This window comes from Pseudomonas sp. HK3, assembly GCF_052920985.1.
Map to the genome: position 1 here is coordinate 1,850,914 of NZ_JBREXD010000001.1, position 57,671 is coordinate 1,908,584.

58 protein-coding genes (2 of these 58 only partly in view) are annotated in these 57,671 nt (G+C 43.0%); 31 read left to right on the plus strand and 27 right to left on the minus strand.

Annotated features, from left to right (window positions below; all coding sequences use genetic code 11):
• On the minus strand, positions 1-400 hold the 5' portion of the coding sequence (locus ACU6U9_RS08665; protein WP_446734635.1) for a chemotaxis protein CheW. Its footprint begins 35 nt before the window's first position; 400 of the gene's 435 nt are visible here — the first part of the coding sequence; its start codon is at positions 398-400; its stop codon lies beyond the left edge, outside the window.
• Positions 401-624: 224 nt separating this feature from the next.
• Between ACU6U9_RS08665 and ectA the strand changes: the two genes are divergently transcribed.
• The 6 genes from ectA (at position 625) to ACU6U9_RS08695 (ending at position 6,713) form a co-directional block, all read left to right on the plus strand.
• Entirely contained in the window at positions 625-1,128 is a 504-nt protein-coding gene (gene ectA, locus ACU6U9_RS08670) for a diaminobutyrate acetyltransferase (protein ID WP_446734636.1), read from the plus strand.
• 59 nt (positions 1,129-1,187) lie between these two features.
• On the plus strand, positions 1,188-2,492 hold the full coding sequence (gene ectB, locus ACU6U9_RS08675; protein ID WP_446734637.1) for a diaminobutyrate--2-oxoglutarate transaminase: 1,305 nt from the start codon (positions 1,188-1,190) through the stop codon (positions 2,490-2,492).
• A gap of 93 nt (positions 2,493-2,585) precedes the next feature.
• Entirely contained in the window at positions 2,586-2,990 is a 405-nt protein-coding gene (locus tag ACU6U9_RS08680; protein ID WP_446734638.1) for an ectoine synthase, read from the plus strand.
• A gap of 54 nt (positions 2,991-3,044) precedes the next feature.
• Complete coding sequence (locus ACU6U9_RS08685) at positions 3,045-4,490, plus strand: aspartate kinase (protein WP_446734639.1); 1,446 nt, start codon at positions 3,045-3,047, stop codon at positions 4,488-4,490.
• Entirely contained in the window at positions 4,475-5,395 is a 921-nt protein-coding gene (locus ACU6U9_RS08690) for a tetratricopeptide repeat protein (RefSeq protein ID WP_446734640.1), read from the plus strand. The genes ACU6U9_RS08685 and ACU6U9_RS08690 overlap by 16 nt, the downstream gene beginning before the upstream one ends.
• A gap of 118 nt (positions 5,396-5,513) precedes the next feature.
• Positions 5,514-6,713, plus strand: coding sequence for a GAF domain-containing sensor histidine kinase (locus ACU6U9_RS08695; protein ID WP_446734641.1), 1,200 nt, complete (start codon positions 5,514-5,516; stop codon positions 6,711-6,713).
• A gap of 142 nt (positions 6,714-6,855) precedes the next feature.
• On the opposite strand, the gene ACU6U9_RS08700 is transcribed toward ACU6U9_RS08695, so the two are convergent.
• Positions 6,856-7,725: a pirin family protein gene (locus ACU6U9_RS08700; RefSeq protein ID WP_446734642.1), complete on the minus strand. Its 870-nt coding sequence runs from the start codon at positions 7,723-7,725 to the stop codon at positions 6,856-6,858.
• Positions 7,726-7,961: 236 nt separating this feature from the next.
• Between ACU6U9_RS08700 and ACU6U9_RS08705 the strand changes: the two genes are divergently transcribed.
• The gene (locus ACU6U9_RS08705) at positions 7,962-8,768 is read left to right on the plus strand and encodes a GNAT family N-acetyltransferase (RefSeq protein ID WP_446734643.1); all 807 of its coding nucleotides are present in this window, start codon (positions 7,962-7,964) and stop codon (positions 8,766-8,768) included.
• Positions 8,769-8,777: 9 nt separating this feature from the next.
• Here ACU6U9_RS08705 and ACU6U9_RS08710 read toward each other — a convergent pair whose 3' ends face one another.
• A complete protein-coding gene (locus tag ACU6U9_RS08710) occupies positions 8,778-9,479 on the minus strand; it encodes a Crp/Fnr family transcriptional regulator (protein ID WP_446734644.1) in 702 nt (233 codons plus the stop codon).
• Positions 9,480-9,562: 83 nt separating this feature from the next.
• On the opposite strand from ACU6U9_RS08710, the gene ACU6U9_RS08715 reads away from it, so the two are divergent.
• Both ACU6U9_RS08715 and ACU6U9_RS08720 read left to right on the plus strand, forming a co-directional pair.
• On the plus strand, positions 9,563-10,330 hold the full coding sequence (locus tag ACU6U9_RS08715) for a class II aldolase/adducin family protein (RefSeq protein WP_446734645.1): 768 nt from the start codon (positions 9,563-9,565) through the stop codon (positions 10,328-10,330).
• Positions 10,331-10,359: 29 nt separating this feature from the next.
• Entirely contained in the window at positions 10,360-11,211 is an 852-nt protein-coding gene (locus ACU6U9_RS08720; RefSeq protein ID WP_446734646.1) for an alpha/beta fold hydrolase, read from the plus strand.
• A gap of 112 nt (positions 11,212-11,323) precedes the next feature.
• Here ACU6U9_RS08720 and ACU6U9_RS08725 read toward each other — a convergent pair whose 3' ends face one another.
• From ACU6U9_RS08725 to ACU6U9_RS08740, 4 genes are all read right to left on the minus strand, one after another.
• Positions 11,324-11,755 (minus strand): PaaI family thioesterase, encoded by a 432-nt coding sequence (locus ACU6U9_RS08725; protein ID WP_446734647.1) that lies wholly within the window; start codon positions 11,753-11,755, stop codon positions 11,324-11,326.
• Positions 11,756-11,777: 22 nt separating this feature from the next.
• Positions 11,778-12,416: a GTP cyclohydrolase I FolE gene (gene folE, locus ACU6U9_RS08730; protein ID WP_446734648.1), complete on the minus strand. Its 639-nt coding sequence runs from the start codon at positions 12,414-12,416 to the stop codon at positions 11,778-11,780.
• Between the two features lie 29 nt (positions 12,417-12,445).
• Entirely contained in the window at positions 12,446-12,811 is a 366-nt protein-coding gene (gene folX / locus ACU6U9_RS08735; RefSeq protein ID WP_446734649.1) for a dihydroneopterin triphosphate 2'-epimerase, read from the minus strand.
• Between the two features lie 65 nt (positions 12,812-12,876).
• Positions 12,877-13,482 (minus strand): HAD family hydrolase, encoded by a 606-nt coding sequence (locus ACU6U9_RS08740; protein WP_446734650.1) that lies wholly within the window; start codon positions 13,480-13,482, stop codon positions 12,877-12,879.
• A 110-nt stretch (positions 13,483-13,592) separates the two neighbouring features.
• Here ACU6U9_RS08740 and ACU6U9_RS08745 point away from each other — a divergent pair, with 110 nt between their 5' ends.
• The 5 genes from ACU6U9_RS08745 to ACU6U9_RS08765 all read left to right on the plus strand — a co-directional run bounded on the left by ACU6U9_RS08745 (position 13,593) and on the right by ACU6U9_RS08765 (position 18,575).
• Positions 13,593-14,372: a helix-turn-helix domain-containing protein gene (locus ACU6U9_RS08745; protein ID WP_446734651.1), complete on the plus strand. Its 780-nt coding sequence runs from the start codon at positions 13,593-13,595 to the stop codon at positions 14,370-14,372.
• A gap of 93 nt (positions 14,373-14,465) precedes the next feature.
• The gene (locus tag ACU6U9_RS08750; RefSeq protein ID WP_446734652.1) at positions 14,466-15,857 is read left to right on the plus strand and encodes an NAD(P)/FAD-dependent oxidoreductase; all 1,392 of its coding nucleotides are present in this window, start codon (positions 14,466-14,468) and stop codon (positions 15,855-15,857) included.
• Positions 15,858-15,869: 12 nt separating this feature from the next.
• On the plus strand, positions 15,870-17,288 hold the full coding sequence (locus ACU6U9_RS08755) for an aldehyde dehydrogenase family protein (RefSeq protein WP_446734653.1): 1,419 nt from the start codon (positions 15,870-15,872) through the stop codon (positions 17,286-17,288).
• Between the two features lie 29 nt (positions 17,289-17,317).
• Positions 17,318-18,124, plus strand: a complete 807-nt coding sequence (locus ACU6U9_RS08760; protein WP_446734654.1) for a DUF6597 domain-containing transcriptional factor — start codon at positions 17,318-17,320, stop codon at positions 18,122-18,124.
• Positions 18,125-18,176: 52 nt separating this feature from the next.
• Complete coding sequence (locus tag ACU6U9_RS08765; RefSeq protein ID WP_446734655.1) at positions 18,177-18,575, plus strand: VOC family protein; 399 nt, start codon at positions 18,177-18,179, stop codon at positions 18,573-18,575.
• Between the two features lie 44 nt (positions 18,576-18,619).
• On the opposite strand, the gene ACU6U9_RS08770 is transcribed toward ACU6U9_RS08765, so the two are convergent.
• Positions 18,620-19,552, minus strand: a complete 933-nt coding sequence (locus ACU6U9_RS08770) for a LysR family transcriptional regulator (protein ID WP_446734656.1) — start codon at positions 19,550-19,552, stop codon at positions 18,620-18,622.
• A 132-nt stretch (positions 19,553-19,684) separates the two neighbouring features.
• On the opposite strand from ACU6U9_RS08770, the gene ACU6U9_RS08775 reads away from it, so the two are divergent.
• The 3 genes from ACU6U9_RS08775 (at position 19,685) to ACU6U9_RS08785 (ending at position 21,098) form a co-directional block, all read left to right on the plus strand.
• Positions 19,685-20,146: a VOC family protein gene (locus ACU6U9_RS08775; RefSeq protein WP_446734657.1), complete on the plus strand. Its 462-nt coding sequence runs from the start codon at positions 19,685-19,687 to the stop codon at positions 20,144-20,146.
• Positions 20,147-20,189: 43 nt separating this feature from the next.
• Positions 20,190-20,579: a nuclear transport factor 2 family protein gene (locus ACU6U9_RS08780; protein WP_446734658.1), complete on the plus strand. Its 390-nt coding sequence runs from the start codon at positions 20,190-20,192 to the stop codon at positions 20,577-20,579.
• 159 nt (positions 20,580-20,738) lie between these two features.
• Entirely contained in the window at positions 20,739-21,098 is a 360-nt protein-coding gene (locus ACU6U9_RS08785) for a potassium channel family protein (protein WP_446734659.1), read from the plus strand.
• 36 nt (positions 21,099-21,134) lie between these two features.
• Here the strand turns inward: ACU6U9_RS08785 and ACU6U9_RS08790 are convergent, their stop codons facing one another.
• Complete coding sequence (locus ACU6U9_RS08790) at positions 21,135-22,004, minus strand: LysR family transcriptional regulator (protein WP_446734660.1); 870 nt, start codon at positions 22,002-22,004, stop codon at positions 21,135-21,137.
• A 117-nt stretch (positions 22,005-22,121) separates the two neighbouring features.
• Between ACU6U9_RS08790 and ACU6U9_RS08795 the strand changes: the two genes are divergently transcribed.
• From ACU6U9_RS08795 to ACU6U9_RS08815, 5 genes are all read left to right on the plus strand, one after another.
• Positions 22,122-23,306: an acyl-CoA dehydrogenase gene (locus tag ACU6U9_RS08795; RefSeq protein ID WP_446734661.1), complete on the plus strand. Its 1,185-nt coding sequence runs from the start codon at positions 22,122-22,124 to the stop codon at positions 23,304-23,306.
• Between the two features lie 15 nt (positions 23,307-23,321).
• Complete coding sequence (locus tag ACU6U9_RS08800) at positions 23,322-24,488, plus strand: CaiB/BaiF CoA transferase family protein (protein ID WP_446734662.1); 1,167 nt, start codon at positions 23,322-23,324, stop codon at positions 24,486-24,488.
• 820 nt (positions 24,489-25,308) lie between these two features.
• Complete coding sequence (locus ACU6U9_RS08805; RefSeq protein ID WP_446734663.1) at positions 25,309-26,337, plus strand: DUF2157 domain-containing protein; 1,029 nt, start codon at positions 25,309-25,311, stop codon at positions 26,335-26,337.
• Positions 26,338-27,484: 1,147 nt separating this feature from the next.
• The gene (locus tag ACU6U9_RS08810; RefSeq protein ID WP_446734664.1) at positions 27,485-28,060 is read left to right on the plus strand and encodes a DUF4303 domain-containing protein; all 576 of its coding nucleotides are present in this window, start codon (positions 27,485-27,487) and stop codon (positions 28,058-28,060) included.
• A gap of 64 nt (positions 28,061-28,124) precedes the next feature.
• Positions 28,125-28,655, plus strand: coding sequence for a hypothetical protein (locus tag ACU6U9_RS08815; protein ID WP_446734665.1), 531 nt, complete (start codon positions 28,125-28,127; stop codon positions 28,653-28,655).
• Between the two features lie 204 nt (positions 28,656-28,859).
• Here ACU6U9_RS08815 and ACU6U9_RS08820 read toward each other — a convergent pair whose 3' ends face one another.
• Positions 28,860-29,855, minus strand: coding sequence for a transposase (locus tag ACU6U9_RS08820; RefSeq protein WP_446734666.1), 996 nt, complete (start codon positions 29,853-29,855; stop codon positions 28,860-28,862).
• Positions 29,856-30,214: 359 nt separating this feature from the next.
• On the opposite strand from ACU6U9_RS08820, the gene ACU6U9_RS08825 reads away from it, so the two are divergent.
• From ACU6U9_RS08825 to ACU6U9_RS08855, 7 genes are all read left to right on the plus strand, one after another.
• Positions 30,215-30,712 (plus strand): hypothetical protein, encoded by a 498-nt coding sequence (locus tag ACU6U9_RS08825; RefSeq protein WP_446734667.1) that lies wholly within the window; start codon positions 30,215-30,217, stop codon positions 30,710-30,712.
• A 39-nt stretch (positions 30,713-30,751) separates the two neighbouring features.
• On the plus strand, positions 30,752-30,985 hold the full coding sequence (locus ACU6U9_RS08830; RefSeq protein WP_446734668.1) for a hypothetical protein: 234 nt from the start codon (positions 30,752-30,754) through the stop codon (positions 30,983-30,985).
• A gap of 359 nt (positions 30,986-31,344) precedes the next feature.
• On the plus strand, positions 31,345-31,950 hold the full coding sequence (locus tag ACU6U9_RS08835) for a LysE family transporter (RefSeq protein WP_446734669.1): 606 nt from the start codon (positions 31,345-31,347) through the stop codon (positions 31,948-31,950).
• A 204-nt stretch (positions 31,951-32,154) separates the two neighbouring features.
• Positions 32,155-33,054 carry an ABC transporter six-transmembrane domain-containing protein gene (locus ACU6U9_RS08840; protein WP_446734670.1) on the plus strand — a complete coding sequence of 300 codons (900 nt, stop codon included), beginning with the start codon at positions 32,155-32,157 and terminating at the stop codon, positions 33,052-33,054.
• Positions 33,055-33,161: 107 nt separating this feature from the next.
• Positions 33,162-34,058: an AraC family transcriptional regulator gene (locus tag ACU6U9_RS08845; protein ID WP_446734671.1), complete on the plus strand. Its 897-nt coding sequence runs from the start codon at positions 33,162-33,164 to the stop codon at positions 34,056-34,058.
• A gap of 200 nt (positions 34,059-34,258) precedes the next feature.
• A complete protein-coding gene (locus ACU6U9_RS08850; RefSeq protein ID WP_446734672.1) occupies positions 34,259-35,197 on the plus strand; it encodes a surface lipoprotein assembly modifier in 939 nt (312 codons plus the stop codon).
• A 79-nt stretch (positions 35,198-35,276) separates the two neighbouring features.
• Positions 35,277-36,281, plus strand: coding sequence for an alpha/beta hydrolase family protein (locus ACU6U9_RS08855; RefSeq protein WP_446734673.1), 1,005 nt, complete (start codon positions 35,277-35,279; stop codon positions 36,279-36,281).
• A 145-nt stretch (positions 36,282-36,426) separates the two neighbouring features.
• Here the strand turns inward: ACU6U9_RS08855 and ACU6U9_RS08860 are convergent, their stop codons facing one another.
• From ACU6U9_RS08860 to ACU6U9_RS08920, 13 genes are all read right to left on the minus strand, one after another.
• Entirely contained in the window at positions 36,427-37,254 is an 828-nt protein-coding gene (locus tag ACU6U9_RS08860) for an alpha/beta fold hydrolase (RefSeq protein WP_446734674.1), read from the minus strand.
• Positions 37,255-37,367: 113 nt separating this feature from the next.
• On the minus strand, positions 37,368-38,060 hold the full coding sequence (locus ACU6U9_RS08865; RefSeq protein ID WP_446734675.1) for an RES family NAD+ phosphorylase: 693 nt from the start codon (positions 38,058-38,060) through the stop codon (positions 37,368-37,370).
• A complete protein-coding gene (locus tag ACU6U9_RS08870) occupies positions 38,057-38,446 on the minus strand; it encodes an MbcA/ParS/Xre antitoxin family protein (protein WP_446734676.1) in 390 nt (129 codons plus the stop codon). The genes ACU6U9_RS08865 and ACU6U9_RS08870 overlap by 4 nt, the downstream gene beginning before the upstream one ends.
• A gap of 247 nt (positions 38,447-38,693) precedes the next feature.
• The gene (locus ACU6U9_RS08875; protein ID WP_446734677.1) at positions 38,694-39,998 is read right to left on the minus strand and encodes an NAD(P)/FAD-dependent oxidoreductase; all 1,305 of its coding nucleotides are present in this window, start codon (positions 39,996-39,998) and stop codon (positions 38,694-38,696) included.
• 125 nt (positions 39,999-40,123) lie between these two features.
• The gene (locus tag ACU6U9_RS08880) at positions 40,124-41,950 is read right to left on the minus strand and encodes a monovalent cation:proton antiporter-2 (CPA2) family protein (RefSeq protein ID WP_446734678.1); all 1,827 of its coding nucleotides are present in this window, start codon (positions 41,948-41,950) and stop codon (positions 40,124-40,126) included.
• Positions 41,951-42,131: 181 nt separating this feature from the next.
• Positions 42,132-45,263, minus strand: a complete 3,132-nt coding sequence (locus ACU6U9_RS08885; protein WP_446734679.1) for an efflux RND transporter permease subunit — start codon at positions 45,261-45,263, stop codon at positions 42,132-42,134.
• Positions 45,264-45,272: 9 nt separating this feature from the next.
• On the minus strand, positions 45,273-46,082 hold the full coding sequence (locus tag ACU6U9_RS08890) for an efflux RND transporter periplasmic adaptor subunit (protein ID WP_446734680.1): 810 nt from the start codon (positions 46,080-46,082) through the stop codon (positions 45,273-45,275).
• Positions 46,048-46,344, minus strand: a complete 297-nt coding sequence (locus ACU6U9_RS08895; RefSeq protein WP_446734681.1) for a hypothetical protein — start codon at positions 46,342-46,344, stop codon at positions 46,048-46,050. The genes ACU6U9_RS08890 and ACU6U9_RS08895 overlap by 35 nt, the downstream gene beginning before the upstream one ends.
• A gap of 52 nt (positions 46,345-46,396) precedes the next feature.
• Complete coding sequence (locus ACU6U9_RS08900) at positions 46,397-46,741, minus strand: hypothetical protein (protein WP_446734682.1); 345 nt, start codon at positions 46,739-46,741, stop codon at positions 46,397-46,399.
• 95 nt (positions 46,742-46,836) lie between these two features.
• Complete coding sequence (locus ACU6U9_RS08905; protein WP_446735075.1) at positions 46,837-47,577, minus strand: efflux RND transporter permease subunit; 741 nt, start codon at positions 47,575-47,577, stop codon at positions 46,837-46,839.
• Positions 47,516-49,939, minus strand: coding sequence for an efflux RND transporter permease subunit (locus ACU6U9_RS08910; RefSeq protein WP_446734683.1), 2,424 nt, complete (start codon positions 49,937-49,939; stop codon positions 47,516-47,518). Before ACU6U9_RS08910 ends, ACU6U9_RS08905 begins: the two co-directional genes overlap by 62 nt.
• Positions 49,936-50,994 carry an efflux RND transporter periplasmic adaptor subunit gene (locus ACU6U9_RS08915; protein WP_446734684.1) on the minus strand — a complete coding sequence of 353 codons (1,059 nt, stop codon included), beginning with the start codon at positions 50,992-50,994 and terminating at the stop codon, positions 49,936-49,938. The genes ACU6U9_RS08910 and ACU6U9_RS08915 overlap by 4 nt, the downstream gene beginning before the upstream one ends.
• A gap of 87 nt (positions 50,995-51,081) precedes the next feature.
• Complete coding sequence (locus tag ACU6U9_RS08920) at positions 51,082-52,200, minus strand: GGDEF domain-containing protein (protein ID WP_446734685.1); 1,119 nt, start codon at positions 52,198-52,200, stop codon at positions 51,082-51,084.
• Positions 52,201-52,375: 175 nt separating this feature from the next.
• On the opposite strand from ACU6U9_RS08920, the gene ACU6U9_RS08925 reads away from it, so the two are divergent.
• Positions 52,376-53,500 (plus strand): aminotransferase class V-fold PLP-dependent enzyme, encoded by a 1,125-nt coding sequence (locus ACU6U9_RS08925; RefSeq protein ID WP_446734686.1) that lies wholly within the window; start codon positions 52,376-52,378, stop codon positions 53,498-53,500.
• A gap of 110 nt (positions 53,501-53,610) precedes the next feature.
• Here ACU6U9_RS08925 and ACU6U9_RS08930 read toward each other — a convergent pair whose 3' ends face one another.
• From ACU6U9_RS08930 to ACU6U9_RS08945, 4 genes are all read right to left on the minus strand, one after another.
• Positions 53,611-54,327 (minus strand): ABC transporter permease, encoded by a 717-nt coding sequence (locus ACU6U9_RS08930; protein ID WP_446735076.1) that lies wholly within the window; start codon positions 54,325-54,327, stop codon positions 53,611-53,613.
• Positions 54,327-55,034, minus strand: coding sequence for an ABC transporter permease (locus tag ACU6U9_RS08935; protein WP_446734687.1), 708 nt, complete (start codon positions 55,032-55,034; stop codon positions 54,327-54,329). The genes ACU6U9_RS08930 and ACU6U9_RS08935 overlap by 1 nt, the downstream gene beginning before the upstream one ends.
• A 128-nt stretch (positions 55,035-55,162) precedes the next feature.
• On the minus strand, positions 55,163-55,912 hold the full coding sequence (locus ACU6U9_RS08940; protein WP_446734688.1) for a transporter substrate-binding domain-containing protein: 750 nt from the start codon (positions 55,910-55,912) through the stop codon (positions 55,163-55,165).
• A 39-nt stretch (positions 55,913-55,951) separates the two neighbouring features.
• The gene (locus tag ACU6U9_RS08945; protein WP_446734689.1) at positions 55,952-56,725 is read right to left on the minus strand and encodes an ABC transporter ATP-binding protein; all 774 of its coding nucleotides are present in this window, start codon (positions 56,723-56,725) and stop codon (positions 55,952-55,954) included.
• 462 nt (positions 56,726-57,187) lie between these two features.
• On the opposite strand from ACU6U9_RS08945, the gene ACU6U9_RS08950 reads away from it, so the two are divergent.
• Positions 57,188-57,671 carry the start of a GGDEF domain-containing protein gene (locus tag ACU6U9_RS08950; RefSeq protein ID WP_446734690.1) on the plus strand. Its footprint extends 506 nt past the window's final position, so only the first 484 of its 990 coding nucleotides appear in the window; it begins with the start codon at positions 57,188-57,190; its stop codon lies off the right edge, out of view.

Genomic DNA, 57,671 nt, shown 5'->3' on the forward strand with positions numbered 1-57,671 from the left:
TTAAATCAATCACGATAAACAACTCATTGGCTAAATTTACCGTGCCTTTGATTAAGTTGTGCTCCGCATGACCCGCTTCAATTTGGTCATTATTAAACCCTATGATTTCGCTGACGCGGTCGACGCTGAAGCCTATAAAACTGCCCTCATTCTCAATGATGAGGATGCGGCTGTTATCGTCAGGTTCATGGCTGGGGGCGTTCATTAAGTCGCGACCATTAATGACGCTGACAACATCACCACGAATATTCATGATCCCTTCAACTTCTTGAGGTGCACCCGGTACGGAAGCTGGTGGGCGATAGGGCACGATTTCCCGCAAAGTCGTAATGGACTGAGCGTAAGCCGCATCATTTATATAGAAACTAATCCATTGATCTTTGGTTAATACATCGTTCATGGAATTAAATTACCATCTTTTGAGTGATAAATATCAATTAATATTTAGTGTACTATATTTATAGTACTAAAGAAAATTCAAGATGAATGCCTATTATTTGCCAATTATGTGTGTTTGTTAGTATGTTTTGTGAACATATTTGCTTTATTTAGGCGTTTGGGGTTTAAAAAGTCTTTAGAGTAGTAAATAATAGAGCCCTTAAGGTAATACAGGAAAAGAAATCTATGTCGCTCGCCATTGAATTACAGATACCGACAGCCGAAGACGGCATGTCAGTGTATGAATTGGTGCAAAACTGCCCGCCGTTAGATACCAACTCTGCTTATTGTAATCTCTTGCAGTGCTCTCACTTTGCCGACACCTCGGTTGCGGCCGTGTTATATGGTGATGATGGCAAAGGCCAACTGGTTGGTTTTATTTCTGGTTATATTTTGCCGGGCAAGCCCGACACATTGTTTATCTGGCAAGTGGCTGTATCGGATAAGGCGCGAGGCCAAGGGTTAGCCTCTCGTATGATTCAGCACATATTGCAGCGCGAGAATTGCGCGCAGGTTAAATTTATTGAAACCACCATTACAGAATCCAATGGTGCGTCTTGGGCGTTATTTGAACGCGCCGCACAAACGCTAAATACGCAGTTGACCCGTTCTGTGATGTTTGAAAAACAACAGCACTTCAATGGTTTGCACGATACCGAAATGCTCGTCCGCATTGGGCCGTTTAGTTAATCTTATTCATTACCCATTATTAAACTTATTAATTATTTCTCTTATAGAAAGGAAGAATTATGAAAATTTTTGACGAAATCGAATCAGAAGTACAATCTTACGCCCGCGCATTCCCTCGTTTATTCAACAAAGCGCAAGGCGAGTATTTATACGATGAAGACGGCAATCAGTATCTTGACTTCCTAGCTGGCGCTGGCACGCTCAACTACGGCCATAACCACCCTGTATTCAAAGAGAAGCTGCTTCAATATATTCAAGATGACGGTATTTGCCACGGTTTGGATTTACACACCAAGGCGAAAGGTGAGTTCCTTGAGACCTTCAATGAAAAAATCTTAAAGCCGCGTGATTTGAACTACATGGTTCAATTTACTGGCCCAACGGGTACCAACGCGGTTGAAGCCGCACTTAAGCTAGCCCGTAATATTAAAGGCCGTGAGAATGTTATCTCTTTCACTAATGGTTTCCATGGTGTGAGCTTGGGCTCACTTGCGACTACCGGTAACTCCCATCACCGTGGTGCGGCGGGTGTAAGTTTGGGTGGCTCGTCTCGTTTGCCTTTTGATGGTTATATGGGTGATGAACTGGACACGACCTTTTATCTGGATAAAGTCTTGTCAGATTCCAGCAGTGGTGTTGATTTACCTGCCGCGGTGATTGTTGAAACCGTTCAAGGGGAAGGTGGTATTAACGCCGCTAGCTTTGAGTGGTTACAAAACCTAGAAAAAGTATGCCGTAAGCACGATGTATTGCTCATTGTTGATGATATCCAAGCCGGTTGTGGCCGTACGGGGACATTTTTTAGCTTTGAAGACGCCGGTATTAAGCCTGATATCGTGACCCTTTCTAAGTCATTTAGCGGTTATGGGTTACCATTTGCCGTTGTATTGATGAGCCCAGAATTAGACCTTTGGAAGCCAGGTGAGCATAACGGTACTTTCCGTGGTAATAACTTCGCCTTCGTGACGGCAAAAGCGGCTATTGATACTTTTTGGAGCGATGACAAATTCGCTAAAGACATTAAGCGCAAAGGGGATTATATTGCCCAGCGTTTAGAGGACATTGTCGAGAAATACGGTGAAGGTAACTTCACGATTCGTGGTCGTGGTATGTTCCGAGGCATTAGCTGTGTGAATGGTGAAATTGCCAACCTAATCACCCGTGCGGCCTTTAAGAAAAATTTAATCATTGAAACCAGTGGCGCAGATGATGAAGTGGTTAAATTCCTATGCCCACTGATCATCAGTGATGAGAACTTGAAACAAGGCCTTGATATCGTTGAAGAGGCGATTAGAGCCGTGTGTGCAAAAGAAGACATTCCTGAAGATAAGGATTACTTCGACGACGTTGAAATGGCCAGCTAATATCGGCTCGTGTTAACAGACATAGGCTTTCTTTTATGAAAGTCTATGCATAATAAATTATGTACATTTTTATAGATTAATAGTGGTTTTATTATGATTGTAAGAACATTAGAAGAAGCAGAGCAAACAAACCGTAAAGTGGTTGACCCAAGCAATAACTGGGACAGCACGCGCCTGTTGTTAAAAGATGACAATATGGGTTTTTCTTTTCACATTACGACTATTTATGCCGGTGCTGATTTTCAAATGCACTACCAGAACCATTTAGAGTCTGTGTTTTGTATGTCTGGCGAAGGTGAAGTTGAAACGTTAGCCGATGGTAAGGTTTACCCGATTAAACCCGGAACTATTTATATCCTAGATAAGCATGATAAACATGTTTTACGCGCGACAACAGAAATGAAAATGGCGTGTGTGTTTAACCCTCCTGTTATTGGTAACGAAGTACATAACAAAGATGGTGCGTACGAGCTACAAGCTGACGTCATCACCGACTAATTTGATTCGTTCATTCAATTTAACATTAGATTAGTAGAATAAAGTGGAAAAAATATGTCATTGGCAAATCATAGTGTAGAAAAAATTGGCGGTACATCCATGACTGATTATGTCTCGGTTCGAGACAATATCATCTTACAGCCAGTGGGGAAGGGCGATCTTTATCAGCGTATATTTGTAGTGAGCGCCTATGGCGGCTTGACGGACAAATTGCTTGAACATAAAAAGAATGGTCAGCCTGGCGTATACGCATTGTTTGCCAATGGTGTGAATGACGATAGCTGGTTAGCCGCATTGCTTAGCCTTAAACAAGAGATGTTGGCGATTAATGCGCTGTTATTTTCAGATGCATTATTGGTTAAAGCCAATCAGTTTATTTGTGAACGCATTGATAATGCACAACACGTGCTGGCGGATTTACAAAGCTTGTGCAGTCATGGTCATTTTGCAATTGAAGACCACCTTGCGACCGTACGTGAAATGTTAGCGAGCTTGGGCGAAGCCCACAGTGCTTGGAACATGGCCGAGTTATTACAGCGTGATGGCGTGAATGCTATTTTTGTGGATTTAACCGCTTGGCAAAGTAGCGAGCACACGACATTAGACGAACGCATTAAACTGGCCTTCGAACACATTGACCTAAGTACACAGCTGCCAATCGTTACCGGTTATGCACACAGTCAAGACGGACTAATGAGCACGTTTGATCGTGGTTATTCTGAAATGACCTTTAGCCGTATTGCGGTATTAAGCCATGCCAAAGAAGCCGTTATTCACAAAGAGTTTCACTTAAGCAGCGCTGACCCTCGATTAGTTGGTGAGCATAACGCGGTTCCAATTGGGCGTACCAACTACGACGTTGCTGACCAACTTGCTAATTTAGGGATGGAAGCCATTCACCCTAAAGCCGCAAAAGGCTTACGCCAAAACAATATTGCACTGCGTGTTAAAAACACATTTGAACCAGAGCACACTGGCACCTTGATCACAGGTGATTATGTCAGCGATAAACCGTGCGTAGAAATCATCGCCGGTTGCAAAGGCGTGTATGCCATCGAGGTCTTTGATCAAGACATGGCGGGTAACATTCAGCAGGTTGATCAGGACATTTTGCGAATCATTCAGCGTTTTAAAGCTCATATTGTCTCAAAAGATATTAACGCTAATACCATTACTCACTATTTATCGACTAATCTTAAAACGGTGAAGCGTATTCGAGCGGCTTTAGAAGAGCATTTCGATGAAGCGGAAATCAAACAGCAAAAAGTAGCCATTGTTTCTGCTATCGGTAGCGATATGCAAGTGCCGGGTATTTTAGCTAGAACAGTTAAAGCGTTGGCGGATCAAAATATCAGTGTTCTTGCCATGCACCAATCTATGCGTCAGGTTGATATGCAATTTTTAGTAAATGAAAGTGATTACGAGCAAGCGGTAAAGAGTTTACACAGTTGCTTAGTCGAAGTGCATGAGCATGGGGACGCTATATGCCTGGCATCCTAATAAAGGGATTGGTTATTGCACTTGCTCTAATCAGCCAGCAAGTGTGGGCAGCAGGCGCGACAGATGACGCTCGAGATAAAAAAAATGACCAAGCAAAAGTGGTTGTTGAGGCGTTAAAAGAGCCATTATTCAACCCATTTGTAGAGCGTTATGTACTTGATGACTTAAAGCAACTGCGCACAGAGCTTGCCGCCCAAAAATCGGAGATTATTCAGCAGATTGTTGACCGAGAACATAGCAGTGTTGATCGCGCGGTCATGTATTCGACCAATACGGTAACCTATTTCTTTTATTTGATTGCAGCGGCTACGTCGATTTTAGTGATCGTAGGTTGGACCTCAATTCGAGATATAAAAGAACGTGTACATTCGCAGGCCGACGAAGAAATCTCGCGTTTGGTGGGTGAATATGAGCGCCGTTTACACGTCATTGAAAGTCAGCTGAACCAAAAGACCCAGGATATTGAAGATAACCGCGAAGAGATCGAGTTAACACAAGAACGTCAGTCTTTGTGGTTAAGAGCCGCTCGTGAGAATAACTTCAACAATAAGATTGCGGTCTATGATCAGATCTTGAAATTACGCCGTGATGATACCGAAGCACTGACGTACAAAGCAGATGCGGTGCTGGAGCTCAATGAGCCGCAATGGGCCATTAATCTGTGCTATCAAGCACTGGCGATTGACCCTGAAAACAGCCATGCATTTTATCAATTAGCCTGTGCTTATACTGTACTAGGCATGCATGAAGAAGCGGTTAACTACGTCGCAGAGGTTCTAGAGCGAACGGATACCTACAGAGAAGATATTCTCAGTGACCCTGTTATGAAGCCCCTGCATGACAATGAGCGCTTTAAAGAACTCATTGGTGAGGATGCTTTAAATCAAACCGATGAGTCTGCGTAATTGCTCATTAAAAAGGCCAAATGAAGAATCATTTGGCCTTTTTGCATTATGTGCCTAATAGCTGAGCACTCTCCGCATTGTGATCTAGTATTAAGGTAGTTTGTAGGAGAGGTGAGCCATGCAAAGTGCTCCGCAGCATGAAAACGAAGCCCAGCGTTTAGCTGAATTGATGCGTTTTGATGTGTTAGACAGCGAGGATGAAGAGGCCTTTGATGAGTTAACTGAGCTTGCGAGTAACATTTGTGGTGCGCCTGTTTCACTTATCAGTTTGATTGATTCGGATCGTCAGTGGTTTAAATCTCGCGTGGGTTTAGATGCCCATGAAACACCGAGAGAACTTGCCTTTTGTGCCCATGCGATTTTACAACCTGACGTGTTTGAAATACCCAATGCGTTAGAAGATGATCGCTTTGCGGATAACCCTCTTGTTACAAAAGACCCTAATATTCGTTTTTATGCAGGTGCTCCGTTAGTCTCAGAAAATGGGCTGCCGATCGGAACGTTATGCGTAATAGATCAAGAGCCAAAAACATTAACCGATGAACAAAAGCGCGCATTGCAGATACTAGCCAAGCAGGTAATAGGTCAGCTTGAGCTGAGAGTTAATTACAAAAAATTAAAGCAAGTAGACCAAGAACGGGAGAAAATGTTTTCAGTCATTGGTCACGATTTACGCTCGCCCTTTACCGGCATCATTGGTCTGTCTCGTCTCTTATATGACAATGTTGGCACGGTTGATTCTGATAAAATTCAGAGTATGGCTGGCGGGATTTTATCGTCTTCATTACAGGTTTTTCAGGTATTAGAAGAACTCATCCAGTGGACGCAGCAACGCTTAGGACGCACCCAATCGACACCGACGCTTTGCCACCTCGCACCGATTGCACAAGAAAGTATAGAGCTGCTACAAGACTCGATACAATTAAAAATGATTGATTGCCAAAATAATATTGACCCTGCACTAACCGTACTGGCGGATGTGGCGATCGGTAAAACAATTTTGCGAAATATTTTAGCCAATGCCATTAAATATTCCCCGGATCACGGCATGATCAAAATCAGTGCAGTTAAAGAGAATCAAAATATTGTTATCAGTATTGAAGATCAAGGTGATGGTATCTCACCGGCTGTGCTTGATAAATTATTTGAATCATCGGTAGATAGTCAAGCGGACACTGCTGGCGTTAAAGGAACCGGTATTGGCCTTAGTTTATGCGCCGAGTTGATTACCACTCAAAATGGTCGTATCTGGGTTGATAAACAGTACACCAAAGGTGCGCGTATAAAATTCAGCTTACCTATGACACCCTCGTTATAATTTCATATATGACTGTTTAATTTTGCCTCTATGCTTTTACTGTGTGACTTATATGATTATCTTAATGGCTATTAAGATAATCATATAAAAACAAAATGCGTTTATTGTCGGATAGTAGATTGATCAGCATTTATTTATGTAATTATTTTACGGTTGGTTTTTCGGGCAGTGGCGTGAATTCATCTTCGTCCCCAGGGATCGTAGGAAAACGGCCACCTTTCCAATCTTGTTTGGCTTTTGCAAGTCGATTTTTATCAAACGATACAAAGTTCCAAAACATATGAGGGGTTTCTTCCCAGCGCTCGCCACCCAATAATACGAAACGGCTTTGTTGATTGGTTTGTATTGATTGCTCGTCTTCCAATAGCACAAACTGGCCAACCCCAAACGATTGCTCCCCAATACGTATTTCACCTTGTAGCACATAAGCCGCGCATTCTTGATCGGGATTGGGTCGATCAATGGTTTTACCTTGCGGTGCCAGCACATCCATATAAAACATTGGGCTGTAGGTTTTAATCGGGGCGGTTTTGCCTGCTGCTTCACCTGCAATTAAGCGCATTAAAACCCCTTCTTTCATAAAGTGAGGCAGTTGCGATTTTTTCACATGTGTAAAAGAAGGCTCTATTTCAGCTTTGTCTTTTGGTAGGGCCACCCATGTTTGTAAACCGTTTAGCGTATGCTCTGCGGCTTTTACCTCTAGCGTTTCGCGCTCACTATGAGTAATGCCTTTACCTGCGGTCATCCAGTTGATATCTCCGGGAATAATCTCAAGGTTATTACCTAAGCTGTCTCTGTGCAGCAAACGGCCTTCAAGCATATAGGTAATGGTTGCAAGGCCAATGTGTGGGTGAGGGCGTACATCAATGCCATTGCCCTGCGCAAATACGGCGGGCCCCATGTGGTCAAAGAAGATAAATGGTCCCACCATTTTTTTATCAAAGTTAGGCAGGATGCGGGTGACTTCGAATCCGTCTAGGGGTTTACGATCCCCTTGTAATAGCTTGGCCATGTTGATGCCTTAGATGATTAAGTTGATGTCCTGAGTTTAGCGAATCTACATGGGATGATACGTATAAAGATTGGATCAATTAGATTGAGAATATGAATATTAGGCCGGATAACTCCCTTTATGTTATTGATGAAAGTTTCATCAAACTGACATGTAATGTCACATCTTTGTCATACCTCACACCTAGTCTGGGCTTATTAATTGAACGAATGACTTTTAAGGGTCAGGGAGACAGTATGAGTAAGTACCAATATGAGCAGCTTGTGTTTCCGGGTCAGGTTTTATCGGATCAAGAGCAACAAACGTTAGTCACAGAACTGCGTGAAGTTGCCGCTAGCTGCTTTCAAAAAACACCTAATTATCAAGCGCTATCCGGTGAAAAGTCAGAACTTGATAAAGCCGTTATCTGTTTAGCACGAGATGAAAACGGCAAGCTTATGGGCTTTTGCTCTGCGCTTTTTTTACCTGTTAAAGGGCGCGGCAATGTACTGCATCTGGGTTTAACTTGTGTACACCCAGATTCGAGAGGGCAAAATCTTACTCATCACCTAACGAGCAAATTACTGCTTAACTTTATAATTAAAAAATCATTATTTAAAGAAACCTGGATCAGTAACTGTGCTTGTGTATTATCAAGCTTAGGTAATGTGGCAATGTACTTTGAAAATTTATACCCATCGCCTTATGGTGTAAAAATACCGAGTATTCATCACTTAGATATTGCCCGTGCCATTGATAAAAATCATCGTGAATCCATCGCCATAAAAGACACCGCTAAATTTAACCCAGCGCGATTTGTGTTTGAAGGCAGCGTCGGTGGCACCGTATTCGAAAAAGACGCTGATGACGGCCGTTTTCACCATCGTGATCAAGCATTAACAGAATACTATCAAGACCTACTGCGATTTGATCGTGGCGATGAAGCGCTGCAAATTGGTAAGGTGAGTATTTTAACGTTTCCTAAATATCTAATGCGTAAAGCGGCGGTTAAAATGAAAGGCATGTTACCTAAACCGCGTAAAACACCTACCTATGCGAATTAATCGATTAAATTATTGATGAATAGCTTGAGGTACAGAGTTCGTTACGCACAATGTGCGTAACGATTCTGCTTGTTGTATGGTTACATGGTTATATTCTATTTTGATCCAATCGGATTGCGCCCAGCTTAATAAAATTTTTGAAATCGATTGTCGTGACACGCCCATCATTTGAGCAAGTTCTTGCTGATTCAGTTTTATATGTTCACCATTTAAATCAAGCAAATCCAATAGGCGTCGTGCGATGCGCTCAGGTAAGGGTTGAATCGTCACTTGTTCAATAAAACTTAAAGCGCGGCGCAAGCGCTGACAAATGTGCTGCGTAATGTGTCGTAAAGATTGTGTATCTTCTAATAAGTATTGCTCAAAACTGGTTTTGGGAATAATCAGTAACTCGCAGTTTTTGGTGACTTCGCAATCATGGGTGCGAGGTTTTGCATCAACCAGTGAAATCTCACCAAACCAATCACCACTTTGCATAAAGCATAAAGTAAGTGCTTTGCCATCCTGACTAAGCGCACTGATACGTAAACGCCCAGAGACCACACCATAATACCCCACGGCGTCATCGCCACGCCGATGCAGTAATTGCCCTTTTGAAAGGGTCTTCACATACACACTTTCTGCAATGCTTTGCTGGGTTTCAGTAGACACCTGCGCTAAACAAGGGTTACTTTGTATTAACGCTTTGTGCTCAGGGCGTAAGCCTTTCATAGATTGTCCAAAAGTTGACAGAGTTTTTGTGAAAACCCCCGTAAGCTGTCATCACCTAATAACAAATAATACAAAGGTGCCCTATGAATACCATAGCCCAAAACACAATCAAGGACTCAGTGAGCCAAGAAGAATGGAAACTGCGCCAAGATCTTGCGGCCTGTTATAACCTCGTTGCCCACTATGGTTGGGATGACTTAATTTTTACCCACATATCGGCACGGGTTCCTGGGCCTGATCATCATTTTTTAATTAACCCTTATGGCTTAATGTTTGATGAAATCACGGCATCGAGCTTGGTTAAAGTAGACCTCGATGGCAACAAAGTATTAGCAGCTGAGTACGATATTAATCCTGCCGGTTTTACCATTCATAGTGCCATACATGAAGTCCGTGAAGACGCTCAAGTGGTGCTGCACCTACATACCAATGCAGGTGTTGCTGTATCGGCACAAAAAGATGGCTTACAAGCTATTTCACAGCAATCATTGTTTCCATTAACGAGCTTGTCGTACCACGAATACGAAGGGGTTGCATTGCGTGAAGATGAGAAGGCACGTTTGCAGGCCGACCTTGGCGAAACATATTTTATGATTCTGCGTAACCACGGCTTATTAACCTGTGCCGAAACCGTCGCCGACGGTTTTTTAAATATGTACATATTACAGCGTGCGTGTGAAATTCAATTATTGGCTCAATCTGGTGGCGGTGCGCTAACGCCTGTACCCAATGGTATTGTTGAAGGCATGCAAGCGGCAGCAAAACAGGTTACACGTAATGCCGGTGGTGCATTGGCATGGCCAGGCTTATTGCGTAAGCTTGATCGCTTAGGCGCACCTTATCAGCAATAATTAAATAACAATAATAAGTGGAAACAATCATGACATCACTACAGCAATGGCAAGAACAGGGCGATACGTTCTCGTTTAATGGCAATGATATTTTTTATCTCACAAAAGGAGATAAACAAAAACCAGCGCTGGTATTGATTCATGGTTTCCCCACGTGCAGTTGGGACTGGGCGAAAATATTCCCCGCATTAAATGAGCAATTTTATCTTATTACACTGGATATGCTGGGTTTTGGTTTTAGTGATAAACCTAAGCAAGATTATTCCATTTTTGAGCAAGCGGATATTTTTGATGCATTATTAAGTCAGCTGAATATTAAACAGTATCACCTTTTAGCCCATGATTATGGCGATACGGTGGCGCAAGAATTATTAGCACGGCATCATAAAACAGGGCAGATATTGTCAGTTGTATTCAGTAATGGCGGACTGTTCCCTGAAACCCATCATCCCGTATTACTACAAAAACTCTTATTAAGCCCCATTGGTTTTATTTTAAGTAAATTAGTACGTTATGAAAAATTCAAAATAAATTTTGATCATATTTGCGCAAAAAACCTAAGCGAAGACGAGTTAAAAGGCTACTGGCAAATGCTAGAGCACAAAGGTGGCGTGCTGATTATGCATAAATTGATTGCATACATGATCGAGCGAAAACAAAACCGTGAGCGCTGGGTCGGTGTGATGCAAACCACTGATGTACCTATGATGTTAATAGATGGTTTGCTCGACCCTATTAGCGGCGCGCATATGGTTGCGCGTTATGAAGAGCTTATACCCAACCCTCATATCGTGAAATTAGAAGATACTGGGCATTACCCACAAGTAGAAAGTCCTACTGAATTTGTGAATGGTGTTTTGAAATTCTTACAGGCGCAATAATGACTGACTAATCGCTCGCGGGGCAAGCTCGTACCGTTAACTATTATGCATATTGAAGTAAAATGCCCCTGTGGGTGAAAGATCACACGCAGGGAAAACTTATATCTGTTAACTACTTCGCGAACCCTTTAGCATCGATTAATGGCATTTTGCTGCGTACGAAAATACCGTTGCCTCGTGCCAGTTCTTTACCTTCTTCATTGTATAACACGGCCTCGGCGATCCATTGGCTGTTGTTCTTATTTACAACGTTACCAATGGCTGTAATTTTTCCTTCACTTACAGGCCGGGTAATATAAGTGGTGAAGCTTGTGGTTAAAACAAACACGTCTTTCTCTAAACTATTACATGCAAACCAGGCAGCATCATCTAGCATTTTAAAATAAACGCTGCCATGCATACCGCCTGCACTATGATGGTGACGAGCGTCAGTGAGAATGCTGATTTCAGCTTGGCCTTCTGTCACGGTCATAACGGGTTTATAAAACTCGTTTACAGGGGCCGCTTGATACATCGATTCTAATTGGCGGTAATGTTGTTCCATGGTGAATACTCTAAATAAACAGTTAAGCTAAAAACTCTGCGCGTGTATGCACGTTACTTTTGAATATACCGCCAAGCGCGGTTGTACTGGTATGGGAGTGAGTATCCATCACGCCGCGCGATTTTACGCAATAATGAGTGGCATCAATTGAGACGGCTACGTTTTCGGTTTCAAGCAATGTTTGTAAGCTAATTAGCACTTGTTGTGTTAAACGCTCTTGCACCTGAGGGCGCTGTGCAAAAAAGCGCACTAAGCGATTGATTTTTGATAGCCCAATGATTTTGTTTTTTGGGATATACGCGACTTTCGCAAAGCCATCAATTGTCACAAAGTGATGTTCACAGGTACTGGTTAGGTGAATGTCACTGACCTTGACCATTTCATCCACTTGCATCTTGTTTTCAATAACCGACATCTTTGGGAAATTGGCATAATCTAAGCCACCAAAAATTTCACTCACGTACATTTTTGCAATGCGATGAGGGGTTTCTTGCAGGCTGTCATCGGATAAATCTAACCCTAGGGTTTCTACCACGGTTGTCATGGCATCTTTGATACGAGCGTATTTTTCGTCGTTGCTTAAACCCGTGTCTTTCATCGGGGTTTCAAGACCCCTTGCCACTAAGGTATCGCGTACTAGTTGGGCCGTGTCAGAAATCATGTTTAGTCCTCTTTCCCTTTTTAGGCGTATTAGCCTTTGCGCTTGGCCAGTGTTAACGATACAGAATCGGCAAAACGCAGCGCGTGGGGTTTATCAATGGTCACTTTAGCAAACGTCACTGAGTCGTGCTCACAACAAATATCCAAAACATCGGATACAAGCTTCTCTAATAATTTAAAGCGACCACCTTCCACTAATGCAATGGTGTTTTTGGTGATGGTTTTATAATTCAGTGCGCCTTCAACGTGGTCGGTTAGGCACAAGTGACTAGCTGGGTAATGAATCTCAGCATTGATGATCACATCTTGCTGTTTTTCTTGTTCTTCAGGGTTAAAGCCAATAAAGGTGCGTAACCTTAAATTCTTGATATTAATGATGGCATTATTTTCAGGCATATTGGCTCTTCTTAAATTATTTTAAGCAGTTACGCTATGGTAAAGGATTTGGATTCCTTTGCGCATTAGTTTGTGACACATTTATGCAAATAGGTTGTTAAGTCATGATAATCCGTACATATGCTGTGGGCTAGATTGGCATAGTCTGGTGTTTCATTTGGCGCGAAAAGGCACCCATGCATGCCTGCATTAATAGCGGCTTGTAGGTCATACTTATAATCCCCTACATACATAATGGTTTTTGGTGATTGTTGCCAGTCTTTAGCTACCATCAATAACGCCGTTGGGTCCGGTTTAGCGGGTGCATCCGCACGAGTCAGAACGGTACTGATGGGAATGTTATTATTTTTAACTTTGATACTGGCCGCTTCCGAGCTATTACGGGTGACAATTGCCATGGGCAAACCTAAAGCAGCAATGGCGCTGACAAGCTCAAACGCACCGGGTAGCCATTTAGCATCTTGTGCATCGTCTAGCTCATGTTGTTCAATAAATGCATTAGCGTGGGCTTGTGATTTCGCATCTAAACTGGCCACATGGGTAAGTAAGTCCATATCATCTGGGCAGTCTAATGATTGTCGTAAAAATGGAAAATCCAAAGAGGATTCAACCAAGGTGCCGTCTAAATCAAAAATCACCCCAGTGAAGGTTTGCAAGCTTAGGGATTCCATGAAAAGCCTTATACAATGAATAAACATAACCAGTATACGCGAATGCTACCGAAACAGTTTCATACATCCTATGATGATAAACGTAATCGGTTGATGCTAGAACGTTTTTTATGACCCCAAAATTATCAGCGCATTCCCATGCGGCGCAATTAAAGCAAAACACACTAGAGGTGGTAACCCGTTATCACCTTGCTTGGCGTGAGCGTGATTTAGACACCATTCTTAGCTGTTATCATCCTGACATTCAGTACCACGATTTTTTTCAGAATAAAGTATTCACTCAGGTTGATATTCAATCTTACATCCGCGCTAGCTTGCCGAGCGCTGAACTGAATCATATTGCCCCCATGCGGGCTGATGGTGATACCGCATTTATTGAATACAGTATTCGTTTGCAAGATCAACAAGGCTTAGCCTCGTTTAGAGCCAGTGAAGCCATCACAGTAAAAGACGGTTTAATTTGGCGCATACACGAATACGCAAGCTTAATGGGCCACAAGAATAGTGGACCAAAAACGGCTAAAAATGACTTAAACCGATTAGGCTTATCCACAAGGCAAGTGGCCGCCATGTCACAAGATGTAAGAGATTATTTAGCCCAATCAAGTGTCACTAACCAACCCGATTTTAATTTACAAAAACTGGCTGACAACACAGGCTATACCCGAAACCAATTATCGTATTTATTTAATCAAGTATTTGGCAAACGATTTTTACAGTACATCAATGAACGACGAATTGAATGGGTGCTGCAACAAATCAACAATCATGTTAAATGTTCTGTAGACGTTTTAGCATTGGATGCAGGTTTCAATAGCAACTCGGTTTTTTACAAGTACTTTAGAATGGTCACAGGGCAAAGCCCGAAGGCTTATATGAGATCAGATTAGTAAAAATCCGCGCGTGCACGCAGCTAGGTTTTATTAAGCGGTGTTTGTTAGAGTCTGATCATTCTTTCGTTCGCGTGTAAAAACAGGTGATGCATGGTCAGTTTATGGATGGAGCAGGTAACACACACTCCTCGCCCAGTATTGCAGCAGGATCTAACTGTAGATGTGGTCATCATTGGCGCAGGGTTCACGGGTTTATGGACAGCCTATTATTTGAACCAAGCGCAACCCGATTTAACCATCGCGATTGTTGAAGCCAAACATGTGGGCTTTGGTGCATCCGGTCGTAATGGCGGCTGGCTCATGGGGGAAATTGCAGGGGCCGACGACTTACTCAAGCATCACACAAAACCTGAGCGTCAAGCAAGCCATCACTTAATTCATGATATCCCCGATGAAGTCGCGCGTATTTGCGCAAAAGAAAATATCCACTGCGATTTGAAAAAAGGCGGAGTTTTATATTGTGCTGCACGCTATCCAGAGCAACGCCAGCGGTTGCAAAAAGAATTGGCCGACTATAAACAAAATGATTACAGCGAACAGGATTTTACTTGGCTTAATAAAAGCCAGTTAGATCAACAACTCAAAATGGCAAAAGCGCAAGGTGCCATGTTTAGCCCTCACGTGGCAACGATCCAACCCGCTAAACTAGTCATGGGGTTAGCTCCGTGCCTTGAGAGCAAAGGCGTTATCATTTATGAAAACTCTCCCGTTATGCAATGGCAAAGCGGTGACGTGACAACCCACAGTGCCAGTATCAAAGCTAAATGGATTGTGCCTGCGGTTGAAGCGTATGGCACACAACTTAAACCGATCAATCAATATCAACTCGCGGTCTACAGTTTAATGATCGCCACCGAGCCATTATCACAAGAGATTTGGAATGAAATAGGCTTAGAAAAAGGCCAAGCGTTTAGTGAGTCGTCACGTCTAATTAGTTATGGGCAGCGCACTGCGGATAACCGTTTGGTCTTTGGTGCCCGTGGTGGCTACAGTTTTGGAGGGCGCTTGCGCCATGACTTCACCCATACCGAAACAGAGATGGCATTGCGGTTGAATTTATTGCATGAGTGCTTCCCCGTATTAAAAGAACGCAATATTAAAGTCAGTCACTCGTGGGGTGGTAATCTTGCTTTACCAAGACGTTTTCATCTGCACATGTTATGTGATCGCACGCAAGGTATTGCGTTAGCCGGTGGGTATTTAGGTGAGGGCGTGGGGGCCACTAACTTGGCTGGGCGCACGCTAGCCGATTTAATATTAAATAAACAAACCTTACATACGCAACAACCTTGGGTTAAAAACAATCAGCCAATAAGTGCACTAAAAAAATGGGAGCCAGAACCCATTCGCTGGTTAACCTATAAAACCCTAAATAAAATGCTCGCCTATGAAGACAAAGTATTAGCGGATTTAACCTCACCAAAATGGAAACGAAAATGTGTCGTCGCTATTTGTAATGTATTGGAATTGGTGATCTCTTAATAGGAAATAATGATGCAAGATTATTCACAACTGTATATTAATGGCCAATGGGTAAGTTCTACCGGCGAACAAACTTTTGACGTTATTAATCCGGCCACAGAAAATGTGTGTGCCAATGTGGTAATGGGCACAAAAGAAGATGTTGATGCAGCGGTCATAGCCGCGAGCGCAGCATTCAAAACATGGTCAAAAACCAGCAGCGATTATCGCGCAGGCATGATACAAAAATTAGCGGATAAGTTACGCGAATACCGTGATGAGTTAGCGCTATCTATGAGTATCTCAATGGGCATGCCATTGCACATGACAGGCGACGTACAAGTGGACGATCAAATTGATATTTTAGAAACCTACGTTAGCCGCACAAAATTAATGGACGACATTAAAACCATCGGCAATGCGCAAATATTAAAGCAACCTATTGGCGTGTGCGCGCTCATTAGCCCATGGAATTATCCGCTGAATCAATTGGTAGGCAAAATGGCACCAGCGCTGGCCGCAGGCTGTACCATGATTGTTAAGCCATCGGAGCAAACCTCATTACAAGATTTTATTGTGGCAAAGGCGTGTGATGACATTGGTTTACCAAAAGGGGTATTTAATCTTGTGCCAGGTACCGGCCCGGAAGTAGGCGCGGCTTTGTCGAGCCACCCTGATATTCAATTGATTTCATTTACCGGTTCGACCCGAGCGGGCATTCATATCGCACAAAACGCCGCGCAAAATGTAAAACGTGTGGTGCAAGAGTTGGGGGGTAAATCGCCGTTAATTATCGATAAAGGCTGCGACATAGACGCAGCGGTGCAATATGGTATCGATGACGTATTGATTAATACAGGACAAACCTGCACGGCTTACAGTCGTTGGTTAGTGCATACTGATATCGTAAAAGAGGTTATAGCGTTAGCGAAACAAAAAGCCGAAGCCGTTGTGATCGGCAATGGCCCTGATGCCTTTATGGGCCCAATGGTCAGTAAGGCACAGCAACAACGAGTATTGAATTATATTGAGCGCGGCATAAAAGAAGGAGCCATACTCGTTACAGGTGGTTTAGAAAAACCAGCGGGCATTGATAAAGGTTTTTATGTGTCACCCACCATTTTCGCAAACGTTAGCAATGATATGGTCATTGCCCGCGAAGAAATATTTGGCCCAGTGATTTGCATAATTGAATACAACGAACTTGCAGAAGGTATCGCCATCGCTAACGATACCGTTTATGGGTTAGCCGCATCTGTCTTTGCAAAAGATAAAACATTGGGTTTTGATATCGCCAAACAAATGGATGCTGGCATGGTGTATGTAAATGGCGGCAGCTACAATATAGAAGCGCCGTTTGGCGGTATGAAGCAAAGCGGTAACGGTCGTGAATTTGGTGACGAAGGCTTACATGAATATGTAGAGTTAAAAGCCATTCATATGGATGAGTAAATGCAGGTGCGACAAAAGGGGATTACGGTATGCCGTTAGATATTGATTACAACCCTTGCCAAGGTCGCGTTGGTATTGATGATCTCTATTTAACCTTGATGCCATCGACCCCTTTAAATCAATGGGTGCAGATGTTTTGGCAGTTGAATGTACCTTATGGCTCGTATCACTATCGCAGTGTGCCGGACAATTGTGTTGACCTAATTATTAATGTTGCGCAACCAGATGAAATGTTTATCGTCACACCGTTCACTTCATCCATTGTGTTTGAGATGACAGGGCCGGTGACGTATTTTGGCATTCGGTTTCGGTTATTGGGGCACCATGGGTTGATCTGTGCCCCTGTAGGTGAATGGAATAACCCAGAGCACACTGTCACACCAAACGACTTATTATCGCCTGATGTACTTCATCAATTATGTGAGAGTGTGACTCAAAAACTTGAATTCCAACCCCGTTGTGAGGCTGTGTCTGGTGTGATACTTGGGGCCATACAACACAGAAAAATAGATTCAAGAATTGCTCGCTATATTCGTTATTGTTATCAAAGCCCCCAATCCAACATTAACTTATCCGATAAACAGTGTGCCCAGTTTGGTTTGTCGGCTCGCCAGCTTCGGCGGTTAACGCATCAGTATTTAGGGCTGACACCTAAAGATTTTGCCAAGGTTTTGCGGTTTCAAACCACATTAAACCTAATGAACTTAGAGCCAGCCTCGGGTGTCTGGGCAAATCATTATTATGATCAGTCCCATTTCATTCGCGAATTTAAAAGTATGTCAGGCGTTACGCCCAGCGAATTTTTAAGTTCGTCCGTTTTGTACAATCCTAATTGAATCGATCCGTCTATTATCGTTTTTCATAAGCTAATGCGATGGAGAAATGATAATGATAGAAATAGATGCAATGTTCCCTGTTATGGTGACCTCAAATTTAGAGGTTGTGAAGCAATTTTACGAAGATGTGTTTGGTTTTAATGCGGTCTTTTATGATCCCAGTTTTTATCTGCATCTTGTGTCACCCAGTACAGGCATTCAGCTTGGCTTCTTATTACCGGAACACCAAACGCAGCCTGATTTTTTACACGCTGTCATGTCCCCTGATGGCTTTGTTATTTCATTAGAAGTGAAAGATGCAGCCCTTGCGTATGTTGAGGCGCAAAAAATGGCTCTTAATTTTGCAATGAACCTAAAAGAAGAAACATGGGGCCAAATGCACTTCATGCTAAAAGACCCAGCCGGTTTCCGAATCGATATTGTGCAGCACCAAGACGTATCAGGGCACTGATTTTAATTCGCTGGCATAAGGCTTAACTGCCATATGTTAGATGATTAAAAGTCATCCCAGTAAGGCTTCTCTTGGCCTAGGTTTTCAATTAAATAATCTAAAAACGCGCGCACTTTTGTGGGCAAATAATGACGCTCTGGGTAAATAGCGTAAAGGGTTTTGCTTGGCATGGCGTAATCTGAAAATAACGGAATCAGTTCGCCAGTTTTAATGGTGTCGCCCACAATGAAAGTAGGTAGGCGACCCACCCCCATCCCTGCAATTAAGGCTTGTTTTAACGCAGCACTGTTGTTGACTCGATAGTTACCGCTCACTTTTATTTTATGGCTTTTGGTTTTGTCTTTACATGAATCAAATTGCCAAATATCCCCATTCGTCGAATAACTGTATACAAGGCAATTGGCGAGTTCTAATTGTTGTGGTTGATCAAGTATTTGTTTGTGCTCGTTTTTAAATTCCGCTAAATAACAAGGTGCGACGCACACCACACTGCGCAACGGTGCAAGGGGCCGAGCAATTAAATTGGAATCCGGCAAGTCACCGGCTCGCACGGCCATGTCGAACCCTTGCTCGACTAAATTAATGTGGCTGTCATCCATTATTATATCGATTTGCAGATTGGGGTAACGCTGTAAAAATGCAGGAATCAGCGGCGCAATATGCATTTGCCCCAGTGTCATGGGCAATTGAATTTTTAATGTGCCTCTTGGTTCCCCTTGTAATTCATAAACGGCATCTTCTGCTTGTTGTGCAGCTCGGTTGGCCCGTGCTGCGTATTCATAAAAACGTTCACCGGCTTCGGTAAGGCTGAGCTTGCGCGTTGTGCGATGAAATAGGCGGGCACCCAGTTGCTCTTCTAATAATGAAATACGCTTGCTGATGGCCGATTTCGAAATACCCAAAATCTTTGCTGCACTGGAAAACCCCCCATGATCCGCCACCGCAATAAAGATAGGTATAGCATTAAAGCTTTCCATCAATAGGCTCCTTTCACATTAGAAATACCTTATTTGTTGAGAATAACTCAACAAAGCAACCACTTAAAGCCATATTGTTCTGTTGCGACATTAAATCTACAGTAAACACATCAGAACACAGGAGACAGCATCATGGTTCGATTAGAGCACGCCAACTTAGTTATGAATGACATTCAGCCCACATTGGACTTTTTGTTAACGGCTTTTCCCCATTGGAAAGTTCGTGGTGAAGGGGACATGGTTTGGGGTAAAGGTGAGGCCCAGGTGCACAGACATTGGTTGCACGTGGGTGATGACGACTATTACCTGACACTTAACGATAACGCACAAGGTGACATTCGCGACGTGCGCAGTGTGCAAGCAGGCGTAGCCCATTTAGGGTTTGTGGTCGATGACTTGAGCGGTGTGATTGCAAGGCTGAGCGCTAGAGGATTCACAGTCGATATCACTGGGCGCGAGCACCCTTATAGAAAAACCGTTTATTACAATGACCCTGCGGGTTTTCAATTTGAATTTTTAGAATACAGCAGCGACAAACCCCAAGAAAAAAATATGTACGGCGGTGAAAGTGGTGAAATTTTAAGAAAACGTTAAATGACAATTCACATAAACCATTCATTTTAATAAAAGAGTAAAGATGATGAACCAACAACACGTGCAGCAATTAGTAACAGAACTTTATCAAGCCGTAGACGCTAAAAACGTCGACTACCTAGGCGATAAGCTTGCTGAAAATACTCGTTTTAGAATTGGTAATTACCCAGCAGAAACCAATAAATCAATCATCTTAGATGCCAATCGAGATTTCTTTAGTAGCATTGATTCAATGCGACATACGATTGAAGATGTTTTTTCTCAGACTATCTTCAAAGATGGCAAGTCTGTGGATAAAATTACGTGCTTTGGCCATGTTGATTATGTGCGTTTAAATAGCACAGAGCATTCTGTGGTTTTTTCTACATTTTTAGAAATAGAAAATAACAAGATTACCGATTATCTTGTCTTTGCAGATTTATCAGCATTATAACGTTAAGAAGCGCAGAGACGTCTGCGCTTCTTAACCACCGTTTATCCACACTCTGTGTATCAGCCTAGCAAATTCTATAACCCGCAACATTCTTGGTGTAAGATGTAAAACACGACCGTGATAGCGGCACCCTCGATATTAATAACCAGTGCGTGAGTTATGGATTTTTCACTTACATTTTTTCAATTGTTCTTTTGGGGCGTCTTTTTAAGCGCGCCGATATTATCGGTTTTGTGTGTTTTGATTTCTGGGCTGGGCTTAATCGTCGGGCGAATAGAAAAATGGAAGCCGTTTGACGCATTGTATTGGGCTTACATTACAGCACTAACCGTGGGTTATGGGGACATACGCCCAACCCATAAACGATCGAAAGCCATGTCTATTATCATTGCGTGGTTTGGTATTATGTTTACAGGTTTATTGGTGGCCATTGCCGTTAAAACCGCCTCAGCCACGTTTGAAATGTACATGGACCCAGTGCTTATGGATCATATCGAACAGCGCATACATCGAGGTTAGCTTTTACGGTGATGCATTTCCCCCATAATAAAAACATCAACCTCGCGCCTTTAACCATTCAATAAACACCTTATTGGCGCGTGAAATTAAACGCCCTTTGCGCCATGCCAGCATCATGTTTAATTCAATCTTGGGTGATAACTCAAGCCCGACCATGCCAGGCTCTTGTTGTGGCATCATTTCAAGCCCCACGGTGGCGGCAAAGTTGTTTTTCACCATGCTAGTGAGCAACGGCAAAAAATTAGATTGCATGCGAATGTCGGGTTGTATGTTATGAGCAAGACATTGGCTATCAAATTGCTGGCGAATAAAATAATCATTTTGGTAAAGCACCATAGGCACATCGTGTAACTGCTTGATGTGAACCCGCTTTTGTTGATTAAGCGGGTGTTGCTCGTTGACGCATAACACAATTTTTTGTGTCACCAAGGGAATCACTTCTAAGTCAGGGTGATAACTGGTTTGATTAATCACACCCAGCTCTACCTCGTCTTGTAGAATCATGTTGGGAATTTTTTGTGTCCCGGCTTGGTTGATCGACGCCGTTAACCCTGTGTGCTCACCTAAAAACGCCCCCAGTACATCAGGAAAAAAATAAGTGCCCAGCATCGATGGGCAAGCAATGCTTAATTCCCCACGTAAAATACCATCAAGCTTACTCATACTGGTACTGAGCTCATTGACCTGCTGCAAAATCGCTTTGGCTTTATCAAGGGCCAGCTGGCCCTCACTGGTGAGCTGTATGGTGCGGTTATTTCGTTCGAACAATACCGTATTGAATTCGTCTTCTAGTTTGCGAATGGCAATACTCACCGCGGGCTGAGCCATGTGCAGCGCAAGGGCGGCTTGGCTAAAGCTTAAGTGTTGAGCCACGCTCACAAAAATCTCTAATTTGCGAAGATCCATGGGACGCTCATCATGATTATTTTGATATATAAATAATATATCAATTACATATAAATCATATATTTTATTTTTATAGTGAATCTTTGCTAAATTGAACAGGTTGATTAGGAGAACTTCATGAGTCACGTGACCACTTGGCAAAAAATTGATTGGCAAGACCCGTTTTTAATCGAAAGCATGCTCAACGATGAGCAGCGCATGGCACGGGACAGTGCACGCCAGTATGCGCAAAAAACCTTATTACCCCGTGTGCAGCAGGCGTATCGGGCAGAAGAAACCGATATAAATATATTTAAAGAAATGGGCAGCATGGGGCTACTAGGCTCCACCATTAAAGGTTACGACTGCGCAGGCGTCGATTACATTAGTTATGGCCTCATTGCCCGTGAAATCGAAAAAGTCGACTCGGGCTATCGCTCGATGATGAGCGTGCAATCGTCATTGGTTATGTACCCTATTTATGCCTTTGGCAGCGAAGCACAGCGCGAAAAGTATCTGCCTAAAATGGCCAGTGGCGAATGGATTGGTTGTTTTGGTTTAACCGAGCCCGATCATGGCTCAGACCCTAACGGTATGTTAAGCCGAGCGAAAAAAGTAGATGGCGGTTACGTCTTAAACGGCAGCAAAATGTGGATCACCAACAGCCCAATTGCCGATGTGTTTGTGGTGTGGGCCAAAACCGAAGACGGCAAAATTCGGGGTTTTATTTTAGAAAAAGGCATGCCGGGTTTAACCACCCCAAAAATTGAAGGCAAGTTGGCATTGCGTGCATCCATAACCGGTGAAATTGTGATGGACAATGTAGCGGTCAGTGACGCGCAAATACTGCCCAATGTAAGCGGTTTAAAAGGCCCGTTCTCCTGCTTGAACAACGCCCGCTATGGCATCGCATGGGGCGCATTAGGCGCGGCAGAAACCTGTTGGTTAACCGCACGGGATTACACCCTAGCGCGCCAACAATTTGGTCGCCCATTAGCGGCGACGCAATTAGTGCAAACCAAACTGGCCAACATGCAAACGGAAATCAGCTTAGGTTTAGTGGCTTGCCATCGTGCAGGGCAATTAATGGACAGTGGCAACATTTCACCTGAGTTAATTTCGTTAATTAAACGTAACTCGTGTGGCAAGTCGTTAGACATCGCTCGAATGGCCCGCGACATGTTAGGCGGTAATGGCATCAGTGATGAATACCCCATCATGCGCCACATGATGAACCTTGAAGTGGTCAACACCTACGAAGGCACCTATGACATACACGGTTTGATTCTGGGTCGCAGCCAAACCGATATCCCTGCTTTTTAAGATAAAGGAGCGTTTATGGCAAGTGCACTGGGCCACTTAAAAGTATTGGATTTGTCGCGTATTTTGGCTGGCCCTTGGGCGAGCCAAATCTTGGCGGATTTTGGCGCGCAGGTGATCAAAGTTGAACGCCCCAATGTTGGCGACGACACCCGTCGCTGGGGGCCGCCTTACATGCCAAACGATAATGGCCAAGACAGCAGCGAGTCGGCTTACTTTATGGCGGCCAATCGCGGCAAGCAATCCGTGTGTATTGATATCACCACGCCAAAAGGGCAGCAGCAAGTGCATAAATTGGCGCAGCAATGCGACATAGTGATCGAAAATTTTAAAACCGGTGGTGCCGCGCAATACTCGCTGGACTACGCCACGTTATCTGCGCTTAACCCCAAATTGATTTATTGTTCAATTACTGGTTTTGGCCAAACCGGCCCTTACAAAAATCGCCCAGGTTACGACTTTTTAGTGCAAGCCATGGGCGGCCTAATGAGCGTAACGGGTGAACCAGAACGCGAACCACAAAAAATAGGCGTGGCATTAACCGATGTTATGACAGGTTTGTACGCCAGCGTGGGCATACTCGCCAGCTTAGCTGAGCGAGAAAAATCTGGCTTAGGCCAATACATTGATCTCGCCTTACTAGATGTCACAGCGGCGACCCTTGCTAACCAAGCCACCAATTATTTAGTGGGCGGGAAGGTGCCAAAAAAACTCGGCAACTCGCACCCTAATATTGTGCCGTATCAAACCTTTGCCACGAGTGATGGCCACTGCATTGTGGCGGTGGGTAACGACGACCAATTCAAACGCTATTGCAACGTGATTGGTCTTGCAGCATTAGCGGATCACCCAGACTACAGCACAAACCCGCAGCGGGTAAAAAATCGCCATCAATTAGTCGCCATTTTACAAGGGCAAATGTTATCGAAATCCCGCGATGAATGGCTGGCCTTATTCGAACAAGCACAAGTGCCCGCTGGGCCCATTAACAACATAGACGAAGTGTTTAACGACCCACAAATCATTGCCCGCGATATGCGCGTGAATATTCCCCACCCCTTAAATAAAGATTTAACCTTACCGGGTAACCCCATTAAATTATCGCGCACGCCAGTAGCATACAAACGCCCGCCGCCTTTATTAGGGGAGCATGATGATGAAGTGTTTGCGCAGTTTGGGTTGTGATTCGATACTGATGTGATGTGATGTGATGTGATGTGATGTGATGTGATGTGATGTGATGTGATGTGATGTGATGTGATGTGATGTGATGTGATGTGATGTGATGTGATGTGATGTGATGTGATGTGATGTGATGTGATTTGATTTGATTTGATTTGATTTGATTTGATTTGATTTGATTTGATTTGATTTGATTTGATTTGATTTGATTGTACGACGAAGTATTATCACTATTTTAAAATATTAGAAGGTGAAAATGGCTGACATTATTTTATATTCTGCAATCACCTGCCCAGAATTCGGTTATTAACGCCCCCCGAAACCATGACAGTATTTTATGAAAACGACGAATGCCATAAAATACCCGAACCCAAAGCAGGGAACTGCTGTAAGTAGAATACATTATTGTACGAGGGTGCCCCGCGCCCGATTAAAGCTTAACTCATCACATAAATATCGCTTGATTCAAATCTTAAATTAATATTTTGCATGATAAATACACTGTAAAAACCAGTCATGGGACTGACACAATATAATGTGTCGCCATATGATGCTTTTTACGGAAACAGATCGTTTATATCTAAAATATAATAAGAAAGTATGGGATTAAAATACGGTATAAAATTAAAAACTGACATAGATACAAGTGTTGTATTAGGGCGTAAACAATAAGAACACATTTGCCAAAACGTACTGTGTCCCTCATGATAGTTGGAACTTAAGAACGTATCGGGCGAACACGCCTAATAAAACGAGTCACGTAACCACGCAATATATTATTTGATTATGTGACAAAGAATAAACTGTTATGTGTAAATAAATTATGAAAATAACAAAAAGTCGGTTAAATGACGCAGTAGAAGCAAAGATCATCACGAGTGATCAGGCCAACTCATTGTTTGATTTCTTTCAGTCACAATCACTTGATGAACCCCATTTTACATTCACCCATGTTTTGTACTATTTCGGTGGGTTAATTGCCATCGGTGCCATGACATTGTTCATGAACCTAGGGTGGGAGTCGTTTGGCGGTGCGGGCATTGTTTTTATATCGGCGCTTTATGCGTTGGTCGGTATTAAAATAACCAATACGTTTGCGGCTAAAAACTTAAATATCCCAGCCGGAATTTGCGCAACGTTTGTTGTGTGTCTAACGCCATTATTTATTTATGGCTTACAACAGTGGTTAGGTATTTGGCCCGATGGCGAAGTGTATCGGGATTATCATCGGTACATAGCGTGGCACTGGTTATACATGGAACTGGGGACGCTAGCGGTTGGGGCTATCATTGCGTGGAAATATAAATACCCATTTTTAATCATGCCTATTGCCGTCACACTTTGGTACATGACAATGGATGTTGCCACTATGCTTGATGGTGGTGATTTAACATCGCAATTACGTAAGCTTGTTTCGCTCTACTTTGGTCTGTTAATGATAGGGCTTGCGTTTTGGATAGACGTAAGGTCGCGCGGTAAAGCGGATTATGCATTTTGGATTTATATTTTTGGTGTGATTGCATTTTGGGGCGGACTCTCTTCTCAAAGCTCTAACAACGAACTTTCAAAATTCTTTTACTTCTGTATTAATCTTTCAATGATTGGTATTGGCGTATTATTGGTGCGCCGAGTTTTTGTGATATTGGGTGCACTAGGATGCTGCGGTTATCTTGGATATTTAGCCGCGGATGTATTCAAAGATAGCGTGTTGTTTCCAATCGCATTAACCATTATCGGATTGGCGATTGTGTATCTGGGTGTGCTTTGGCAAAAACACGAGAAAACGATGACGCAAAAAGCACGGGCAATACTGCCGCTTGCTTTAAGAGAATTACTTGAATCAAGAACATAATAAAATATTGAATAAATAACGTCATTATTTTGGTTAAACCAAGATTACTCCCCATCTTTGTATATGGGAGTAATCAAGTGTTATGACTTATTTAGTAATATTAATTTTCCCCGTTTAACCCTGCCCAACTGACCTTAGCCAATTCGAAAAAAAATCATTCAGGAATGAAAATGTTTAATTAGGGGTTGTATGTGAGCTACCTGTTTCTCCTTGGTTTCGCATGAAACTCCTGCCTTTAGTTCGTACACGCCTAAAACCGCTCATGGATAATAAAACGAGATTAAATAATGAACTCTTGTATTGGTTTAAAAGTAGGCTTGCGTAGATAATGAGTATCATAGTGTTGATAATGTAAAAATGTAGACACGATAGCAGCGTCTTTAAATCGTCATACCCGCGAAGGCGGGTATCCAGCGTTTTGTTATTTTGGTCTTTAATATTGCGCAATAATTGGATTGCTTGAATGTCTTATTATGGGTGTCTTGATAATCTTCCGTAAAAGACGTCACCTGACGGCATAATATAATATGCCGTCAGGTGACGATTTTTCAGGCAAAGCAGGTTTGCAGTTAAATATTCAGTCAAAAGTATTAGATTAAATACTGTTCAATTTCAAAGGCTTAAGTTGATACAAATGTTTTAGCGCGACGTAAAAAAGGGAGGCATAATTGCCAAAAAAGGCTATATCCTCCATGATGACTCGGCTTCATTGAAATGAAGGGCGAAGGTGCCCCATAAAACACGTCACGGCATATTATATTATTTGATCACGTGCCATAGAATAAACTATTAAACAAGTTTTGGATTTATAAAACTGTAAATTTTGTATAGTACTGCTGTATGAAAATACAGTAAAAAGATAGCCGAATTTGAATTATTAGTTTACGCTTCTAGCGCTCGTCGCTGCAGTAAAACGAGTTTTGCGTGACAGCAAAGAGCGCTAGAAGAGAAGAATCAAAAACGGCTTCGATCAATTACAGTAATTAACAGATTTGGGAGTCGACCTAATAGATTTCTACTCAAAACTTTTTTTAACAAGTCGATAATAAGGACTTGAATTAAATGTTGTCACTTAATTTGCTACGCAAATGCATGCCAAATTCACTTCAATCCTTATATCTAATTCGTTATATTACAAAGTGAGCCTATGAAATTTGATCTAAATAAATTCGAAGAAGTTCTTTACGAAGAAAGTAAAAAGATTTTTCCAAAGATTATCCAAGACTGTGAGAGTGAAGGGATTTATTCATTGGCTCTATACAACAGTGGAGACTCTTGGTCGTATTTGTTTCCAACGGTAGCAACGATGAAAGGCCTTAGTAATGTGGCTGCTGAATATAAAAAAGATGAGTACTACAAAGACAAGACAATTGAGTATCTGGAAGCAGATCTTAAATGGAGTCCTTGCGACTCTCCAAAACATGAAGACTATGAATCATCAATGATCGAGACAGACAAAATCGTACAGTCAGCTTCGAAACTTATGGATGAATTATTCGATAACGACAAAGAGGTTGAGTGTGACGAGTTGCATCAACAATTAGTTAAAACCAGCCTTAATGTAATGAAAAGATTGGATTCAGAAGGCGTGTTTGGAAGCTTGGAGCGCAGCTCGTTTGTTCTCAACTTACTAAACGGCGACCAGTGTGACGAAGAAAGGCTTGAAAGAGCTAACTTTCTGAACCCTGAAAATGTTTACCAAACTTATAAAAATGAAATATAACCAGTTAAGGCAGCATATGCAAAAAACGCAATTCTGCTTGAGGCGTTAACTCAATAGATAAATCATGCAGATAAACGAAGATAATTACGAGAAGGCCGAAAGTGCGTTAAAAGACATTCTCTTTATGTTCGTAGACGCGACCGTACAGAATGGCGACTTCTCTGAATTAAACTTAGGGGGATTTGATCCTTTCGAGTATTTGGTGGTTAAAGGTAGCTCTGATCAAACAGTCTACATGACCGATGGCGAAGTCGATCTTGTAATGAAAGGTGCCGCAATTACCTTACTTTCAAAGGTCGCTGATATTTATTTCGATGACGAATGCCATGCAATAGATGAGGAAGATAAGCGTAAAAATGGTGTAATGCCGAGTTTTATTTCACGAAACGGTAATATTACTTTACCTGTAAATTATGGTTATTTAGCGCAAATATACGATGTATTCCAAACCGGAAAGTTTGTTGAAAACCAGTATATTGAGAGTGCATTTAAAGCTGCATTCAAAGACGAAACAGAATTTTATAATGCAATGAGAGAAGTGTTAGAGCAAGTGGTTAAGCCTTGCTTTAGCGTACTCTCAGAATTCAAGAGTTAACAAGGGACAACAAAGGACACTCATCTTAAAAACTATAATTTAAACACTATTAAAAATTAAAAAAATATATTTTCATTTCGTTTTTTTTAGTTAGTTATTCATTTGATAGTGAAGATTTATTCGGAGCTAAGATAAATTGTTGGATGACAGGCGAGTCGATTTGCACTGGCTCGTGATTTTGAAAAATATTAGATGTATTGAGTGTTAGGTAAGCAGAGCTTTACAGTTTTTAATTCCGGGTCGTCGCTTACGATTCATTAGCTCAATGGCGATATCCATTTTAGATGGCGTGCCCACTAAATCTTTAAACATGAATTCAAAACCTTGAGTCATTTTTATCCAGCTTTCAGCTTCAATGCCTAATCGTTGTAAAATAAGTGGCTGATTCTTTTCGATATAGCCACGCTTGTCTTCTCTTATGACGCGCCCAGTTAATTCAACCAATTCTAAATAGTCTGTTAGCTTAAAGGGTAAGCCGTGAGGCATATCTTGACGGGGATTACCTGCAAAAGGCATTAGGTCTTTTACTTGTTGGTTCGGGTGGTTAACTGAGTGTGCGGTTTTGGTTTTTAGGGCTCTGGCCTTTACGGATGTATGATCAGATGTCTCAGGTGTTTTTGCCATTTTTGCTCGTACTGGATTTAGGTCTACATAAGCTAAGCAAGCAGCCAATGCTTTTTCATCTAACAGCGCTTGAGATTTAAAACGGCCTTCCCAAAACCGACCAGTACAATTATCTTCGTAATTAGCTTGCCGTGAAATAAATTCATTTAAGCGCCGCATAAACCAACTTATATCCATTAAGCGTGCACGCCATCGCTCTACAAACTCAGTGAGTTTAATTAATTCTGCTTCAGAAAATCTAGGGTCTGTTAAATAACGTTGGCTGAGAGCATTACCCTTGTATAGCGTGTGCCAGCGTTCAATTACTTGGTCGAAAGTCCAGTCATCGGCTTGTTGTTTGTTGATGTGCAGCACAACGTGGTAGTGGTTCGACATAACAGCATAGGCTGCGATATCAATGGCAAATACTTGAGCTTGTTTAAAAATTTCTTGTTCTAACCATGCACGCCTGTGCTCATAGCTTTGTTTGGTGGTGAAGTCGATGCCACATAAATACGCCTTGCGAACACAGCGAGAGACGCAGTGATAGTAAGGCGTAGCCTCAAGACATATTTGTTGTGAGCGTGCTTTAGTCATAATTTTTATAATAGAAATCACTGTTCTCAGTATTCAACAGTGGAAGGTTTAAGAATTAAATAAGGTATTGTTATTAATTTTAAAGATCGGCATTTACGATCTAACGCAATATACTTATGATGAGTGTCCTTTGTAGTTCCTTTTTGTTAAGAATATTGAAGATTATATATAAATTTTCGCTTTATGGATTTATTGCAGTTTTTTCTATCGCTATAATATATTTGATAGTTACTGGTGAGCCATTAAGCATCTAACAAAAGCATGTTGCATTAACCACTGCGTGGTTTGGACGGTTTTCCGCTCGTACCTCGCTACAAACCGCCGCAAATGCTAGGCGTTAGTCATCTTTTGGAAGTGAAATGAATATAGACATACTACAAATTGGAATTGTGATAGCTTTTATTCTGTCATGCGTGCTGATATATAAATTTTTGGTGATGGCCATATCTGGGAAAGTTCCACAAAGCCCTGCTGCAATGGGTATTGGCATTGCTGCTCTTTCATTCTTACCAGCTATATCATGGTTCGTAGCTTGGTTTATCGATCGTAATATTAATCAGTTGTTTGGGTCAGACCTTCCAATTTATCTATTACTTAGTATTCCTATCCTAGTGAGCTCACTTACTTTAGCAGGGTATTTGGCAACTAAAACAAGTGAAGACACTTCAATGATGAACCTGAAATTATTAATTGCTTTAGGTGTCATTCCACACTTTATTGTATCAACATTCGCATTTATGAGTTTACCTGGATGGATGAACTACCTAGATTTTGGTGCCTATATTCCAGCAATAATTATCGGCAGAATTCTATATATTAAAATGACTAACAATACGCTTAAGCTTAGGACGCAGTAAACTGCGCCGCTTAGCTAAGCGTTATAAGGCTTAGGAAAGATGGCACCAAAATCCGTAAATCCACTAAGTCAGGATAAGTTAGAGAGTCTCACTACAAAAAGGCTTTTAGCTTACCTTCGCAGTTTGCAGCAGTGCGAGGAATCTATAGAAGCTTCTGATTGGAGTGAAGATGAAGTAGCTTCCGTGAGCGGTATAATTTTTAAAGCTTCTGATGAATGGAAGTTACAACACAATTTAGTAAAAGCAGTGTTAGCTGAAAGGCCGAACTATTGATGGACGCGGTCAAAAAATAATTCAGACACCCATTGTAATAATTAGTGAGTTCAATCCGCGCTGCTTTATATAAAATGGAAAGACAAAAAACGGATTCAGACTATGTTTTGATGATGAAATTGAAGTTTACTAAATAACAGGCAAGAGGGTGCCGTTTGAACTCTTTGTTGAATGAAAATACGGGTGTTTAAGTCAATAGCATCTCGCCGTTTTTAAAGGCAGGTCGTCGTTTTCGATTAAGCAGCTTTATCCAGATTATTTGAATTCTATGATGGTTGTCTTAGTTAATTATTTGGTTAATTCCCAGAAACGAAATTAGAAATCACTGTAAAAACCTTGGTTTTGTAGTCGGAGAGTAAATGGATTATTGGGCAAGTTTACTCATGGGTTTTATGATCGCGGCGATTCCTGGACCGTTAATACTGAAACTGATGCAATTATCATTAAATAAAAAATTTTCAAAAGCATTCGCAATGAGTCTTGGAGACTATCTAGCCAATATTGCCTTACTTTTAATAATATACAATATGGTTATTGCGCTAGACATCATTCAAAACTATATCAATATATTCTATTTGATTGGTGCAATCATATTATTCTATTTGGCATTTGATGGATTTACCTCGTCTTCGTCAATGGATGTCGATCTGGATGCGCCAAAGTCGGTTGGAACTCTAAAATATTTTACGCTCGGTATCGGCATGGCTTTGTTCAGTCCAATTGTAATAACATTTTGGATTTCATTATCGATATCTTACTCCGAGTTAGAGACCCACGAAGCACAACTGAATATAATAATGGTAAATAACGGTTTTCTATTGTTTGATATTTTATTTATTGGCTTGGTCAGATACTGCGCAGATAACTTAAATAAAATTTACAATCAAATACTGGTTAACCTCAGTTCAGTTGCGCTTTTGGGTTTTGGTAGTTATTTCATTTATATGTCACTTGAGTTGTTTTGAGTTCCTGAGGTGGGAGTAATCAGTCGAAATAATAGCTTATTTTAAAGGCAGGTCGTCGTTTTCGATTACTTGATCTAGTCGTATTTTCTTATCATGGGTGTCTTGATTCAAATCACCCTAAAAACCATCTCAGCAATCTAAGACACTTATTTCCTCTTCAGCTACGCAATAATGCTCAAAAACAGATAGCTTGGAGTCATCCTCTTGCGCTCAAAGACTGATTTTACGGTCAGATCAATCATAAACAATAATAGACGCAAGGTTTCCGTCACTTGGCTGATGGTTGTACTTGAGAATGTTTTCATGTTTTTACTGCCCCTATTCATTGGCTTTGCGATTGATGACTTACTAAACAAAACATTCACCGCGTTGTATTGGTTATCATCACTTTTTGTCTTGTTGATCGTCGTTTCAGTAATACGACGCCTCTATGATACTCGTGTGTACGGAAATATTAGAGTCCACCTTGGAGTGCAGGTAGACGCTTTGTTGGTTCAAAATAATAAAGCCGATAACAATATTTCAATTAGAAATGCGCGTCTTAACATGTCTCGTGAATTGGTTGATTTTTTAGAGAATGACGTTCCCTTGTTGATGACCGCCGTTATTCAATTAATTATGTCTGTCATAATATTAACCGCCTTTCATCGGGACCTTGCTATCAGCGCGGTTATAACAAGCGTCGTTATATTATTTATTTATGCTCAGTTTCATGGTTACTTCATTCGTCTTAACGGATATTTAAACCGCTGTGCAGAACAACAAGTCTTTGTTTTATCCCGCATTCCATTCCTAGGCGTACGCCGTCACTTAGAGCGTATTATGCGCCGTGAAATACTGATTTCGGATGCAGAGGCGGCCGTCTACGGATTAATATTTTTAGTGTTATTCAGTTTTGTTATCACTAATTTATGGTTATCGAGCCTTATTGACTCGCCAACGGCGGGGACTATTTTCTCGGTAGTGACGTATTCGCTAGAATTTGTTGAAGCGGCAATTATGCTGCCAGTGACACTACAAAGTTTGTCTCGACTCACCGAGATAAGTCATCGTCTAAATGATCTAACGGCGTCTCCTCAATCACCTTCTGAATCTAACCAATAAAAAATAGATTGAGATAATTAAATAATCGAGTGATGAATAACGGATTATTTGCTTTTGGTCAAAAAAACGACCATATTAATCGATACCAATAGATATTCGATTCGGTTATGACTGACGCTGTTAGACCTTATATTCTTGTGCCCGAAGTGGCCTTATTGGAGTCTTTACCTCCACATCATCAAAGGCGATTCGAAAAGGCTTTGTACTTGATGCATGACTTTTTAGAAGAGAGGCTATCATGGGAGCAAATCGCTGAAAAAAGTGCAATTTCACCTTTTCACTTTCACAGACAATTCAGTGGACTGTTCGGAGAAACACCTGGGCAATATTTAAGCCGTGTAAGGTTACAATACGCCGTTTTTTTATTATATTCCCATGGCGAACATAAAGTCACCGACATCGCGCATCAGTGCGGATACTCCTCATCTCAAGCAATGGCGAAGGTACTGAAACGCGAGCTTGGATTGAAAGCGAAAGATATTCGCACACTCTTCACTTCTGGTACGCCCTCAGAAACCGCTCAGTTAATGGAAGTGCTTTCGCACTCAGGGGAACAAGGCTCTCAAGAGCAGCAACTCGCGCAATCTATCCCAACAGAACTCCTGTGGTATCCGGCAAGAGGTATTAAAGTTATCCCAATACCCAATTTCGACTGGGATATGGTTTTTGACACCTATGGAAAAGAGAGCACCAAGCTGGTGAGTGCAACCCCTGTAATGGAGTTGGATAAAAAATGGGAAGACATCTCATATACCGTTGGTGATTGGAAAGTAGGCGTTGAACAATATGATTTCTTTATTCCTGAAGGCTACTACCTATGCTGTGAGGTCTATCTGACAACGGACATAGCCTATATCGCAGCCATCGACAGCCTTTTTATGCAAGCCAAAGACCAAAACTTAAGCGTCGACTGGAGTGGCCAGCTTGTTGAGCTGGTCAGAGACGTAGAGCTGAACATCATTGGTGGCGCGACGTTTTCTTTTCAGATCCCAATTCTTGTATGAACTGATTGCGGTGGGGGCGCCAATAGAAGCCAACACGGTTATAAAATACCTAATCAATAACCTCGCTTTTATAGCAATTTGGGACACTTCTTTTCTTTCTTCTCATGCCAGAATGATTTGACCATATGAATGGGTTGCCAGTTGTCCTGTGTGATTTATCCATGGCAAGGATCATCGTCTTAGAGTAAAAGGGAAATACTGTGAAATTTTATTTATTCATCCTAATACCAGTAATACTGACGACATCAATCGCACACGCCAATAATACTCAACACGGTTTTTCAGGAGAGTTAGGGCTTCTGGCCACTTATAGAGAGCAGACAAATAACGTATCTACTAATAGCCTTTCTACGATTGCCGAAACTAATAATTCTGGTGATTCATTCACAACAGGCGACTTATTGTCGCTAGCAGCAATACGCTACCGACTAAATAAACACGTTTTTTTCGCTGAACAAAGTGAGGATACTTTTGTAAGAGGCATTCTTGCTATCGAATTAGGGTACGGGTATCAGATTAATCAAGATTCACAGGTAAGCATCGGGTTTGCTCCGACAGTTGCAAGGGGAAGAGTTTGGCAGAACCCTTATCTCACTAAGGCCGAACGCAGCGAGACAAATATTAAGGGCAATGCATATCGCTTAAAATACGAGAATTCGTTCCTGAACAGCAACTTTGCTTACTACGATCGAAACGTTGAATCTGAAGGTTCTCAGTACACCGCTCTCAATAGAAACGGTGACGGATACTTTGGCCAAACCGCTATTATTTTGCCACTCTCAAGCCATATATTTATTGAGCCGATTCTCTTTTTCCAGCGAGATAATGCAACAGGCAATGCGATGGCTTATGACAAGTTAGGTGCCGGCCTCTCAACCACATTTCTGTACAATAATTACTCAATGTTCATTCACGGCCGTTTTGCCAAATCAGATTTTGATGCTATAAACCCGCTGTTTAATTCAGTGAGAAAAGATGAGAATCTCAACCTTACTTTGACACTTGTCGAGGAAGGCGCACTCAATATCAATTCTCTTAGTTTCATTGCGCAAGTGTCGTATCACGAAACCAATTCAAACATTTCCTTTTATTCAAAAGAAGATCTCGCATTTTTTTTGGGATTCTCCCATCAATTTTAATTCAGAGCTGATTAAACATGATCGTTAACCAAGTGAAACTTAAGCATCGTTACATTGCTCTGTTAAAGGGAGTCAAACCATGAAGCCAAGTCAACTGAATCACTTACTGATAACACTTATGCTTATAGCCTGTAGCTCTTTTGTACAGGCTAAATCAATCGAAGAACACGCTAGCTTTAAACATGGTGAACATCGACTTGCAGGTTATTACAAAACACCCGCCAATACAGGTGAGATCAAAGGTGTTGTTTTATTTGTAGCAGGCGATGGTGAGATTCCGTATGACGCTTATGGGTACTACGACGTTATTTGGCAAGTGATACTTGATGCGGGCTACGCTGTTTTTAGTTGGGATAAACCCGGTGTTGGCGATTCGACGGGGAGCTGGCTTAATCAATCCATGCTTGATAGACAAAAAGAAGTTAAAGCCGCCATTTCTTTTGTGAAAAATACCTATGACTACCAAGAGAGTGATATTGGTCTGATGGGATTTAGCCAGGCAGGTTGGGTTGCGCCAGCGTTTATGAAAGATAACCCTGATATTGGGTTTATGATTGGTGTCGGCTACGCGATCAATTGGATGGATCAAAGTTGGTACATGACAAAAACGCGATTGCTCGAAGAATCGGCCAGTGCGGCTGAAATCCAGTTAGAAAGAAAAAAACATGATCAAGAAATGGCATTTTGGGCGAGTGGGCCAAGCTATAAAACATACCTTAATGAATACGCGATTGACCCAGAAGACTTGTCAGAAGCGCGTTTTAATTTCATTAAAATGAATGTGCGCTCAGACGCCACTGAGGACTATGTTGGCATCAATAAACCCATTCTCCTATTGATGGGCGATAAAGACGCGAATGTCAGCACAGAAAATAGCTACCGAGTGTTAACAAGATTGTTTAGCCAGTCAGATAACGCCGTGATTAAAATCATACCTAACGCGACTCATGGGTTACTCAGGCACCCAGATTTTGATCAACAAAACCCAGGGCTTTATTTTCTGATGAAGCTCTATTTTTATGGTGAGAGTGCTTATGCGCCTGAGTTTCTAGACACATTGTCTAACTGGTTAAAAGAACGTTAAAAAATTGATTTCACTGGTTTATTAAACATTGAGGGGTTTAAACCTTATGCATCCAACACAATCAATGTTTTAAAATCACCAAAGCCAGTTACAAGCTCATCTTTGCTAGCTGTCAGTTGGCATCACCCTCAAAAACCCCAAAAGCTCACCCGCTAACCAATTCGGAGATTCCACTGCGGTCATATGTCCGCAGCTTGGGTGATGTGAATGCACGACATTGGGGATATTCTGCATAAAGTGTTGGCTTGTTTTGCAAAAGATATGATCCAGTTCTGCGGTTACCACTAATTGTTGGGCAGTTTATTTTTTTTAGTGCATCAATGTACGGGTCTTTATCCTGATAAAAACTGCGAATAAATCCACCGATGCTTTTGCCATTACCATCTTGCATGATGTCTAAACACAGGTCATATAATGCATCAGAATTTTGTGCCGCGGCCACGCCAGAAAACAACGGGCCAACATTTAATTTGAGCCCCTGAATAATTAGGGGCCAACTAAAATTTTCAAAACTACTGGCCAGCATGTGCATGGCGGCTTGGTTGGCAGCGTCAGGTAAGTTACTAAATTGAGTTGATGAACTGGTGTTGCATAACATCAAAGACAACAGCCGATTATGTACCTGTGTATTCACATCGTTTGCGTATTGCATGGCATAACGGGAGGCGATCATGCCGCCAGTGCTGTGGCCGATTAAATGGAATTGATCAATATTAAGATGCGCCGTCAGTGCATTGACATCTTCAACACAGGAATCGATATCGTAACCTTTAGGCTCACCTTCTATTGTGGTGAAACCGTGCCCGCGAATATCGAATGCAATCACGCGATGTGTTTTTGCAAGTTGCTCAGCGACCCCTGTTTTTATCCAATAGGCGGTATTAAGCGCTAAACCATGTAACACAATAATAGGTTCACCGGTTCCCATTTCTTCATAATGAAAGGTGACGTTTTGATGTTGAAAACTTGGCATGAGTCAGACCTTTTTATTTTATAAACTGACTATTACGGAGTTTGTACTACAGGTCAAATAATCGCCGATAATAACCCGTTATGAATAGCCTTAATGTTGTTGATATTTTATTTTTATGGATGAATTATTTTAATGTTACTTATCTCAAAGTAACCAGTAAACGCTTGTTTAATGCCAGACCATTGATATCGATAATGTCCACCTTGTTGGCAATGGGTGAGGGCAGGCGGCCTTAATATGGCAATGTTTTTATGGCCTTGATTACGAACACTGTTATAGAGCAGCCCCCATTCATCTTGTTGGCGTAACGATTCGGCAAAGGCTTGTGAGGGTTGATAATTGGTTTTGTCATGCAGGTGGTTAAATTCATCGGCGGTGACATCCACTAATGGTTTTTTAACGGTTGTAACATAGCTGCGCATGGTCAGCTCGGTATCACCTTCGTTGGTGGCACTTAAGAATTGTGCATTGTGATACATGGTTTCTTTGATGGCGGTTTCGATATCATCGGCGGCGTAATAAACACCGTATAATTGGCCGTTCGTAAATCGCGATGTATTACCTAGGTGGGTAAATGAGGCCATTATGGGGGTTGAGCCGATGCCTGTTATCCAGTCTTCTTTGGGGACAATATGCAGGTTTCCGGCTTCGTGGCGTAAGCGATCATTGGTCATGGCTTCGATGGCAAACGCGGCTTCAAATTCTTCGTGTGAATCGTAACAGTCTTCAAAAACATTAATAGGGGGGAATTTTGATAGGACTAACCGAAACCACTTCCTTGTTGGTTTTGTGTATTTGTGAATCATCCGCGATAGGCATCCAAATATTTTCTGACTCGGGCTAAGTCAACGATAGAGCCAGCGAGGATGGCGTCTAACGCGCTTTTGTTGCCGAAGTCACGATTGCTTTTTTGTATCCACGCATCGGCTTGTTCTTTACTGGGAAACATAATCATAAGGGATTTACGAATGCCCATTACATAGGAGATACGCTCTAACAAATCATGGTTTAATTTTACGGATGGTAACTTTTTATATTTATAAAAAGTTTGCTCTGGGATATTGCCTAACAACCGACGCTGCTGTTGGTTACTTAGTCCCCAGTCATTGGTGATTTTAAAAAAACCTTTTAAGGCGACTTGCCCAGTAAAACCTGAATCGGCTTTAAGTTCTGGCTGACTAATGGCTGTCATATTTCACCTCCTACTGACATTGGTAGGTTAATCTATATATGTAGTTAATCAAGTAATTTATTCATATATGTATAAATGGTGTTATTGGAATTAATAATAAGAAAAGAGGCTAAAGAATCATTAATTTAGGTAAGTAGTTGATTTTATGGATTATTTTTATGGTGAAGAGGGGTGGCAGGGCATACCGCTTTAATCGGTATGCCTTTCGCTACAGGTGATGTATTCGAGCATCAAGTGATGGGGGCGGTTATCTTAGCTTTTCTAACATTAAGTAATACCACATGCCTAAGGCTAAAAACTGATTACCAATCCACTCGCTGCCGGGCAGTCGAATATGTTTGCAGTTAGCAAAGGTGTCGTAGTCTTTCATTTGGCCGGTGATGGCATTGGCCATAATTTCACTGACAATATGGGTCAGTGCAATGCCATGCCCTGAATAGCCCTGTGCATAAAATACGTTGTCAGACAGTTTGCCTAATTGCGGAATACGGTTCACCACGACGCCCATCATGCCAGACCATTGGAAGTCGACTTTGACGCCCTTTAAACGCGGAAAGGTTTTTTCAATGGCAGGGCGCAGCTCGGCTTCTATGTTGCGGCTTTCACGGCCAGAATAATTCGCGCCGCCACCAAATAACAAGCGTTTATCGGCGGTTAAGCGGTAGTAATCTAATACAAAGCGGCAGTCATACACGGCGACGTCTTTTGGGTTGATAAGGTTGGCTACGTCATCACCTAAGGGTTCTGTGACCACTAGGCCGCCAGCAGCAGGGAAAATCTTTCCGCTCATTTTTAGGCGCTCTAATCTGTGATAGGCGTTGCCGGCAAGCATGACCGTATTGGCGGTTACGCAGCCTTTTTGGGTGAATACTTTAGCGGGCTTGCCTGCTTTATTGTCACCGTGGTCGATGTCGATGACTTCGCTGTTTTCAAAAATGAAGGCGCCCAGTGATTGTGCTGCACGTGCTTCGCCTAAACATAAATTTAAGCTATGCAGGTGCATGTTTTTGTTGTTGTAGATACCGCCGTGATAAATGTCGGTTTCTAAAAATTCGTTTATTTGTTCACGTTCAACAAATTCAACGTGGTCTTCCATACCGTGGTCTAAACATTCTTGGTAGTTAGCACGTAGCTCTGGTAAGTGGCTTGGTTTGTATGCTGTGTGTAAGTGGCCAAACTTTAGGTCGCAGTCGATGCCGTATTTTTGAATGCGTTTTTTGATGATGTCGTGGCCATGAAAACGCAAATGCCAAATGAAGTCGTCTACATCATTGCCTAAGGTTTTACGCATTTGTTTGCGCATGGCTTCATCACCAGACAGGCTACCAGTCACTTGGCCACCGTTACGGCCAGTGGCCCCCCAAGCCACTTTTTTAGCTTCTATAACCGCCACTTTTAGACCGCGTTCAGCTAATTCAAGCGCGGTATTAATGCCCGTAAAGCCGCCACCTACAATGGCCACATCCACACGGATGTCGCCTTCGAGTTCTGGGTAATCGCTGTCTTGGTTAATGGTAGCGCTGTAATACGCCGGACATCTTTGTGCTGTCATGTTCGACCTTTTGCATCCTGAGAGTTCTGTGGTCATTCTGGTGCAGATAGCGTGTGCTGGCTATCGGGTCTAGTGGGTATTGATTTTTGCTCAATACCCTTGTTTAACCGAATCATGTCGGGGCGTTAGTGGGCGTCTTTGGTTTGTACGTTTGTTTGCGCCTTGTCTTGGGCATCGTCTTGTAAAACTTGAGTCAGCTCTTTTAAGCCTTTTTGTACGGCAATGCCGTATTCTTTATCGTCGCCCCAGACCTCGGCTAATTTGCGCATGTTGGCTTCATCGTGTTCTTCAAATAACTGGCCAGCACGCTGGGCGTCTTCTGGGGTTGTGCCCAGCAGCTGCAAGGCATCGACGCCTAGGTGCAAAGCGGAATCAAATGTTTCACGGCGCAGGCCATCAATCTTGGTTTGCATAATGGCATAGGCATGGCTGCGGTCGATGGCGCGTGCCAATATTTTTAAGTGGGGAAAGTGCTTTTGTGCCGTGGCAATTATGTCTAAGGTTTTGTCTGCCTCATCTACTGCGATCACCAAGAGCTTGGCGTCATTTGCGCCAGCGGCTTCGAGTAACTCACTGCGGGCAGCATCACCGTAATAAACCTTGTTGCCAAAACGACGGACTAAATCCACCTGTCCTGGGCTGTGATCCAGAATGGTCAGGTTATAACCTTGTGCAATGAGCAGTCGGCCGATGATCTGCCCAAAGCGGCCATAGCCCGCTAAGATCACATGTTCGGCACTGTCGATGTTGGTATCGTCTTCAGGCTTGGCTTGCTGGCCTGTGCGGCTAAAGTAAATTTCATAGGCCACTAACAATAATGGTGAGATCAACATAGAAAGCGCCACTACAACCGTAATCATATTAACAAGGGCGTCGTCGAATACATTAAATTGGCGCGCGCTGCTGGCCAGTACAAACGCAAACTCCCCTCCTTGAGCAAGCGCCAGGGTAAACAGCATGCCTTGTGATCGGCTCATACTTGAAATAGCCGCCACGCCCGCCAATACAATAATTTTGATGAGTATTAATGCAACGACCGAAAGCCCGATGAATAGCGGCTCATCAAACAACAATTGGAAATCGATGCTGGCACCCACCGTGATAAAAAACAGGCCGAGCAGCAAACCTTTAAACGGTTCGATATCCACTTCGAGTTCATGGCGAAATTCGTTATCGGCTAATACTACGCCCGCTAAAAATGAGCCCAATGCGGGGGATAAACCAATGGCCTGCATGAGCACGGTAATGGCCACCACAATTAATAAAGCAAAGGCGGTGAACACTTCACGCATGCGGGTTTCGGCAATAAACCGAAAGAAGGGTGCGGCTAAATATTTACCGCCCAAAATAATCGCTAAAATAGTGGCACTGGAGATGACCACTTGTACCCAAATGGGTAAATGGCTAATCAGGCTGTCGTGCACATCGCTTGTGTTTATCACCTCGTCAATAGCGAGCAATGGCAATAACGCCAGAATAGGAATCACGGCAATATCTTGAAATAACAAAACGGAAAAACTATTGGCACCGGCTTGGGTTTTTAATAAGCCGCGCTCCGTCAGTGACTGCAAGACGATTGCAGTAGACGATAGCGCCAAGGTTAAACCAATGGCCAGACTGACTTGCCACACAAAGTCGCTGGCTAACATCACAAGGGCGCTGATCATGGCAGCGGTGAGAATCACCTGCAAACCACCCAAGCCCAAAATAGGGCGGCGCATTTGCCATAAGCGCGATGGACGCAATTCTAGCCCGACCAAAAACAGCATCATCACCACACCAAACTCGGCAAAGTGCATCACCTCGGTTTGATCGCCTACTAAGTGAAATACAAACGGGCCAATGAGCACACCGGCGATTAAGTAGCCCAGTACAGAGCCCAAGCCTAAGCGTTTAGCAATGGGGACGGATAAAACAGCGGCAAATAAATAGATGAGAGCACTGGTAAGCATGGCTTAGCCTTAAATCGTATGAATAGATTGAGTGTAGCGAAAAAATATTAAATCCTTTAGAGATTCTTTATAAATGAGTTAGAAAATGAATTGGATGATTACTGTACGCAGTTGTAGGGTGGGCACTGCCCACCATTAAGAATTGAGTCGGGCAGTGCCCGACCTACAGGTTCATCCTTTCTTAAATTTCTTTTTTCTTATTTGCTTTCCCATGCACCCACCCATACAAAATAGGCAGCACAAATAACGTTAATAACGTGGATGAAATAATCCCGCCAATAACCACCGTGGCCAATGGTCGCTGCACTTCGGCTCCTGTGCCGGTATTTAATGCCATGGGCACAAACCCTAAGCTTGCCACTAATGCGGTCATGAGTACGGGGCGTAAACGAATCACGGCGCCTTCCATAATAGCGAGAGCAAGATTGCCTAATTCTAAAAAGCGCTGGCGGATGAACGACAACATCACTAAACCGTTCAATACGGCGATACCGCTTAATGCGATAAAGCCCACCGCCGCAGAAATAGATAACGGCATGCCGGTTATCCACAGTGCAAGAATGCCGCCGGTTAACGCGAAGGGAATGGCGCTGAAAATAATCAATGCATCTTTTACCGAGTTAAACGCCATGATGAGCAACCCTAAAATCAATAACAAGGTCAATGGCACCACAATGCTTAAGCGCTTGCTTGCGGATTGTAATTGTTCAAATGTGCCAGCGTATTCCAACCAATAACCGGCGGGCATATCCACATTTTGAGAAATGGTTTGTTTGGCACTTTGCACAAACGAGCCAAGATCCACTCCACGAATATTGCTGCTTACAATAATGCGGCGTTTGCCTTGTTCGCGGCTAATTTGATTGGGCTGCGGGCTGAGTTCAATTTTAGCCACTTGGTTAAGTGGCACGTATTCGCCGTTGGCCAAAATAATTGGCAACGCATTTAATTCGTTCACATCGTTGCGTAATATTTCAGGTAAGCGCATGACGATATCAAAGCGTCTATCCCCTTCGAAAATCAAACCCGCTTGTTCACCTGAAATAGCGGTGGCTAATATGGTTTGAATGTCCGTTAAATTTAAACCGTATTCGGCCAATGCTTGTTTATCAGGCATAATACTCAGCATGGGTAAACCGCTGACTTGTTCGATGCGCGTATCCGCTGCACCGGGTAAGGTTTGAATGTGTGCTAATACCACTTGTGCTTGTTGCAGTAGCACATCCAAATCGTCTCCATAAATTTTTATGGCTAAATCAGATCGCACGCCTGAAATAAGTTCGTTAAAGCGCATTTGAATAGGTTGAGTAAATTCATAATTATTCCCCGGCAAGTGGGCAATGGCTTGTTGAATTTTTTCGCTCACATCATTTTGCGTTAGGGTTTGATTTGGCCACTCATTTTGCGGTTTTAACATCACAAAGGTATCCGCCACGTTAGGCGGCATAGGGTCGGTCGCGACTTCAGCGGTGCCGATTTTTGAGAACACGGTTTTCACTTCATCGATTTTAAGGATCTCTGTTTCAAGCTGGGTTTGCATCGCAACCGCTTGCTCGATACCTGTGCCGGGTGTGCGCATGGCGTGCAAGGCGATATCGCCTTCTTTTAGCTGTGGTATAAATTCCGAACCCAGCGTTGTAGAAAGATACACACAGAAAAACACCAAGGACATCGCCGCGGTAATCACTAAACGCGGAAAGTCTAACGCCCATTGCAATGCTTTTTTGTAGCCTTGTTTGCTTTTTACAATGACCACGCTTTCTTTTTCATTAATAGGGCCAGTCATAAACAGCGCCACCATGGCGGGAACTAAGGTCAGAGATAAAACCAATGCAATGAGTAATGCCATGACAACGGTGGCGGCCATAGGGTGAAACATTTTTCCCTCAACACCGGTTAATGAAAATAACGGGATGTATACAAGGGTAATAATTAACACACCAAATAAGCTTGGGCGAATGACTTCGTTGGTGGCATCAAATACGATGCTTAAACGTTCTTTTTTACTTAAATTTTGGTTGCCCTGTTTAAATTGAGATTGTGCTTGCGACAATCGGCGAGTGGCATTCTCAACAATGATGACGGCACCATCGACGATCAAACCAAAATCCAGTGCGCCTAAACTCATTAAATTAGCCGACACGCCAGTGCGTACCATGCCGGTAATGGTACCAAGCATGGCAAGTGGGATCACCGCGGCGGTAATCAATGCCGCGCGAATATTACCCAGTAATAAAAATAAAACTGCGATGACCAATAAGGCGCCTTCGATGAGGTTTTTTTGCACGGTTGATATGGCTTTTTCAACCAATGTTGTGCGGTTATAAACCACATCCAATGTTACACCTTTGGGTAAGCTTGTTTGAATGTCACTTAAACGTTTGGTGGCATTAATAGCGACCTCCCGTGAGTTTTCGCCGGCTAACATCATGGCGGTGGCGATAACCGTTTCTTGCCCATTTTGAGTTGCCGCACCTGTGCGTAATTCTTTACCGATTGCAATATCCGCCACATCCCGAATAAACACTGGGCTTGCATCAAATGTTTTAATAATCACATTGCCAATGTCTTGAGTGGTTTGCAGTTGTCCGGGAATGCGCACCAATAATTGCTGGCCGTTGGTTTCAATGAAACCGGCCCCTTGGTTTTGGTTGCTGTTGATTAAGGCATTATGAATGTCAGCCATGCTCATTTGTAAGCTGAGCATTTTTTCTGGCCATGGGGTGACGTGATATTGTTTTGCATAGCCACCAATGGCGTTAACCTCGATGATGCCTTTGACCAGTGCTAGTTGAGGTTTAATAATCCAGTCTTGAATTTCACGCAAAGCGGTAATGTCGTAGGGTGAGCCATCTTTTTGTACGGCACTTTTTTCGGCCTGAATGCTGTACATAAAAATCTCACCCAAGCCAGTGGCGATTGGTCCCATAGTGGCTTCGATGCCGTTTGGCAATTGTTGATTCACCGAACTTAAACGCTGATCGATTAAGTTACGGGCAAAATAAATATCGGTGCCTTCTTCAAATACTAAGGTGACTTGCGACAAACCATAACGTGAAAGTGAACGGCTATAGGCTAATTTAGGTAAGCCTGCAAAAGCGGTTTCAACGTTAAAGGTTATGCGCTGTTCGACTTCTAACGGCGAATAGCCTTGTGCCTGTGTGTTAATTTGTACTTGCACATTGGTGATATCGGGCACGGCATCAATGGGCAGTTTTTGGTAGTGATAAATACCTGTGACCGCAATGAACACGGCAAGCATCATCATAAGTACGCGTCGCTCTATGGAGAAACGTAAAATCGATTCGATCATGTTTCTCTCCTAGTGAACGTGTTCTGCGCCGGCTTTTTCAAAGTCAGCTTTGATTAAATAACTATTATCAACAACAAACGCATCACCTGCATTTAAGCCACTTATGACCTCACTAAATTGTGAGTCTTGTAAACCAAGCGTCACGGGGGATGCGATATATTCATGGCCTTGTTTGGTGAAGACAACGGTTTTGCCCTCAACCTGTTGCATAGCACGATTAGGAATACGCACGTTAACGCTTTTGGTTTGTGTGATCACATCGGCTTTTAATGTGACGCCAGCGCGCCAACCATGCTCATGATTATCTAACCGTACGCGAGCCAGCTCGTAAGGTGCATTGGTGGTGTTTGGAATAATATGAGCAATGCTAAAAACTTCGTTGTCGATAATGACACGCTGGTTCTTTTTAATGAGGCGCATTTGATTGGGGAAAACTTTAAATTCAGCCCATAAAATATCGTCATTAAAGAGTGTAAAAAGAGGTTGGTCTTGAGTGAGTTCCCCTGGGTTGGCGTGACGTCCGATGATTTTGCCATCAAACGGTGCGGTTACATAATAAGGGTGTAAGCTCTGGTTGGATTCAATTCGGGCAAGCTTGGCTCCTTTTTTAACATTGTCGCCAACACTCACATTGACTTGAATGATGGTGCCATCAAAACGTGCGCCGATGTGGCTGATCTGGCTGGCATCATTGACCACCTTACCAAACACGCGCTGGGTTTGAGCGATCTCTCCTGACGTTGCTTGGGCGGTTACGATGTTTGAATGTTTTGCTGTGGTATCGTCAATGGTGACGCTTTCTGCATGGACCGTGATCATGGCTGTCTTCTTTTTTAACAGAGTCATGATTATGGTCTTCATGGTCACTTTCATCGTGATCATCTTCACCATGGGCACGTTCTTCGTGCTCATGCTCGTCTTCCTCATGCTCTTTTTCTTCATGTGCTGGAGGGACGTCTTCGTGGTCGTGATCATGATCGCCACTGGCGTAAGTGATGCTTGGCAATAAACTTAAGCTTATGGCTAATAGTGCCGCTCGCAAAATGCGGGGCATAAAATTTGGGTATAAAAAGGCAAACATGGTATGTCCTATCGAATTCGATATTAAAAAATAAAATAATATTGAGAAAACGTTAGGTTCTAGGAGGGCGGAATAAAACCGCAGGCTGCTTAGTTAGCACTAAATGGTTAGCAAAAGAATGCTGTGGGCTTTGCCCAAATAACGAAGATGAAGAGTAAAACGAAGTAATAAAACTAGAATGGGCACCATGGCAATGACAGCAATGATGACAGTCGAATTCTGTTTGATTGTGGCGGTTGTCCGGCGCCTTTTTATCGGCGTGATCAGTATCGTGCTGATGCTCAAACTCTAAATGTTCAATGCCTGACTGATGTGTGCTGTGGGCATCCGCCATAGACCATACCGATTGCGTTGCAATCAATATAATCATTAGCCATTGGATACCGGTTTTAAACATAAGGTGTCACACGAGTCTGTATTAAGTGTGTGATGTTAGCCCACAAACCGCTGAATTTCAGCTGTTTTGTGGGGCATAGCATCACACTTTGTTGGTTAATCTTTGTTATGAGCGTCGAGCTGTCGATTAAGTTCCGTCTCCATTGCCAATGGTGACTGGGTGTTACGGGCTAATAAACGATACATGACGGGCACAATAACCAGTGTAAATACCGTTGAAGCCAGTATGCCAGTGAGTACTACAATCCCAATGACGGTACGGGTTTCAGCCCCAGCACCAAAGGACAATATCAAGGGCACGGCACCAAATGCTGTGGTGATGGCCGTCATTAAAATGGGGCGCAAGCGAATGGTGGCCGCTTCAATAATGGCGTGTTCAAACTCGATGCCTTCATCGCGTAATTGGTTACAAAATTCAACAATTAAGATCCCGTTTTTAGCGGTGAGTCCCACCAGCATGATTAAGCCGATTTGGGAATAAATGTTCAGCGATTGGCCGAATATATATAAACCCGCTAAAGCGCCGATCATGGCCATGGGCACCGTCAGCATGATCACCAATGGGTGAATATAACTTTCAAACTGTGCTGCCAATACTAAGAACACAACGACCAAGGCCAATGCAAAGATAAAGTAAATGGATTGGCCACTGCTTTCTAAGTCTTGTGATTGACCTTTGTAGCTAATAACCGCTTCGGCAGGTAAATGTGTTTTAGCCAAATCATTTAAGTAATCTAATGCCTCACCCAAGGTGTAACCGTCGGCAAGGTTGGCTTCAAGTGTGATGGCCCGAATACGGTTGTAACGATTGAGTGTGTTGGCGTCGGCGCGGTTCAGAGATCGTTACCAAATTTGCCAACGGAATGAGTGCATCGTTATAACGACTGCGCACATAAATGTTTTTCATATCCAGCGGGGTATTTTGTAAGTCACGCTCACCTTCTAAAATGACATCGTATTCTTCACCACGATCTAAAAAGGTAGTGACACGACGAGAGCCTTGTAAGGCCGCTAAGGTGTTGCCGATTTCTTCGGCGCTCACGCCTAAATCCGCCGCGCGCTGTGTATCAATGTTAATTAATACTTGTGGCTTGGTTTCTTTGTAGTCGTGATCAAGGCCAATCAGTTTTGGGTTTTCGGCTGCTTTTTTCAGCATGATGTCGCGCCATTGTGCGAGCTGCTCATAATTGCTGCCACCAATCACAAATTGAACCGGTTTGCCAAGGCCGCCACCTAAGGCTTGACGCATGATGGCAAATGCCCGCACGCCTGCTAAGTCACTTAAGCTTTTGTTAATGCGGCCAATGACCTCTGTGGCGGGTGGTCGCTCACTCCAGTCGTTGAGTACAACAATGACAAAGCCACCCGAATAATCAGAGGTTGAACCAAAACTGCGCGGCGTGCGCACCAATAACCGGTTCACGATGCCTTCGTCCACTAATGGCATTAAGCGTGTTTCAATTTCATCCATATAGGCTTTTGAATAATCATAACTTGAGCCCTCAGGTGCCGAGACTAAAACGAAAAACGCGCCGCGGTCTTCTTTGGGGGTGAATTCGGTTGGAATGTTATTAAACAGCCAAGCACAGCTTAACAACGCCAGTGCTAACAGAATGAGTGTTCGCTTGGGCGCGTTTAATGCGTGGGATAAATAGTCTTTATATTGTTCGCGCAGTTTATCTAACAGTTTGTCTGTTTTTTGCGTGAGAACATTGGGTTTTTCATTGGCGTGCAATAAACGCGAACACATCATAGGCGACAGTGACAATGCGACCAGTGATGAAAAACCAACGGCGGCCGACATGGCGATGGCAAATTCAGTAAAGAGTTTACCTAGGTCACCTTCTAAAAAGATGATGGGTAAAAACACTGAAATTAACACAGCCGTGGTCGCTAATATGGCAAATGACACTTGGCGGGCACCAAGGTATGCCGCCACCAATGGGGGTTCCCCTTGGTCAATACGACGATGAATGTTTTCCAACATCACGATGGCATCATCCACCACCATACCAATGGCCAGAATCAATGCTAATAGCGTTAACAAGTTAATGGTAAAGCCAAGCATGTATAAAATAACAAAGGTGCCCATGAGTGACACAGGCACAGTGATGGCAGGGATCAAGGTCGCACGTATATTTCCCAAGAAAACATAAATCACTAAGATGACTAACGCCATGGCAATAAATAGGGTTTGATAGACCTCTTCGATGGATTTCTCGATGAACACCGAGCTGTCATAACTGCGCAGTAATTCCATGCCTTCTGGTAGTTCTGGGTTTATTTTATCCAGCAGTGCGCGTGCTTTACGGGCCACATCTAAGGTGTTGGCTGTGCTTTGCTTGGTGATGCCAACGCCCACCATGGGAATGCCATTACCACGGAAGGATTTACGATGTTCTTCTGCGGCAAGCTCAACGCGTGCCACATCTTTTAAGCGCACGGGGTAATCGGTATTAGCGCGAATTACTAATTGGCCGACTTGCTCAGGGGTTGGATACGCGCGCTCTAAGCGTACGGTGAATTGGCGTTGTTCTGATTCGATACTGCCAGCGGGCAGTTCAATGTTTTCACGACGAAGTGCATCTTCAATATCGCTAATGGTGAGTTTACGAGCGGCGAGCGCTTTGCGGTCGATCCAGACTCTTAATGCATAGTCTAAACCGCCGCCTACTCGTACACGGGCCACGCCATCAATGACGCTAAAGCGATCAATTAAATAACGGTTGGCATAATCGGTGAGCTCTAATAAGCCCATGCGATCGCTCACAAGGTTGAACCACATGATGGTGTCATCATCGGCACCGGCTTTGGTCACCTCTGGCGGTTCGGCATCGTCGGGTAGGTTATTTAAAACACGAGAAACGCGGTCACGTACATCATTGGCGGCGGCATCGATATCACGACTGACATTAAACTCGATGGAGATATCCGAGCGGCCGTCTTCGCTGGATGAAATAATATTTTTAATACCTTCGATACCAGAAATGCGATCTTCCAAAACTTGAGTAATGCGTTGCTCAACAATGGCCGCGGCTGCACCTGTGTAATTGGTGCTAATACTGACAACAGGCGCATCAATATCGGGATATTCTCGCAGTGGTAGCTTATCAAATGCTAATAAGCCAAAGGCTAAAATCAATAAGCTAATAACCGAGGCTAAAACGGGGCGCTTAACAGAAAGATCGGTAATGATCATACGTCACCCTTGCGCCATTCTTCAGTTTGTTCGATGACCTTGCTACCGGGTTTCACTTTTAATAATCCCTGTAACACAATTTTGTCACCTACCTCTAAGCCACTTAATACTTCGACCTTGCCATGCTGGCGAATGCCAATTTCAATGGCGTGTTCAGTGACGGTCATGTCAGGGTTTACTTTATAAACTAAGTGTTTGTTGGCGCGCATAAACACCGCTTCTTCTGGCAACATTTTAGTGGTGCGTTGTTGGTCAATTAGATCCAGCGTCAGTAACATGCCTGGGCGTAATAGGGCTTCTTTATTTTCAATGTTAGCGCGTACTTTTATGCTGCGAGTATCAGAGTTCACACGGGAGTCCAAGGTGACAATTTCACCTTTAAACGTGCGCTCAGGGTAGGCGACACTAAACGCATTAATGCTTTGGCCCACTTTGATTCGCGGTAGGTATATTTCAGCGAGATCAAAATCCATTTGTAAGTTGATGACGGAATCTAAGGTGGTGATTTCATCGCCTGGCTTAAGCAAGGTACCCACACTGACATTGCGTAAACCCAGTAAGCCATCAAATGGCGCTTTAATAACGCGGTCTTTTAACGTGGCTTGAACTTGGGCAATGCGCGCGTGAGCGGTATCGATGGATGATTGCAGGCGGTCTAGTTCAGAGGCGGATACGGATTTTTGTTTAACAAGGTTTTCAATACGTTTGTATTCACGCTGTTGATCGGCTAATTCGATTTGAGCCACATTCAGTTGTGCTAATTCCTCGTCGTTGGCGAGGGTTAATAGAGTTTGTCCTTTTTTAACCGACTGTCCTTGCTCGAAAGCAATTTTACTGACTTTTTCGGTGACACTGGCGGTTAAAATCACAGACTCGGCGGCGCGTGCGCTGCCCAGTGCTTCAAGAGATTCGGTTATATTGCTTTCTTTGACCTCAAATAACACCACTTGCGTATCGCCACGCGGACGCGGATTTGATTGGCTATCCGTGTAGTAGCGCCAAAGAACGGCGGCTACGATGATGATAAGAGAGCCATAAGCAAGCTTGCGCAGCATTGGGTAATCCTAAATTTATTGGAATATGAACGGAGCACTATGATGCCAAGAATGATAATTAGTTTCATCTAAGATTTTATTTTGAGACTAATCAACTTGGCTAAAGTGCACGTCTACTTTGTTTCGTCCGCTAGCTTTTGCTTTATACAGAGCATCATCGGCTAACTTCATTAATTGTGTACGGGTAAAAGCAGAGGTTGGATGCCAGTGAATAACACCGGCACTAATGGTGATGCGATTATCAATACTTGAATTGGCGTGCGGAATATTAAGCTCATAAATTGTGTTCTTAATTTTTTCACCCCAAGCTAAGCACGCATCTGAGTTGATATCGTATTTAATGAGGATAAATTCTTCGCCGCCAAAACGAATGCAGCTGTCGAGCGGGTGGCGCTTCATGGTCAGTAACGCTTGCGCCACTTGAATTAAACACTCATCACCGGCCAGGTGGCCATAGTGATCATTGTATTGCTTAAAAAAGTCGATATCGGCAATGGCGATGGCAATGCCTTTATTCTCTTTTTTGGCTTGTTCAAGAAGTTCGCTGAATTGCTCATCGAATTTATGTCGATTACCAACACCTGTTAATTGATCGGTATTGGCCATGGCTTTTAAAAATTGATGGTGCTCAAAGTTGTCCCTTCGTTGTTTATCAAAGCTGTGGCTGTGAATCAGGCCTGCGATATTAATGCTTATAATGTAAATGCCGCTGTGTATGAATTGGCCGACGGACTGTTTTTCGATGATCAAAACTATGTAATAGCTAAATAATATGGCTGCGCCGATGAATAACTTTTGGGTGTAAAAAATATTAGGTAAAAAATAGATGGCAACTAAACAAAGTATGATGCTATCAAGTGTCAGTAAGGTGCCTAACTCTAGGTATATATAATGCACACTAATAATGGTTACGCTTGTGATCAAGAAGAGCGCGGCGATGAGCCTGTCTAATCGCAAGGTTAAGGTTGGCTGATAGCTGTATATGAAAACAAACAGACACATGGGTAATGATGCTGTAAAGCGGATGAATAAAAGCGGGTAAACCTCAGGATGATCAAGCCCTAGACTACTTAAGTCCCAAAGCGCAAACAGCAACAGCAAAAACAACGTAGCCACGCAGATTAATCGTGCATTGTGACGGTGCTGTTGATTAAACTTTTTAATATAAAGCAGGTTCGCTTCGCGAGTTTGCTGATGGGTGCTCATGACCACCTTGTTTATATCGACAGGGTAATAACCTCTTAATTCTAGATCATGGTGGGGAAACTACGATGAGGTTTTCAGTAAATCGTGAAAAATTAAGCGTTGTCGGCGATTGCTCCTTTACTCTTTCGGTACTTTCTTCTTAAATACCCCTGATTTTACCTAGTTAGGAGCCAACATGGCGTTATTAAATACAGTAGACCCAGATGGACTATTAGAATATTCAGTGGTGTTTACTGATCGCTCGTTAAACCACATGTCCCAAACCTTCCAAGGGGCTATGCGTGATATCTCTAGCACGTTAAAAGAAGTCTACAACGCGGATGGCGTGGCCGTAGTACCGGGTGGCGGCACGTATGGGATGGAGGCGGTTGCTCGCCAATTTGCCCAAAACAAGAAATGCTTAGTACTGCGCAATGGTTGGTTTAGCTATCGTTGGACGCAAATTTTTGAGATGGCATCTCTGCCAAGCGAAGAGATCGTGCTAAAAGCTCGCCGTGCAACAAACAGCGATACCGCACCGTTTGCACCAGCACCGATTGAAGACGTCGTTGCCACAATTAAAGCAGAAAAACCTGAGATGGTATTTGCCCCTCACGTTGAAACCTCATCGGGTATGATTTTACCGGACGATTACATTCAGCAAGTGGCCGCAGCCGCTCATGAAGTGGGCGCTTTGTTTGTTTTAGACTGCATTGCATCCGGTACTGTATGGGTTGATATGAAAGCCACTGGCGTAGATGTGTTAATTAGCGCGCCGCAAAAAGGCTGGAGCGCGTCACCTTGTGCGGCATTGGTTATGTTAAATGACCGCGCTTTAAGCGTATTAGAAGCCAGCACCAGTAACAGCTTTGCATGCGACCTTAAAAAGTGGCATCAAATTATGCAGGCTTATGAAAACGGCGGTCATGCTTATCATGCAACGATGCCGACCGATGCGCTGCTACAGTTCCGCGATACTATGTTAGAAACCAAAGAATATGGGTTTGCAAAAGTAAAAGCAGAACAAATTGAGCTAGGGCAAAAAGTACGCGCCATGTTAGAAGCGCGTGGTATCGAGTCTGTTTCAGCTGAAGGCTTTAAAGCACCGGGTGTTGTGGTGAATTACACCGATGATGCCGACATGCAAAATACGAAAAAATTTGCAGCGCTTGGTATGCAAGCCGCGGGTGGCGTGCCATTAATGTGTGACGAAGGGGAGGGCTTTAAGTCATTCCGCATTGGTTTATTTGGTTTAGATAAACTGCACAACATTGATCGCAGTGTGGCTAACTTAGAAGCTGTATTGGATAAAATGCAGTAATAGTTTCGCCAATAAAAAAGCCCCATCACGAACGTGTTGGGGCTTTTTTTATGCCTAATTTTTTATACCTAGGGTTTCACTGCAATATACGCCGTGTATTTATGTCAGCGCTATCGTGGTTGTAAATGTGCCAGTAAGCGCTCTTCTATCTTTTTAAACAAATAGATAATCGTAAACGTGATACACAAATAAATGGCGGCTACAAATAAGAAGCTTTCGAACGGTGCATAATAACGCGCATAAATGTCACGAGCGGCACCGGTTAAGTCGATAATAGTTACCGTAGAGGCAATGGCGCTGGCGTGCAGCATACACATGACTTCATTACTGTAGGCCGGTATTGCACGACGAAATGCACTGGGTAATACGATGCGAGTCATGCGCTTAAACCAGTTCATGCCATAGGCTTTGGCGGCTTCGATTTCCCCTTTTGGTGTGGCTTCAATTGCACCGCGGAATATCTCGGTTGTATAAGCGGCGGTATTTAATACAAACGCAATTAAGCATGGGTAATATGCACGTTCGAAAATCACCCAAAAAATGGAATCTTGAATACCATGAATGAGCGTGACACCGTAATAAATCATATACAGTTGGATCAATAACGGTGTACCACGAAATATATAGGTGAATAACCATACGGGAAAATTGATCAATGGATTTTTACTGGTGCGCATAATGGCCAGTGGCACAGATAGTATTAAACCAATGATTAATGACGACGCGACCAATTGAATGGTCATGGTAAAACCATCCCAGTAATGGGCAAGCGTGGTTAGGTTGAAAATTTTGTTAGCGTCGATGAGAGCGAGTAATGCATCCATGATTAAGCCTCCACCACGCCAGCGTTATAACGCTTCTTGAGCACAGCAAAACCCCATTCACTACAGGCGGTTAAAGCAAGATAGACACCGGCCACAGGGATCAGAAATAAAAATGGCTCCCCTGTAGATTTTGCCGCCTCGGTGGCTAAGCGCACCATATCAGATAAACCAATGACACTCACAAGGGCAGTGGTTTTTAATAACACTTGCCAGTTGTTGCCTAAGCCAGGCAGGGCATGGCGCATCATCTGTGGGAACATAATGCGTTTAAATACTTGTAAATTGTTCATGCCGTAAGCTTTGCCTGCTTCAATTTGACCTTGGTCGACGGCCAAAAAAGCACCGCGAAAGGTTTCGGTCATGTAGGCGCCAAAAATAAAGCCAATGGTTAATACACCGGCTACAAATTCATTAATGTTTATGAAGATATCAATTTTTTCATCGCTGGCGTAATACAGCCATTCGGTAAAGTTATTAAATGCAATTTGCCCACCAAAGAAAATGAGCATCATCAGCACAAGGTCAGGTACGCCACGAATAACCGTGGTGTAAGTGGTGGCTATGAAGCGTGCAACTGGCCCGCCTGACTGTTTTGCTACAGCGCCTATTAAACCCAATACAAATGAAATGAATACGGATAGGAAGGCGACTTGTATGGTGACAATGGCGCCGCTAAAAATGCTAGGGCCATAGCCGTGTAAATCCAACATAAATTCTGCTCGTTTAAATCTGGGATCAGCGTTTACTTAATGGTTTAAAGAAAGCGAAAAATGGTACGCCTCCAAATAATAAATGCCCAAGCAGTCAGTCTGCTTGGGCATTTCTTGGGTTGAAGCAATTATACCTTAATGCTGTAACTAAAGTACTTTTTCATGATTTTGTCATAAGTACCGTTTGCTTTTAGTTTATCTAGCGCAGCGGTGACTTTTTCAGCCAGTTCTTTATCGCGCTTACGGAACGCAGCCGCAATCCCTTCACCAAAAATGCTAACGGGTTGAGTCACCATTTCGCCTGCTTGAGCAAACTTGGCTTTGCCTTTTAACATATCAGCACCAACTGGCGCATCAACGAAGATAGCATCTAGACGGCCGCCCTCTAGATCAATGACCATGTCATCAGCTGTGGTGTAACGTACGACCTCAGCGTCTTTTTTCATTTGAGTCAGGTAGCTATCTTGAACCGTGGCACGCTGTGCTCCGATACGCTTACCTTTGGTTTCGGCTGCGTCAAACTTGCCTTTAACAGGAGCAAAGAAAGCAGATGGTACTTGATAATAAGGCTTAGAAAACAATACTTTTTCTTTACGTTCTTCGTTTACCGACATTGACGAAAAGATCATGTCGTATTTACGGGCCAATAAACCAGGGATAATACCGTCCCAAGCTTGTACGACCCAATCACAATCTTTTTTAGTGATTTCTTGGCACACAGCGTTACCTAGGTCCACTTCGAAACCCGTTAAAGTGCCGTCCGGTGATTTGTATTCGAACGGTGGATAAGGTGCATCAACAGCTACACGGATTTTGTCCATTTCAGCATGCGCCGTTAGGCTTAATACACCAGCTAAAGCGAGTAATGTTTTTTTCATGTGTTACTCCAACGATTTTTGTTTTTGGTTTGGTTATTTTTAATAAACAGAGGAAATAAATTGTTTAAAGCGCTCTGATTTCGGGTGCTCGAATACTTCTTTTGGATCGCCGTACTCTTCAATCTTTCCTTGGTGCAGAAACATTACCTTGTTGGAAACGTCTTTGGCAAACGCCATTTCGTGAGTTACCACCACCATGGTGCGGCCTTCTTCTGCTAGTTCGCGCATGACCTTTAACACTTCACCTACTAACTCAGGGTCAAGTGCAGAAGTGGGTTCATCAAATAACATCACTTCTGGGTTCATAGCTAGCGCACGGGCAATGGCGGCTCGTTGCTGCTGACCGCCTGACATATGAGCCGGATAATAATCTTTACGCTCATATAAACCCACGCGGTTAAGGTGCTCTGTTGCACGCTCAATGGCCTCGGCTTTACTGATGCCTAATACCTGAATTGGCGCTTCGATGATGTTTTCAAGTACGGTCATGTGAGACCAAAGGTTGAAACCTTGAAACACCATAGCGAGCTGTGAGCGCATACGTTCTACTTGGCGATTATCCGCCGGTACGCGCTCTCCCTTGCGATCAAGTTTGAACGTCACTTGTTCGCCATGTACTTGAATATCCCCTTTGGTTGGCACTTCAAGCATATTGATGCAGCGCAAAAAGGTGCTTTTACCTGAGCCAGAAGAGCCAATAACAGAGATAACGTCTCCTTTATTAGCTTCTAAAGAGACCCCTTTAAGGACTTCATTGTCACCAAATTGCTTATAAATATTGGTGGCAATCAGAGGGGCGATTTGTGGACCCATGATGGTCTCCTGTGTATTGCTTTAATGCTTATGCATTCATAACCAAATGGTATTGGTGATGGGGGCACGCAATATAACGAGTGGCTATAGAAGATCATTCCATAACCGTATAAATGCTTATTTATCAGCTACTTCTGTTTAAATCAGCCTGTGCAATCGCAAATATTATACCAAAACTAAATTGAATGCTTTAGATGAAGTGAAATGCACATCAACGACCCATTAGTGGTCGTAAGGTAGGGCATGATCCCTTAAATAGACAGAAAAAGGCAAAATATAAGGACACATTTTGGTGCAATTTACGCTATGTGCATTATTTTGGGGTGTTCAGGACAGACTTGCCAGGGTGGTTAAGGCCTATTGGTAAGTGCTTGGCAGTCAGTGGATCTTGTATCTATTCTTATAAATGAAGAGTAAACGGATCGGTTTGCTTGTAACGGTTATTCGGTGGCTGGGGGTTTTATGAGCAATGATGAGTTAGATCAGGCCTTTTCTTTGTCTGTTAGGTTGCTTGAGCACAAGACTTATCATGATCTTACCCATCAGTTTATTAGTATTTTAATGGAATTTGAGGGGGTGCAAGATGCCGCTTCATATGAAATTTTTAGCCTAACGCGCAAGCCGACTAATGGTGTAGCTGCAAACATTGAATATCTAGTCAGGCGCTTTCCTTTGTCGCTTGATGAGAATGTCCAAGACGAATATAGCCATTTGATTGACCAAGTTATGCAACAGAATAAAGGTGGCATTATTCGTCTACAGGATCAAAATACGGCCTACCTTGCATTAGATGTGCTTGAAAATGTAAAGCCTAGGCGAGTGGTGTTGATCAAAGGGGAATTAAATACCGCAGACTATAGGCAGCTGGAGGGCTTGTTCCAAATATATGAAAGGCTGGTTATTTTATTAGATTCAAAAGAACGCGATAACTTAACATGTCTGCATA

Bases quoted from the DNA above. Each gene is read 5' to 3' on its own strand.
- ectA (WP_446734636.1), top strand. From the start codon at position 625: ATGTCGCTCGCCATTGAATTACAGATACCGACAGCCGAAGACGGCATG.
- ectB (WP_446734637.1), top strand. From the start codon at position 1,188: ATGAAAATTTTTGACGAAATCGAATCAGAAGTACAATCTTACGCCCGC.
- ACU6U9_RS08680 (WP_446734638.1), top strand. From the start codon at position 2,586: ATGATTGTAAGAACATTAGAAGAAGCAGAGCAAACAAACCGTAAAGTG.
- ACU6U9_RS08685 (WP_446734639.1), top strand. From the start codon at position 3,045: ATGTCATTGGCAAATCATAGTGTAGAAAAAATTGGCGGTACATCCATG.
- ACU6U9_RS08690 (WP_446734640.1), top strand. From the start codon at position 4,475: ATGCCTGGCATCCTAATAAAGGGATTGGTTATTGCACTTGCTCTAATC.
- ACU6U9_RS08695 (WP_446734641.1), top strand. From the start codon at position 5,514: ATGCAAAGTGCTCCGCAGCATGAAAACGAAGCCCAGCGTTTAGCTGAA.
- ACU6U9_RS08700 (WP_446734642.1), bottom strand. From the start codon at position 7,725: ATGGCCAAGCTATTACAAGGGGATCGTAAACCCCTAGACGGATTCGAA.
- ACU6U9_RS08705 (WP_446734643.1), top strand. From the start codon at position 7,962: ATGAGTAAGTACCAATATGAGCAGCTTGTGTTTCCGGGTCAGGTTTTA.
- ACU6U9_RS08710 (WP_446734644.1), bottom strand. From the start codon at position 9,479: ATGAAAGGCTTACGCCCTGAGCACAAAGCGTTAATACAAAGTAACCCT.
- ACU6U9_RS08715 (WP_446734645.1), top strand. From the start codon at position 9,563: ATGAATACCATAGCCCAAAACACAATCAAGGACTCAGTGAGCCAAGAA.
- ACU6U9_RS08720 (WP_446734646.1), top strand. From the start codon at position 10,360: ATGACATCACTACAGCAATGGCAAGAACAGGGCGATACGTTCTCGTTT.
- ACU6U9_RS08725 (WP_446734647.1), bottom strand. From the start codon at position 11,755: ATGGAACAACATTACCGCCAATTAGAATCGATGTATCAAGCGGCCCCT.
- folE (WP_446734648.1), bottom strand. From the start codon at position 12,416: ATGATTTCTGACACGGCCCAACTAGTACGCGATACCTTAGTGGCAAGG.
- folX (WP_446734649.1), bottom strand. From the start codon at position 12,811: ATGCCTGAAAATAATGCCATCATTAATATCAAGAATTTAAGGTTACGC.
- ACU6U9_RS08740 (WP_446734650.1), bottom strand. From the start codon at position 13,482: ATGGAATCCCTAAGCTTGCAAACCTTCACTGGGGTGATTTTTGATTTA.
- ACU6U9_RS08745 (WP_446734651.1), top strand. From the start codon at position 13,593: ATGACCCCAAAATTATCAGCGCATTCCCATGCGGCGCAATTAAAGCAA.
- ACU6U9_RS08750 (WP_446734652.1), top strand. From the start codon at position 14,466: ATGGTCAGTTTATGGATGGAGCAGGTAACACACACTCCTCGCCCAGTA.
- ACU6U9_RS08755 (WP_446734653.1), top strand. From the start codon at position 15,870: ATGCAAGATTATTCACAACTGTATATTAATGGCCAATGGGTAAGTTCT.
- ACU6U9_RS08760 (WP_446734654.1), top strand. From the start codon at position 17,318: ATGCCGTTAGATATTGATTACAACCCTTGCCAAGGTCGCGTTGGTATT.
- ACU6U9_RS08765 (WP_446734655.1), top strand. From the start codon at position 18,177: ATGATAGAAATAGATGCAATGTTCCCTGTTATGGTGACCTCAAATTTA.
- ACU6U9_RS08770 (WP_446734656.1), bottom strand. From the start codon at position 19,552: ATGGAAAGCTTTAATGCTATACCTATCTTTATTGCGGTGGCGGATCAT.
- ACU6U9_RS08775 (WP_446734657.1), top strand. From the start codon at position 19,685: ATGGTTCGATTAGAGCACGCCAACTTAGTTATGAATGACATTCAGCCC.
- ACU6U9_RS08780 (WP_446734658.1), top strand. From the start codon at position 20,190: ATGATGAACCAACAACACGTGCAGCAATTAGTAACAGAACTTTATCAA.
- ACU6U9_RS08785 (WP_446734659.1), top strand. From the start codon at position 20,739: ATGGATTTTTCACTTACATTTTTTCAATTGTTCTTTTGGGGCGTCTTT.
- ACU6U9_RS08790 (WP_446734660.1), bottom strand. From the start codon at position 22,004: ATGGATCTTCGCAAATTAGAGATTTTTGTGAGCGTGGCTCAACACTTA.
- ACU6U9_RS08795 (WP_446734661.1), top strand. From the start codon at position 22,122: ATGAGTCACGTGACCACTTGGCAAAAAATTGATTGGCAAGACCCGTTT.
- ACU6U9_RS08800 (WP_446734662.1), top strand. From the start codon at position 23,322: ATGGCAAGTGCACTGGGCCACTTAAAAGTATTGGATTTGTCGCGTATT.
- ACU6U9_RS08805 (WP_446734663.1), top strand. From the start codon at position 25,309: ATGAAAATAACAAAAAGTCGGTTAAATGACGCAGTAGAAGCAAAGATC.
- ACU6U9_RS08810 (WP_446734664.1), top strand. From the start codon at position 27,485: ATGAAATTTGATCTAAATAAATTCGAAGAAGTTCTTTACGAAGAAAGT.
- ACU6U9_RS08815 (WP_446734665.1), top strand. From the start codon at position 28,125: ATGCAGATAAACGAAGATAATTACGAGAAGGCCGAAAGTGCGTTAAAA.
- ACU6U9_RS08820 (WP_446734666.1), bottom strand. From the start codon at position 29,855: ATGACTAAAGCACGCTCACAACAAATATGTCTTGAGGCTACGCCTTAC.
- ACU6U9_RS08825 (WP_446734667.1), top strand. From the start codon at position 30,215: ATGAATATAGACATACTACAAATTGGAATTGTGATAGCTTTTATTCTG.
- ACU6U9_RS08830 (WP_446734668.1), top strand. From the start codon at position 30,752: ATGGCACCAAAATCCGTAAATCCACTAAGTCAGGATAAGTTAGAGAGT.
- ACU6U9_RS08835 (WP_446734669.1), top strand. From the start codon at position 31,345: ATGGATTATTGGGCAAGTTTACTCATGGGTTTTATGATCGCGGCGATT.
- ACU6U9_RS08845 (WP_446734671.1), top strand. From the start codon at position 33,162: ATGACTGACGCTGTTAGACCTTATATTCTTGTGCCCGAAGTGGCCTTA.
- ACU6U9_RS08855 (WP_446734673.1), top strand. From the start codon at position 35,277: ATGAAGCCAAGTCAACTGAATCACTTACTGATAACACTTATGCTTATA.
- ACU6U9_RS08860 (WP_446734674.1), bottom strand. From the start codon at position 37,254: ATGCCAAGTTTTCAACATCAAAACGTCACCTTTCATTATGAAGAAATG.
- ACU6U9_RS08865 (WP_446734675.1), bottom strand. From the start codon at position 38,060: ATGATTCACAAATACACAAAACCAACAAGGAAGTGGTTTCGGTTAGTC.
- ACU6U9_RS08870 (WP_446734676.1), bottom strand. From the start codon at position 38,446: ATGACAGCCATTAGTCAGCCAGAACTTAAAGCCGATTCAGGTTTTACT.
- ACU6U9_RS08875 (WP_446734677.1), bottom strand. From the start codon at position 39,998: ATGACAGCACAAAGATGTCCGGCGTATTACAGCGCTACCATTAACCAA.
- ACU6U9_RS08880 (WP_446734678.1), bottom strand. From the start codon at position 41,950: ATGCTTACCAGTGCTCTCATCTATTTATTTGCCGCTGTTTTATCCGTC.
- ACU6U9_RS08885 (WP_446734679.1), bottom strand. From the start codon at position 45,263: ATGATCGAATCGATTTTACGTTTCTCCATAGAGCGACGCGTACTTATG.
- ACU6U9_RS08890 (WP_446734680.1), bottom strand. From the start codon at position 46,082: ATGATCACGGTCCATGCAGAAAGCGTCACCATTGACGATACCACAGCA.
- ACU6U9_RS08895 (WP_446734681.1), bottom strand. From the start codon at position 46,344: ATGTTTGCCTTTTTATACCCAAATTTTATGCCCCGCATTTTGCGAGCG.
- ACU6U9_RS08900 (WP_446734682.1), bottom strand. From the start codon at position 46,741: ATGTTTAAAACCGGTATCCAATGGCTAATGATTATATTGATTGCAACG.
- ACU6U9_RS08910 (WP_446734683.1), bottom strand. From the start codon at position 49,939: ATGATCATTACCGATCTTTCTGTTAAGCGCCCCGTTTTAGCCTCGGTT.
- ACU6U9_RS08915 (WP_446734684.1), bottom strand. From the start codon at position 50,994: ATGCTGCGCAAGCTTGCTTATGGCTCTCTTATCATCATCGTAGCCGCC.
- ACU6U9_RS08920 (WP_446734685.1), bottom strand. From the start codon at position 52,200: ATGAGCACCCATCAGCAAACTCGCGAAGCGAACCTGCTTTATATTAAA.
- ACU6U9_RS08925 (WP_446734686.1), top strand. From the start codon at position 52,376: ATGGCGTTATTAAATACAGTAGACCCAGATGGACTATTAGAATATTCA.
- ACU6U9_RS08935 (WP_446734687.1), bottom strand. From the start codon at position 55,034: ATGTTGGATTTACACGGCTATGGCCCTAGCATTTTTAGCGGCGCCATT.
- ACU6U9_RS08940 (WP_446734688.1), bottom strand. From the start codon at position 55,912: ATGAAAAAAACATTACTCGCTTTAGCTGGTGTATTAAGCCTAACGGCG.
- ACU6U9_RS08945 (WP_446734689.1), bottom strand. From the start codon at position 56,725: ATGGGTCCACAAATCGCCCCTCTGATTGCCACCAATATTTATAAGCAA.